Raw genomic sequence first — 54,977 nt, 5'->3', positions numbered from 1 at the left:
ATGTCCGACCTGTTCCTGTTGCTGCTGGCCCCAGCAGGCGGAGACGAATTGCAAGGTGTCAAGCGCGGCATCATGGAAATGGCCGACATGATTCTGATCAACAAGGCTGACGGAGATCTGAAGCCTACTGCCATCCGCACCTGCGCTGACTATGCCGGAGCGCTGCGCCTGTTGCGAAAGCGCCCGCAGGACCCCGAGACCTTTCCCAAGGCTATGACAGTGTCGGCGGTGGAAGAACACGGCTTGGAAGACGCGTGGTCCGAAATGCAATCGCTGACTGATTGGCGGCGTGAAGCTGGCCATTGGGAGGCCAATCGAACCAATCAAGCGCGATATTGGTTCGATCAAGAGGTCCGGCATGCCCTGTTGGCCCGGCTCGAAACACCACAGGCGCGTGCGATGATGGATCGTTTCAGCACTCAGGTAGGTGAAGGTGTCCTTAGCCCATCGATCGCGGCCAAACAAATGCTGACTGAATTGGCGGCAGACTAACCGGCCGGGCAGAGTGGCGCGTTCATCATTTGTCGTGTAAGATCGACGCGAATGCAATTTTGAGTTGTGCGATTGGCTCAGGCGACAGGAACCGTCGAACATGCCCGATATCAACGGGACGAATAACGACGACGACATTGAAGTCACCGACAATACCGGTTCTTTAAACGGGACAACGGTACCCGGACCAATTGACAATATTCGCGCCAGACAGGGCGATGACGACGTAACCGTTACCAACAGTACGATTTCCGGTTCCGTGCGGGGCAATCGCGGAGACGACGATATCGTTATCACCGGCAGTACTGTGGTCGGGCAAGTGAATGCCGGAATTGATGATGATACGGTCAACCTTCAGGGATCTACCGTTGGTGATGTTCGGCTGGGGCAGGGCAACGACACCCTGAACATCAACAGCACAAACGTAACGGGCGACGTTCGCGGTGGCGGCGGAACGGACAGCTTGAACCTGCCCGTCGGTACGGTCGTCACCGATGATACGTTTGGAACTTTCACCGTTGCCGAAGGTGTTTCCTACTCGGTCTCAAGCGGCACTTTTATCCTGCCGTCGAACCTACCGTCTGGGCCGTCCGTCTCTTATCAGGCATTCGAGAACGGAACAGGGGTTCCATGCTTCACACGCGACACTGAGATTTTGACACGATCCGGCCCGGTGCTTATCCAAGATCTCTGCACCGGTGACATGATTGAGACACTGGGTAAGGGGTTGCAACAGATTCGCTGGATCGGGAGGCGACGCTTTGATCTAGACGGATTGAAGGGGAACCCCAAACTTTATCCCATTCGAATTCTGGCAGGGGCGTTGGGCGGCGGTTTTCCAAGTCGGGACTTATTGGTCTCGCGACAGCATCGGATGCTGGTCCAGTCCCCCATTGCCCAACGCATGTTCGACGAACGCGAAGTGCTGATTCCCGCCATCAAGCTAACAGCCTTGCCCGGTATATTCGTGGACAAAGACGTCACATCGGTTGAGTACTACCATCTGCTTTTCGATCAACATCAGGTCATCTTTGCCGAAGGCGCGCCGACAGAAAGCCTGTTTACAGGGCCCGAGGCGCTGAAAACTCTGAGTTCTGAGGCCCGCCGCGAGATTTTTGAGATATTTCCTGAGCTGATCGAAAAGAAACTGACACCGCGACCCGCCCGCTATATTCCGCGCGGACGGCAGCAGTCGCATCTGTTGGAACGCCATCGCAAGAACAAAAAACCGCTTTTGTAGGCGTGTATCCAACCGCCCGGTGATGCCTGAGCAAAGATTTCGCGCGATCTGTCTTGACCCTTCTGGCGATTCCCACTACACGCATCCAACCAGTTTTCGGGCGCGACTTCGGGTTGCGCCCCTTGTGATTTGGCCGCTGGCATCATGCCCGGCCTCCAGAAACAAAGGAAGAAACCATGTCGCGCCGTTGCGAACTGACCGGAAAAGGCCCGATGACTGGCAACAATGTCAGCCACGCCAAAAACAGAACTCGTCGTCGTTTTCTGCCGAACCTGAACGACGTTACCCTGCAGTCCGAGACCCTGGGTCGTGGCGTCAAGCTGCGCATCTCGGCGGCTGCACTGCGCTCGGTCGACCACCGTGGTGGTCTGGATGCGTTCCTGGCCAAAGCCAAAGATGACGAACTGTCGGCAAACGCGCTGAAAGTGAAAAAGGAAATTGCCAAGGCACAAGCCACGGCGTAAACCCTTTTCCCTTCAAAGAATTCAACCCTGTACCGCAAGGTGCAGGGTTTTTTCTTGCGCGGCCTGCTCCTGAACTGGAATTAAATTTTCAGCCACGGTGATATTGTTCACATACCCTGCGCCAGGACTGTTTTATGTTTAGTCATATTCATCTGGCGGAGTTTACCCCCATGTCTTTTAAATTGTCTGATTTCCTCTCCCTGTTGGCTGCCTTTTTTGGCAAGACGTTTGGGACATGCTTTCGGATGCAACGACAGGTGAACAGGTTGCATACGAGCCTGACCAAAGGGTCCGTCAAGCGTCCTGGCGTGGACAGCTGACACGAACCCAGTGGTTGCGGGTTTCAGGCGTATTCGATTGCGCTTGAAGCCCGCTTTGAGTCCGGCCTATATCAGGCGCAGGATGAAACCCGTTCTGAACAGATTTCTGCCTTTGGCGCTTTCGCTGCTTGTCATTCTGACAGGGCAGGGGGTGGCTGCATCGCGCGGAATGGACAGGGCGGTGGGGCAAATGGTGCTTTGCACTGGTACAGGCCCGGTGGTGGTCTATATGGACGCCGAAGGCCAGCCGACTCAGCCCCCTCATTTCTGCCCTGAATACGCGCTGACCCTCTTGGGGGCGGTCGTTGTCCCGGCAGCCGCCATGCCCGTTGCGCCAGAACAGGTTCAGCCCGCGCCTTTGCGCAAGGCGGGTAATCTGGTTGCCCTGCCGGTTCCCTTCAGACCGGCGCGCGCGCCTCCGGTTGTGATCTGAAGACACATTTTCTTTCAGACACTTATACAAGGAGAGGTGCAATGTCCCTCAAATCCAAACTTCTGATCACTCTGGTCGCTGCAACGCTGGCAACATCTGCTTTTGCTCAGGATACGATTGCCGTTGATGACGCCTATGCGCGCTCCGCAGGCAAAGCAGCCAAGGCCGGTGCTGCCTTTATGATGATCAAAAACACGGGCGAGGCTGACGACCGGTTGATTGGCGTGGAATCCGATGCGTCTGCACGTGTTGAGCTGCATACCCACAAGATTGATGACAACGGCGTAGCTAAGATGATGCACGTCGAAGAAGGTTTTGTCATTCCAGCCGGTGAAACCCACATGCTGAAGCGCGGTGGCGATCATGTGATGTTCATGGGGCTGACTGCCCCGTTCGAGCAAGGCGCGACAGTGCCGGTGACACTGATTTTCGAGAAGGCCGGAGAGATCGAGATCGAGGTGCCGGTTGATCTGGAACGTCAGGACGCCGGCGGCCACGGGACACATTCGAACTGAGGCTACGCCTGTCTTCAGGCCGCGCTGCGGCCCTCATCCATGCGTCAGGTCGGGCTTTGCCCGGCCTGTTGCCGTTTCCGGAGGTGGTTAGCGATTGACCACGCGCATGGCGACCCGGTCATGGGCGCGTTTGAACCGGGCGGTCAGCCAGAACATCACCGCCGAGAAGGCCAGGGCCCCGAAGGCAATGGCCCATCCCAGCGCCACCATTCCGCTGCCGGGCCAGAAGATCAGCACCAACCCGATCAGCAGCGCTATGACCCCGGAATTGCGCACTGAGGGCGCATCGGGGTGTTGATCCGACATTTGCCGCCATGCCATCAGCGAGCCAACGCCGATGATCAGGGCCCACGCCCCCAACAAGAAGAAAGTCAGCCGCGCCACGCCTTCGGGCCACAGGAGAAGTACCAGACCGATCAACAGGGCGCCGACCCCTACGCCCCCTATCAATCCACGCCGACCAAAGCCCAGCAAGGTCAGGCCACCATCCACGATCAGAAGCAGACCGACCAGACGCAACAGCAGTGAAATGCTGCTTGTCGGCCAGAACAGCGCAGCGATGCCCAGTGCCCCAGCGAAGATGCCGCGCAACAGGAACGTCCACCACAGTCCCGCGAGTTGATCGCCCAAAGCGTCGCGGCCGTCCAAAGTGCCATCCTCGAGGATTTCCTCGTGCGGGGATTGAGGGTCTGACATGATGCTCTCCCAGCTGGTTAGGCCTTCACTATAAACGGAAAATTCTGCCGGTGTCTGCTGTCATCTCGGGCTGAGCAAGTCATCTACCCAAGATGGGACTGTTTCCGTAGCGGGGCCGAGAATGACCTCATCAAAACTGGAGGCTCCGGTCGAAGGTTCGAGGTTCAGTTCGACCGTGCGGGCGCCGGATTGCAAGGCTTCATGAACGAAGGCGGCGGCAGGATAGACCTGACCCGAGGTGCCGATGGCAGCAAACAGGGTCGCTTCGGCCAGATGGTCGTAGATTGCGTCCATGTGATAGGGCATCTCGCCAAACCAGACCACATCCGGTCGCGCGGTGGCGGCACCGCAGGCAGGGCAGGGTTCGCCCACGGCCATCTCGGGTGGTGATGCCCAGCGGTGGCTGCATGCCGGGCAAAACGCTCCGGCTAACGTGCCATGCATGTGGATCACATGCTCGGCGCCGCCAGATTCGTGCAGGCTGTCGACGTTCTGAGTGACGATCACCACCTCGCCGGGAAAGTCCATTTGCAGCCGTGCCAGCGCGGCATGCGCAGCGTTAGATTTGGCCTTGGCAGCCTGCACGCGCCGGGCGTTGTAGAACCGGTGAACCAGAGCGGGATCGCGGGCGAAACCTTCGGGAGTGGCGACGTCCTCAATCCGGTGTTGTGCCCATAACCAGCCTTCATCGCGGAAGGTGCCCAACCCGCTTTCGGCAGAAATACCGGCCCCTGTCAGTATGACGATCTTTTCCATCATTGCCCTTCGCGTTACACCTTGGCCCATGACCCACCGTATCCTCTTTGTCTGTCTCGGCAATATCTGCCGTTCTCCTGCTGCCGAAGGCGTGTTTCGCGCCCGTGCGCCGCATCACACCACCGATAGCGCCGGAACATCGGGTTGGCATATTGGTAATCCGCCTTATGGGCCGATGCAGGCAGCGGCACAGGCCCGCGAAATTGACCTTAGCGACCTGCGAGCCCGGCTGTTTGTAGCCGATGATTTCGAACGGTTCGATCTGATCATCGGTATGGACGCCGAAAACATTGCCAGTATCGAGGCGTTGCGCCCCGCTGGGAGCACTACCCCTGTACAGTTGCTCACCGATTTCGCACCCGAAACGGGTGCCGATCATGTACCCGATCCGTATTACACTCGTGATTTCGACGGGGCGCTGGACCTAATCGAAGCTGCCGTTGAAGGGCTTCACGCGCATCTGCGGGCCTAGCCCATTACTTTCAGTTTGTCCGTCAGCCATGGCAGTTGCACCAACGCCGGGTCGACGATCTGATTGCGCATAAGGCGACGCATCATGCCCGCGACCTCTTGTGGAACCTGATCGGACCAATCGGTGCGCGTGAACAGGGAAATTGTCCGCGAAAACTCTCCGAATGGAACGGGATGGACCGCCAGCGCGTCGTGGAAACGCGCTGCCCGCATATAGCCCAGCGGCGTTGTGATCGCCCAACCCAACCCGCGTGCGACCATGGCCATTAAAGCAAGATGCGAACCGATCTCGAACCGTTCCTCATATTTCTGTTGCTGCCGCGCCAGATGCGACTCGATCTGGCGGCTGATCAGCTGTTCACGGGCATAGCGCAGAAAGGGCAGGTCCTGCGTGGCATTGTCGACCCCTTTGGGGGTCACCAGAATAAATGGGTCGCGGACCAAGGGATATTCGACCACACCTTCAAGCACTTCGCCGGAATGGGCCGAGACCATCAGGTGCAGGCGTTGCGCTTCCAACTCGGCGAACAGATCCAGGCTGGGCAGGGTAATGAGCTTGAAATTCGACCGTGTCAGGCTGTCGGCCAATAGGGTTGCCAATCGAGGCGTCAGGTCATTGTCAAAGTCGTCGATCAGCCCGATGGACAAAGTGGTGAGGTGCCCCAGGTCCATAACGGTCAACTCACTTTGTGCTATTTGCAGCTCGGCCAGAACTGACTCGGTCCGTGCCAGAAAGCTGTGACCGGCCTGTGTCAGCCGCATCGGGCGTCGCGCGTGATCCACCAATTCGGTGCCAAGAGCGTTTTCCAGATTGCGCAATTGCTGTGACACTGAAGGCTGGCTGAGCCCCGTGATCTCGGCCGCCTGCGCCACCGATCCCGTCCGCGCCAAGGCTTCGAACACTTCGAGCCCACGCAGGGTCAGCCCTTTCATTACCATTAGATACACCTTTCGCTGCGCCTTTTCTGGGGCGCAGGACGGATCAGGTCAAGGATTCAGAATGCCTTAGCTGCAGATCGCCTGTGCCATCTGGCCAAAGTTCTGATACCGATCCCACAGCGCATCATCGCGTGCAGTTTGCGACATCTTCAACTCTTGCGCCTGGTGGGGGTCGGTGAACCACTTCGCGACGGTTTTCTGATCGCTGCGGGTCAATGCCTGATTGGCCACGCGTTGAATGCAGTTGCATCGATCCCGTGTCGCGGCTGTACGATCAGACGCCAGACACGCCCGTTTGATCTGCGCAGCTTCGACCGGTGCTATCGCCGTCAGAGATGTGGCACAAAGTGCGATTAGGAGGAACTTTTTCATGCTCTTGCCTCGTTTTTGCCTGCCCGGAGTGATCTGACGCCCCTCTCGGTCTGCGGCGGAGTATGAATCAATCGGGTTTGCGGATCAATGGACAACAGCGATTGGAGCAAAAATGCGGCCTCACGGCGTTTTAAGGCCAGTCTTGCCGTGTCTGTTGTTTCCATAACACGCCCCGTGAGTTCGGGAAAAAATAGCCTGTCCGGGTTTGGCTGATCCGCCAAACATGCGGCCAGCAGACTTTCGGAGGCTGCGCCGTTCGCCCGGACGACGTTATGCCGTTCCAGTAAAAAGTGATGAAAGCGCGCCGTTCGATCTGTAGTCAGATATGCGATACCGGCATCCACAAGGCTTATGGCGGGGACAAAAACTTCATTCTCTGCGAACAACAACTCGGCCAATGGATGTGAAATCAATATCCTATGTTGCTGGGAGACTTTGAGCGGGGCAAAGTTGGATAGAACGCCAACGGGAATTTTCACTAGTTTGAAGCGGCCTGCAGCAATGACATCCTGGACACCCGTCCATTGCACCGAAACAAACCCATCATCCTGTGTCCAAACCCTGTCACCCGGCTTCAATGCTTCGATTGGCAGGTGACCCTGTTCCGTTTCAATTAAAGTTCCGGCATCATAGCAGATCGGTGTAACATATTCGCTTTCATCAAAGCTCGGGCCTTCCTGCGTGCTGACAACGGTCAAGGGCACGCCAGCGGGGGGAAACTGACCGGGCCCTCCGATAAAGGCAATCCCCTCAACGGTTCCGTATGCCGGAGAAGAGTTGGTTACGTTGAACGCAACCGCCTGCCAAGTGTTCACTCCATCTGTTAAGGTGATGCCGTACTCAGCCTCAACTCGCGTGCCGTTGGTGAATAGCGTGCCGTCTATCGTCTGGTCGCCATCCAAACGCTGATTTCCATCGTTGTCGGCAAAATTGGTGTCGCTTCCCGCGTCGGTGATGAAGACCTCGGTCGCCGCGCGAGAGTCAATCGTGATCGTCTGACCGATCAAATGTATGCCCGTGCCCTGAGTGATGCCGTCCAACCCCTGAGGCACCGTGATCGACAGTTGGCTTTCACCAAGAACGAAAATCGAATAGTCGGCCAACGTTTAAACTGCTTTCTTGTTAGTGTTCGGGCCAATCAACGGCATAATCCTATCCGTTCGCAAATACTGGGTAAATGCATTTAGGTAGAAAGACCCACTGCGCGCCTATGCTGCAACGCTTCACGGCTTGACGAGACCCAAATCTCCGGACATATCCCAACCCATGACAGACCTCGCTCATATCCGCAATTTCTCCATCGTCGCGCATATCGACCATGGCAAATCCACTCTTGCTGACCGGCTCATCCAAGAGACCGGAACGGTCAAGGATCGCGACATGAAGGAACAGCTGCTCGACAGCATGGATATCGAACGCGAGCGTGGCATCACCATCAAGGCCAACACGGTCCGCATCGACTATACCGCCGACAATGGCGAGCAATACGTGCTGAACCTGATCGACACCCCCGGCCACGTGGACTTCGCCTATGAGGTCAGCCGGTCCATGCGCGCGGTCGAGGGCTCGCTACTGGTTGTGGACTCGACCCAAGGAGTTGAGGCGCAGACGCTGGCGAACGTCTATCAGGCCATCGACGCCGATCATGAGATTGTGCCGGTGCTGAACAAGATCGATCTGCCCGCGTCCGATTGTGACCGCGTGGCCGAACAGATCGAAGACGTCATCGGCATCGACGCGACCGACGCCATTCAGGTCAGCGCCAAGACGGGGCAGGGCATCCACGAGACGCTCGAGGCCATCGTGAAACAACTGCCCGCACCGCAGGGTAATCTGGACGCGCCGCTTAAGGCGATGCTGGTGGATTCCTGGTACGACGCCTATCTCGGTGTGATCGTTCTGGTCCGTATCATGGACGGCACGCTGAAAAAGGGCATGCGGGTCAAGTTCATGTCGAACAACACCCTGCACCATGTCGACCGCGTCGGCGTCTTCCGCCCGGAGATGGAGATGGTGGACTCGCTCGGCCCCGGCGAGATCGGCTTTCTCACCGCGTCCATCAAACAGGTCCGCGACACTCGCGTCGGTGACACCATCACCAATGACCGTAACGGCACCGAAGAGGCCCTGACAGGCTTCAAACCTGCGCAGCCGGTGGTGTTCTGCGGCCTCTTCCCCGTCGACAGTTCCGAATTCGAAGACCTGCGCGACGCCATCGACAAGCTGGCGCTGAACGACGCCTCGTTCTCGTTCGAAATGGAAACCTCGGCAGCACTTGGCTTTGGCTTCCGCTGCGGCTTCCTTGGCCTTCTGCACCTTGAGGTCATCCGCGACCGCATCGAACGCGAATATGATATCGAGCTCATCACCACCGCGCCGTCGGTGATCTATCACGTCTACATGAAAGACGGCGAGATGATCGAGCTGCACAACCCCGCCGACATGCCCGACCCGTCGAAGGTCGACCATATCGAGGAACCGCGCATCAAGGCGACCATTCTGGTGCCTGACGAATACCTCGGCGACGTGCTGAAACTGTGCCAGGACCGCCGCGGCATCCAGCTGGACCTGACCTATGCAGGCAGCCGCGCCATGGTCGTCTATGACCTGCCGCTGAACGAGGTCGTCTTTGACTTCTACGACCGCCTGAAGTCGGTGACCAAGGGGTATGCCTCGTTCGACTACCAGATGACCGGCTATACCGAGGATAATCTGGTCAAGATGTCGGTGCTGGTGAATGACGAACCGGTCGACGCGCTGTCGACCATGGTTCACCGCGACCGGGCCGAGATGCGGGGCCGGGCAATGTGCGAAAAGCTCAAGGACCTGATCCCGCGCCACATGTTCAAAATCCCGATCCAGGCCGCCATCGGAGGCAAGGTCATCGCGCGCGAGACCCTCTCGGCGCTGCGTAAGGACGTGACCGCGAAGTGCTACGGAGGCGACGCCACGCGGAAACGCAAACTGCTGGACAAGCAGAAGGCGGGTAAGAAAAAGATGCGCCAGTTCGGGAAGGTGGATATCCCGCAGGAGGCGTTTATTTCAGCGCTTAAGATGGATAGTTAATGCTGTCCTCTTACGAGAGGCGGCGCGCAATTCCGGTGTCCTAATTTGGTTGTTTCATACGTTTAAGGTGTACGGCGTTCTATGAGCACTAATGTAACCCAAAGCACCAATAATTTCCCGGAATTCTTGTATCGATATCGTTCCAATTCAACGCGCTACGCTTGTCAGGACTTGAAGCAAGCGATTGGTTTCAGAAGGGTATATTTTTCATCGTTACTCGGCCAAAATGATCCTTTCGACTGTAATCCAAGCTTTAAGTCTAGTTCCGCACAAGAAATAGTCGATTACTTCAGGAAACATCGGCCTGGAAAACTAATCGTCGAAGAGAAAACAGTTTCTAGGTTCTTTCCAAGAATATCATCCCCCGGGGAACGGAGAAGAATCCGCAGGGCTTACAGGCCAACTTTAGCAAACATTGAACGGGTTATGCAGACTGGTGAAGCGCTTTTGCAGGAGCAACGGCGAAAGGCCTTCATCTGCTGCTTTTCCGAAAGTTGGGATAACCCTCTTATGTGGAGCCACTATTCCAATTCTCATCGAGGTTATTGTATCAAGTATCGAGTTCGTGAGGACCTCATGCAAAAGTTCGATGATAGGTTTCCATTGGATGTCAAATACTCGTCTAAACGCCCGAAACTTACGATGATCGATTTGTTGAAGTTTGCGGACGGGGTCAAAGGCAAAGTAGGTAATTATAGTCAAAACGAAGTACTACTCGCACTCGCCTATCAAAAACCTGATGAATGGAAGTATGAAAAAGAATGGAGAGTGCACTCTCTGTTTGATCCAAGGCCGGGCTATAAGCCGTTATCGGCGTTAGAACCAGTTGAGGTCATTCTGGGTGCAAATTCTGACGATAGAATTCCCGATTTTATTCGACGTCGAGTGGATGAGCGCATCCCGATTTCGAAAGTGAATCTGAGTTCACAAAACTACTCGATTTGTCTGAAGCCCGTTTAATTGACGCTAGATGCCAAACTGAATATTTGCAGTTAAACCGTTTGGTGAAAATTCAAAATTTTAGTGCAGCGCTTTGGCAGCACCGTTGGGCCGCGTCATGCTGAAAGCATGCCTCCGGCATGGCCCGCCCCCGTCAAACCGAAGGTCTGCCTCCGGCAAAACGGGCGGCGCGTTTGCGCCTCCCCTCGGGCCGGCGCTGCCCTCAGCTCTGCTGATTGGCCGTCTACACTACCGGTTGCAATTCCAGACAAAGAGATCGAACGTTTCGCGAGTATGTTCAGGAATAACCCCAAAATCGAATTCGCTCTCGTGTGCCTTTGGGTGGTTGGCGTCGTTGCCTACCGCTGGACACATTATGAACCGTGGTACATCGCCGATACAATTTGTTCTGCCGTAATTGTAGGTGCATCCTACCTGTATCTTTTCAAACGGAAACCGTAGGGCGGGCTTCAGCCCGCCATTCGCCTGGCCGAGCCAACGCGCATTAATCGGATGGAGATGGCGAGCTGAAGCCCGCTCTACGGGTGGATTGGTGGGTTGAAAACCCACCCTACGTAGGATGGGTTTTCAACCCATCACCCACACTGTGACCCACCTCACAGCCCCAACCGCACCCTCCTGCTACACTTGACCCAACGGAACCCTCGGCAGGAGGTGCAGATGTCCACATCCTTGATCCCCATCATCGCCCTCGGGTCGGCGGGCCTCTATTCCGTGGCCATGATCGCGATGAAGTTCTGGTGGAAACTCCCCGGCGTGGGGCTTGGCCTGCTGATCGTTGCAACCCTGCTGGCCGGGGCGACACTGGAGCTTGCCGCGCTGCGCGACGAGCGGCTGGGCATCATCTATACCGGCATTCTGGGGGCCGAGGTCATCCTGATCGCCATCGCCTCTTACTTCCTGTTCGGCGAAAACTTCTCTGGTCGCGAAGTCGCCGGGATTGGCCTAGTCCTGGTCGGCACGGCCTTGGCATGGGCCTGATCGCGCCTCGAACTTCCACTTATTCTGACCCAGATCAAGGACCACCCTCAAGCTTGGTTTTAGTGTGCGCGAAAACAGACTGGAAAAACGAGGCACCCTATGCTGACCCTGATGCTGATCCTTCACATCTTTCTTGGTTCCACCCTTGCCGGGTCCGCTGTAATTGCGGTTTTGGCAATGGGTTACACGTCGGCGACGCATATTCTGGTCGCAGCTGTCGTGGGGTTTGTGGCGGCGTTCCCGGTTTCGTATCTGGTGGCTCGCAAGCTCGAAAGCTGATCCGTGGTGCATAGTTCCCCGCTTTAGACGCACACATCTCAATCTGTTATTGTGTCCGCGGGGGACCGCGTTTGGGCGGCTTTATTCTTCGGGTGCCTGCAACGCATTACCCTCAGAAATGAGAGGTTATTATGCACAAATTCTTAACGACGACCGCAGCCACAGTTCTGACCCTAGGCTTGTCCGCAGGTTTGGCCCAGGCCGAGACCTATGACGGCGAAAGCAAAGGCATGGGGACGAACGCGAACCAAGTCTATGGCATCTCGGACGGGAACGCCGTGGTCAAAACGCAGACCGACTATGACAGTTTCGAAGTTACCGCCGGGCACCCGCTGGAGGGGGCAACGGGTTCGTGCTTCGGTGCGCTGCTGGTAAACGGGGCTGCGGTCTCGGGCACCGGGAATTGTGTGTTCGATACCACCTCGGGCGATAAGGCGGTGATGACCTGGACGGCCACGGGCCTTGGTGCGGATGGGGCTTTGACGGGCGACTGGACCGTCTCGGGCGGTTCGGGCAGTTGGGCCAGCGCCACCGGAAGCGGGAGTTTTTCGTCGCTGACTGATCCTGACACCAAGAAGTTCGTGAATACGATCACAGGTAGCATCACAATCGAATAGATCAATCTTCACAAAGGCTTGCGGCAGGGGCGCGGGGTTTGACGTGCCCCCGTTCGCTGTGGATGTCTAAGAGGTCCATGAACCATTCATGAAGTTTCCCTCAGGTAAGTTGTAACTGGATCGCGCCCTTCCAATCTGTTGAGCAGGCCAGCATCGGCCCGACAGAAGGAGAGAGCCAATGACCAGATACATGACTGCCGGAGCAGCCGCTCTGGCCACGACCCTCACCCTTGGTACGGCCGCGCTGGCTGATACCGCGCCGGATCTGCGCGGTACCTGGTTGGGCTCGTACACAACCGTTTCACCAAGCCATTATCAACGCGGCGATGAGCCCAGGTTTAATCAGGCTGAATGGATGCTGGATGTCCAGATTCAGGAAGACAACGTGTTCTGGGGTCCCAGCAAATGGCGTCGCGAAGGCGACGCCGAGTGGAACGAAAATGAGGCCACTGGCACCATCAGCCTGGACGGTTCGGGAAGTATCGGGATCATCGAAACCTCGCCCATGATCATCGGCGCAAACGCGTTGATCGACGCCCGGTACGAAGATGGAAAGATCTATGCGGATTTCCGTAGCCTGCGTAACGGAACGACTTACAGCACCGTTCTGGAACGTCAGGTGAACTGAAGCGTTTCCGGCCCGATCGGTCTGTAGGGGGTACTGGCTGCGGTTTGTTGCAGCACGTAATAGGTAATCCTGATCGGGTCGGAGCGCTTCTCAAAAAGCGGAACTATGATCCCCTCGGTGAGGGGGCGGGTCGGGCGGTGATGGTGCCACCTGCGACAGGGCTCGGATTGGTCTATGCCCAAAAGCGGCGTTCCTCGGTACAGGCCAGCCGGGTTTCGCGATCCTTCAGCGCGGTATTGCAGAAAGTGGGCAATGGCGCTCGACCCAAAACTCACATTATGTCCGCTGCGAAAAGTGGGATCGATTCTTGGAAACTTGCCTCTGGGGATCGGTGAATCTCACGGTTGTTACTAATTTGACCGATTAATGGCCTTTGCACTCGCAGAAAGACTGCAAAATTGCGTTATTGTCGGATGATTTTATTTTTCCACCGCCAAGCCAGTGGCACTTCGAAGTTTCCAGAGTTATCCACATAAGCTTCCCGGCACATATCAACATCTTATCCCCGTCTAATTTTCATGCTGCAGTGCTATTTTCTTGTTCGAGACAGGTCCGAATGTAACAGTCTGATTACTGCAACGGTTCTTCGGAACCTAAGCGGGGCGCAAAGGCCAGGGGGTCAGAGCGATGAGAGCGGATTTTAGGATTTGTTTTTCGTTGCAATGATTTACCGGTGGGCAAATGGCTGATCTAGGTTTCGACTTTGGATCAGGCGATTACCCTCTCAGAAGGTCGGCGCGTGCTGTGTGATGCCAGCAGGTACGACGCAGCGGCTTTGGCCCTTTAGGGGGCCGGGGCAACTGGCTCGGGACGTTCCTCGGACGTGTCGACCCGGCAAGGCGTCAGGAGTATCCGCAAGGATGCATGCATGGACCGCGTCTGCGCACCTGACGCCTTTTCCTTTTGCCGGACATTGGCTTGAAACAGACTGCCACTCTATCCCCTTTAAAAAAGGGAACGGGGTTCTTGTGTGTACACAAGAACCCCGTCGTGTTGTCAGAAATGCAATACCGCGTCTATGCACCTGTGATCCGCAGTTTACTGCGGATCGTGGCCGGTATCAACTATATGTTGCGGTTCCTGCCTCGAGCCAGCAATAAATGGAGTGGTTTACAGGTTTTCCTGCACGTCCGTGGCCGCGCCTTGAATCGCGTCGCCTGCTTTCTCGATGTCTTTGCCAGCGCCCTTTGCGGTTTCACAAGCGGTGAGGGTGAACAGGGCCAGGCCAATCAGAATTGCACGGGTCATCGGTGTCTCCATTTGTGTCAGTTATGTGTTGCGTAGCAGTTTTTCCCGAACGGAACCAGAGCTTTGGGTCCCGTATTATTCCTTGCGGATCAACGGACCAAACAGCGCGGTTGCAACAAAGATCAAAGCCGCCGCACAAACGATGCTGGGCCCGGCTGGCGTGTCGGCCAGATACGCGCCCCACAGCCCGCCCAATGCGGCCACAGAGCCTATGATCGCGGCGTAGAACGCCATGGCTTCGGGTGTTCTGACCAAAGACCGCGCACCCGCCGCAGGGATTACCAGCAAGGCTGCGATCAAAAGAACGCCAACCACCTTGATTGCAACGGCCACGACCAGAGCCATGGCAACGGTCAACCACATTTCTTCGCGCTTTGGGTCGATATCTGAGGCGTAGGCCAGGTCCGGGTTGAGCGTGGCCACCAACAAGGCCGACCACCTCCAGATCATTAGGGCAAGGATCAATGTGCCGCCAACCCAGATTGTCGTCAAATCGGTTTTGGTAACGGCTAGGATGTCGCCGAACAAAAAGGCGTTCAGATCCAGTCGGACATCCGCCAACAAGGCTACGGTGACCAATCCGGCTGCCAGTGCAGTATGGGCGATGACGCCCAGCAACGTGTCCATGGCAAAACCCTTACCACGCAGCAGCGTCACGGTCAGACCCATGGCCAAAGCGGCAGCGACAATAGCAGGCAGGAAGGGCAGCGAAAACGCAAGCGCCAGCGCAACCCCCAAAACCGAGGCATGCGCGGTCGCCTCGCCCAGATAAGCCATGCGACGCCAAACCACGAAACAACCCAGAGGGGCCGCCGCAATTGCAACGCCAACCCCTGCAAGGGCGGCGCGTACCATAAAATCGTCCAGCATCAGTTGGTATTGTCCTGTGCGTGATGGTGATCGTGATGGTGGGAATGGCTGTGCTTATGTTGATACAAAGCCATGGTTCCCTTGGTGCCGCTGCCGAACAATGCCCGGTATTCAGGTGCGTCAGCGACAGTGTTGGGCGAACCTTCACAGCATATATGTCCGTTCAAACACAGCACTCGGTCCGAGGCCGCCATGACCACATGCAGGTCGTGGCTGACCATCACGACCGCGCAGCCCAAATCGCGGCGAACCTGCTCAATCCGTTGGTAGAACGCAGCCGCACCGGGTTGATCAAGTCCTTGTGTCGCCTCGTCCAATAGCAGCAGTTGCGGATTTTCCAGCAAAGCACGCGCCAGAAGAACGCGTTGAAACTGGCCACCGGACAGTTTCGTCATCTGCCTGCTGCGAAGGTCGGGGACCCCGGCAATGTCTAATGCATTGACGGCGTCGCGGGCCGAGATGCGCTTGGGAAGACCTAGAAACCGCTGGACTGTCATCGGCAGGGCCGCATCAAGCGCCAGTTTCTGGGGTACATAACCGATACGCAGGCCTGGCGCGCGTTGCACGGTGCCTTGGGCAGGAGAGACCGCACCAATCATCGCGCGCAGAAGGGTCGATTTGCCCGATCCGTTTGGTCCGACAATCGTGACAATCTCGCCTTCGGAAACCGAGGCGTTCACATGTTCAAGAATGGTTCGGCCATCCACGCGAATGGACATGTCCTTCAGAGAGATCAGCGTTTTTGTCACGGTTGATCCCCAATGCATTCGGGGCACAGACCTTCGGCTTCGACCACAACCCGCTCGATCCGAAACCCCGAGGTGCTGGCCGCAGCGCCCAAACGGCCCTGCGTCAGCTCGGTTTCAGTTTCGGCTACAGCTTTGCAGGATCGGCAGATCAGGAAGGCCGGAATATGGTCATGGGTCGGGTGGGCGCAGGCGGTATAGGCGTTCAGTTGTTCGATCCGGTGGACAAACCCGTTCTGCACCAGAAAATCCAGTGCGCGATAAGCCACGGGCGGTTGCGAACCCATCCCCTCGGCGGACAGGACGCTGAGGATGTCGTAGGCACCCATTGCCCGATGTTTTTCCAGCAGAATCTCAAGTACGCGGCGCCTGACCGGTGTGAATTGCAGGCGCTGCGCTTTGCACTTTGCGTCGGCCTGAGCCAGAGCTGTATGAACGCAATGCGTGTGGTCGTGTTGTCTGAAGCCAACTGTACTCATGGTGATGCGCTCCGGGTATTTTCTGCTTGATATGTTATAACACCAGGCTTATCAAGCGCCCAAAGAATGTGATAACATATCATCTTGGAGTGCGCATGATCCGTTTTTCCCTTTATGTAATTGGTGCCGGATTGGCAGGTCAAGCTGCAGCCGAAGCCCCAAAGGTCGCCACTGATATTGCTCCGGTTCATTCCTTGGTGGCACGCGTCATGGATGGGGTAGGATCGCCAGATCTGATCATCCCGCCGGGTGCTTCGCCGCACAGTAACGCGATGCGGCCTTCTCAGGCACGTGCATTGCAATCGGCGGATGTGGTGTTCTGGGTCGGCGAAGAGCTGACTCCCTGGATGGCCAAGCCACTGAGTGCATTGTCCGAGGATGCGCAGCTTGTGACTTTGCTGGATACAGATGGAACAGTTCTGTACGATTTTCGCGATGTTACCGAAGAGGGTCATGAAGAGGATCATCATGATGATCACGATGATCACGATGACCACGCCAAGCATGACGACCATTCTGATCATGACGACCACGACGATCATGATGGTCATGACGATCATGCCGAAGACAAACATGAAGGCCACGACGACCACGAAGAAGGGCACGCAGGCCACGACGATCACGGTCATGACCATGACCATGACGGAATTGATCCGCATGCCTGGTTGGACCCTGAAAATGCGCGGGTTTGGATTCAGGTAATCGCGGAATCTCTGGCGACCGCTGATCCGGAAAACGCGCAACAGTATCGAGACAATGCACAGGCCGCCGATGCCGAACTGGCTGGCTTGCAGGATGAAATAGCTGCTGATTTAAGCGGCATGCAGGCACGCAGCTTCATCACATTCCATGATGCCTATCAGTATTTCGAAAAGCGCTTTGGCTTGGAAACCTCTGGATCCGTCAGCTTGGGCGACGCCTCGGCGCCGGGACCCGCGCGTCTGGCCGCCCTGCAGGAAAAAGTTACCGAAGATCAGATCGTCTGCGCCTTTGCGGAACCGCAATACGACACTCGTTTGGTGAAAACTGCGATTGAGGGAACGGGCGCCGCAATCTATCATCTGGATCCGATCGGCGTGGCCCTTAACCCTGGCGCAGATCAATATACGGATTTGCTGCGCGCATTGGTCGACGGTTATCAGGCCTGTGCCAACGGATCGTAAAAAGCTGAAAGTTCAGCCTTTTTCCTCGCCACAGAACATGTCGTAGACAAGTTCCAGCATGCGGCGCGGGCGGTCATCCGCCAGACGATAATAGATCGCCTTGCCCTCGCGGCGGGGCGTCACCAGCCCCTCAAGGCGCAGGCGCGACAATTGCTGGGACACGGCAGCCTGACGCGCCGATAACAATTCTTCCAATTCGGTCACGGATTTTTCGCCAGACACCAGGTGGCACAGGATCATCAGGCGACCCTCATGGCTGATGGCTTTCAGAAAATTCGACGCGCGCGTCGCGTTGTTGACCATCTTGTCGAACGACTCGGGAGGCATATTTTGCGAAAGCTGGGGAAGGGCCATCGTTTGTTTCCTTTTCTACGCGTAAGCGGGGTGGGTGTTGTTTTGAGCGGATCCGATACGCGTTATGTTTGGTTACATATTATGATCATGTATTTCCATATGCACGGATCAAAATGATGTGATGTGACAGCGATGAGATTTGATGGACATCACCGCGATAACTTTGGCGACAGCGGGATTGGGCCTTAAAACACGGCGATAGGGGGTGAAGTATCCGGTCCCCCTTGCAGCCCCCCGATGGCGACACTAAGACTCGGGTAACGTTTCTTCGGGTAATGTCCCGATCCATAGCAAAGCAGGCAGGTTCAGAATGTTCGATCCAGTTGATACCTATATGAATACGCTCGTCCCAATGGTGGTCGAACAGACCAGCCGGGGCGAACGGGCCTACGATATTTTCTCGCGCCTTTTGAAAGAGCGGATCATTTTCATCAACGGCCCGATCCATGACGGGATGAGCCATCTTGTCGTGGCGCAGCTGCTGCATCTTGAGGCGGAAAACCCCAGCAAAGAGATCTCGATCTACATCAACTCGCCAGGTGGAGTGGTGACCTCGGGTTTGTCGATTTACGACACAATGCAGTATATCAAGCCGAAATGTTCGACATTGGTAATCGGTCAGGCGGCCTCGATGGGGTCGGTTTTGCTGGCTGGTGGCGAAAAAGGCATGCGGTTTTCGCTGCCCAACAGCCGCATCATGGTCCACCAGCCCAGCGGCGGGTATCAGGGTCAGGCCAGCGACATCATGATTCACGCAGCCGAGACACAGAAACTGAAGGATCGCCTTTATGACATATACGTGCGTCATACGGGCCAGACCAAAAAGGCAGTTGAAAAAGCACTTGATCGTGACAATTTCATGAGCCCGGAAGAGGCGAAAGATTGGGGTCACATCGACGAAATCGTTGAAAACCGCGCCAAATTGGACGGCGACGAGGCCTGAGTTTAAGCCCCCGGGCCGGTGGTGCGGGGGCGCATTTTGAGATTGTAGCCGTCTCGGTGCTGGCCTAAGCTGCACCAACAGGTGGCAAGCGCGGTTCAGGATGGGCCGCAGGGACGAAGCCCGAAAGGTAGAACATGGCGACGAATTCAGGCGGTGACGGCAAGAACACGCTCTACTGTAGCTTCTGCGGCAAGAGCCAGCATGAGGTGCGCAAGCTGATTGCCGGACCGACCGTGTTTATCTGCGATGAATGCGTCGAACTGTGCATGGACATCATCCGCGAGGAAACCAAGGCCAGCGGTCTGAAGTCCTCGGACGGGGTTCCGACACCGAAAGATATCTGCGAGGTTTTGGACGACTATGTGATCGGTCAGGCGACGGCCAAACGGGTTCTGTCGGTTGCGGTTCACAACCACTACAAGCGTTTGAACCACGCCCAAAAGGCGGGTGGCGATATTGAGTTGGCGAAATCCAACATCCTTCTGATCGGCCCAACCGGTTGCGGTAAAACCTTGCTGGCGCAGACATTGGCTCGAATTCTGGACGTACCGTTCACCATGGCAGATGCCACCACGCTGACCGAAGCCGGTTACGTGGGTGAGGATGTCGAGAATATCATTCTCAAACTGCTGCAAGCCAGCGAATACAATGTCGAACGCGCGCAGCGCGGCATCGTATATATCGATGAAGTCGACAAGATTACACGCAAGTCCGAAAACCCGTCGATCACGCGCGATGTGTCGGGCGAAGGCGTTCAGCAGGCGCTGCTGAAACTGATGGAAGGCACCGTGGCCAGTGTTCCGCCGCAAGGTGGTCGTAAGCATCCGCAGCAGGAATTCCTGCAGGTGGACACGACGAATATCCTGTTCATTTGCGGTGGTGCGTTTGCGGGTCTGGACAAGATCATCGCGCAACGTGGCAAGGGCTCGGCCATGGGCTTTGGTGCTGACGTACGTGACAATGATGAACGCGGTGTGGGCGAAATTTTCAAAGATCTGGAGCCCGAAGATCTGCTGAAATTCGGTCTGATCCCGGAATTTGTCGGTCGTCTGCCGGTTTTGGCAACGCTGGAAGATCTGGATGAGGACGCGCTGGTTACCATTCTGACCAAGCCCAAGAACGCTCTGGTCAAACAATATCAGCGCCTGTTCGAACTGGAAGATGCTGAGTTAGCGTTTACCGACGACGCGCTGAAGGCGATTGCCAAGAAGGCCATCGAACGTAAGACCGGCGCGCGCGGGTTGCGCTCGATCCTCGAAGACATCCTGCTGGATACGATGTTCGAACTGCCCGGCATGAAAAACGTGACCGAGGTTGTGGTCAACGAAGAGGCTGTGTCGTCCGACAAGCAGCCGCTGATTATCTATGCGGACGCGGCGGAATCGGCCTCGGCCGGTTAAGTTCAAAACGAATTAGCAAACACGGCGCGGCATGGACCGCGCCGTTTTCTTTTGGAGGCATCATGACGATCAAACGTATCTCCTCGGGCGGAGAATTCGAAGCCAAAATAGGCTACTGCCGTGCGGTGGTAGCCGGTGGCTGGGTTCATGTGGCTGGGACGGTCGGGCAGGGCGATGATGTGATCCAACAATGTCGTGCAGCACTGGTGACGATCGAAAAAGCTCTGAGCGAGGCTGGGGCCAGCTTTGCTGATGTTGTTCGCGTAACATACATGCTGCCGGACCGTGCCGAATTTGAACCCTGCTGGCCGATTTTGCGAGAGTATTTCGGAGAAAACCCTCCGGCCACATCCATGATCGAATGCGGTTTGATTGATCCGAAATTCCGGATCGAAATTGAAGTAACGGCTTATTTGCCGGAATAGTGAGTGCAGCCTTTGTGACACTGGACCTTGGCGTGCCTTTGGTCCATATCTGCGGGGACAGAAATGCCGGAGGCAGCCGATGGGAATCCTGAACACGCTATTGCGGGCCGTAACCTGGTGGAACGGGGCCACTCTGAACACGCAGATTTATACCGCGCGCAAGGGCGTCAAGGTCGGTGAGGACAACGAAGGCAACGTGTTCTACCAAAACGCCGATGACAGTAAGCGCTGGGTGATTTTCAACGGCGAAGCCGAGGCAAGCCGGATCGATCCGGATTGGCACGGTTGGCTGCACCGTACCTGGGACGAGCCGCCAACCGACAAACCGTTACAGCACAAATCCTGGGAAAAGCCCCATCAAGAAAACCTGACGGGTACCGCACTGGCTTATGCACCCGCGGGATCTCTGCGTCGGCAAGATCCGATCGAGCGCAAAGATTACGAGGCCTGGAGCCCGGAATAAACGAGGCGAGCAATGTCTACTTACAATGTGACCGAAGTTCTTGTCGGCGGGGCCGTTTTGGCCTGTGCCGTTGCCTTTGGCGTCTATGCAAGCCAATCCACCGGTCTGTCGCAAGGCGGTGAAGGGTATCAACTGGGGGCCTCCTTCCGGTCGCTGGAAGGTGTCGGTGTCGGCACGGATGTACGTCTGGCCGGGGTCAAGATTGGCACGGTAACCGGTGTTACCCTAAACGCAGACACCTATCGTGCGGACACGACATTCACGATCCGGGACGGTATTCTGGTGCCTGATGACAGTGCCATCGTGATCTCTTCCGAAGGGCTGCTGGGCGGCAATTTCGTTGAGGTGATGCCCGGTGGTTCGCCTTTCTATTTCGAGCCGGGCGATCAGGTCGAAGATACCCAAGGCGCGGTGAGCCTGATCTCACTACTGGTCAAATTCGTGGCCGGGGATAGCAGCGAATGAGGCGTTTCGCCCTAATCGCTGCGCTGCTGCTCGCCTCTGGCGCATCAGCTCAGGAAAAGGTTCAATCCGCCCCCGGAGCAATCCTGCGGGGCCTGGACAAAGTCAGCGGCCAAACCGTCGATGTCGAAATGCAAAACGGTCAGACCGGAGAGGTATTCGGTCTGGATGTTGCATTGGGGGATTGCCGCTATCCTGTCGATAACCCGACAGGTGATGCGTTTGCCTATTTGACGATCTGGGAAAAAGGTAAGTCGGATCAATTGTTTGACGGCTGGATGATTGCAACGTCTCCAGCCCTGAACGCGCTGGATCATGCACGCTATGACGTCTGGGTGATCCGCTGTATTACACCCTCGGGCGACTGAACCAAAGGCGTGGTAAAATCTGCGTTGGCGTTCAATGCCTCGTCCAATTCCTGACGGTATTGCGAGCGCGGAATTTCGATTGCACCCAAGGACGCCAGATGAGTTGTCAGAAACTGCGTATCAAACAGCCGAAACCCGGTTTGGCGCAGTCGGTCCACCAGATAGGCCAGTGCGATTTTTGACGCATCTGTTCGGCGTGAGAACATGCTTTCCCCAAAGAATGCAGCCCCCAATGTAACGCCGTAAACACCGCCAACCAATTGATCCTTTTCCCAAACTTCCAGAGAATGCGCATAGCCTGACTGATGAACTTGTATGTAAAGCTCGCGAAGTTCGGCATTGATCCAGGTGTCGGCGCGATCTGCGCAGCCGTCGACCACCCCGGTAAATTCCTGATCTATGGTGACAGAGAACCCGCAATTTCGGATGCGGCGTGCCAGACTGCGCGAGACGTGAAATCCATCCAAGGGAAAGACTCCGCGGAACTTGGGATCAACCCAGAACAATTCTGGTGCGTCGCGGTTTTCAGCCATCGGAAAAATTCCGATGGAATAGCCGTGTAGTAAGAGTTCCGGGGAAAGGCTCATGCGGAATGCTCGAAGGGCGAAGGATTGCAGCCCTTCGCCCCCAGTAGGTTAGTCAGGCATATTCTCAGCAAGCCAGCGTTCCAACCAGTGGATGTTGTAGGTGCCGCTGTGAATATCGGGTTCCTGCAGGAGGTCGTGAAATAGCGGCACAGTGGTATCAATGCCGTCCACGATCAGTTCGCCCAATGCGCGTTCCAGACGCGCCAGCGCCTCGGCCCGGTCGCGGCCCTGTACGATCAGTTTGGCAATCAGTGAGTCGTAATAGGGCGGGATTGAGTAACCATCATAAAGCGCTGAATCCATCCGCACGCCCAATCCGCCGGGCGCATGATAGGCCGTGATCTTGCCCGGGCAGGGTGAGAAGTTGGGCAGTTTTTCAGCATTGATCCGAACTTCGATGGCGTGGCCATTGATTTCTAGATCGTCCTGACCGAACGACATGTCTTCACCGGCAGCCACGAGAATCTGTTCCCGCACCAGGTCGACGCCAAAGATCCCTTCGGTTACCGGGTGTTCAACCTGAAGACGGGTGTTCATCTCGATGAAATAGAACTCACCGTTTTCGTACAGGAACTCGATGGTACCCGCGCCGATATAGTTGATTTTGGCCACGGCGTCGGCACAGACCTTGCCGATCTTGGCGCGTTCCTCTGGCGTGATGCAGGGGCCAGGGGCCTCTTCAAACACCTTCTGGTGGCGACGCTGCAGCGAACAGTCGCGTTCGCCCAGATGAACCGCTTTGCCTTTGCCATCGCCAAACACCTGAATTTCGATGTGGCGCGGCGTGGTCAGGTATTTCTCAATATAGACCTCGTCATTGCCAAAGGCGGCTTTGCCCTCGGCACGTGCGGTCATGAATGCGCTTTCCATCTCATCGGCGTTCATCGCGACCTTCATGCCGCGCCCACCGCCACCTGCGGTGGCTTTGATGATAACGGGATAGCCGAAATCTTCGCCGATCTTTTTAGCGGTTGCCAGGTCAGGCACACCACCATCCGAACCGGGAACGCAGGGCACACCCAGTTGTTTCATCGTGTCTTTGGCGGTGATCTTGTCGCCCATGATGCGGATATGTTCCGCGGTGGGGCCAATAAAGGTGATGCCGTGATCTTCGACGATCTGCACGAACTCGGCATTCTCGGACAGGAAGCCGTAACCGGGGTGGATCGCCTGTGCGCCGGTGATTTCACAGGCCGAGATGATCGCGGGCATCGAAAGATAGCTCTGCGGGCTGGGCGGAGGGCCGATACATACCGATTCGTCCGCCATGCGCACATGCATCGCGTCGCTGTCAGCGGTTGAATGCACGGCGACCGTCTTAATCCCCATCTCGCGCGCTGCGCGGATGACGCGCAGGGCGATCTCGCCTCGGTTGGCAATCAGGATTTTATCGAACATGGGCCCGCCTTACTCAACGATGACCAGAGGGGTGCCGAATTCTACAGCGTCACCATCACCAACCAGAATACGCTTGATGGTGCCTGCTTTGGGCGCGTGGATATGGTTCATGGTTTTCATCGCTTCGACGATCAGCAGCGTGTCGCCTTCGGACACCGACGCGCCGACCGAAATGAACGCAGGTGCGCCCGGTTCAGCTTGCATATACACGGTGCCGACCATGGGCGAGGTTACGGCGCCGGGGTGGCTGGCCGGATCTTCCTGTGCGGCGGGGGCTTCGGCTGCTGCAGGCGCGGCGGCAGGGGCAGCAACGGGCGCAGCCGGGGCTGCGGCAGGAACGGCGACCTGAACCGGAGCAGCGGCGACCTGGTTCATGCGGCTGACGCGCACGTTCAGGCTGTCTTCTTCGCCATATTCGCGTTTGACCTGCAATTCGGTCAGATCGTTTTCGCGCAGCAATTCAGCCAGTGCCTTGATGAATGCCACATCCGCTTCGTGTTTGGTGTCTGTCATGAGTGTCCTCGACGGTTCCCCTTTGGCCCGTCTGTTCCTGCGGGCTTTGGTCTAATTACGCAGCGTTATAAGCCAAGCGCCCGGCCATGAAAAGCGCAGTCTCGGCCTGACAGATAAGGGTTTCACCCAAGTTTTCCCGGGGGGAAAGGGGCTACAGTGGCATTCCTGAAAGTTTCGCCACCAATTCGGGTAGTTTGCGTGCCCCAAATTTCTCAAGCAGGCGTGCGCGATAGGCTTCGATCGTCCGATAACTAAGGCCCAATTCAACCCCGATTTCCTTTGCGGACAGGCCACGGCAAGACATGATGGCAACCTCACGCTCGCGAACAGTCAGTTCGACCAGGGGACGTTCTTCCGAGATGTCGGAAAAGCTCCAGATGCCATGTCGGAACGGATCGTCCGGTGTTAACGAGCGCCCGCGGGCACGGCACCAGAACAGATCGCTGTTGCGCCTCCGCATGACCCGCTCATCCGTGTAATACCCGGTGTCGCGCATCACCTGCAGGCTGCGTGCGCCTATGCGCTCCCAATCGGCGACCGAGGGGTACAGATGCAACAGAGGCATGTTCCGATAATCCGCAACCTCGCCGCCAAAGGTGCGGGCGAACTGCAGGTTGCAGCGCCGGATAATCCGGTTTTCCAATTCGACTAACCCGATTGGCGCATATTCAAAGGCGGGATCGCTCATCCAGCTATCGTGCCGGGAATTGGGTGAAATGAGAAGGGGCAGTACGCAGATTCTGATCATAGCTGGTGAACGATGCGGCGTGCAGGTGTGTTAAATTTGTAAAGTGGTTTTGAAAATTTGCGCATAACTAATAGAAAAGAACAACAAGTTTTGAAAACATCCTCAAGAAATGACTTAATAAGTTCGTATAAGATAGGGGTAAGGGTATGCGCGATACGCTGACAGGCAGTCGCATTCGGGAAAGGCGTCAGATCGCCGGGATGCGCCAGGCTGAGCTGGCGCGGCGGGTCGGGATATCGGCATCTTACCTTAATCTTATCGAACACAACCGCCGCCGGATCGGTGGCAAGTTGCTGGTCAATATAGCGACGGTGCTGGCGGTGGAACCTTCGGTGCTGACACAGGGGATCGAAGCCACATTGATTGCCGCGCTACGCGAGGCGGCGGCTGATGCCGTTGGTCAACAGGCTGAACTGGACGGGTTAGAAGAATTCGCGGGCCGGTTCCCTGGATGGGCGGGTGTACTGGCCCAGATGCATCGGCGTGTGGTGTCGTTGGAGCGCACAGTCGAAACCTTATCTGACAGGTTGACTCATGATCCCCATCTGGCGGCGTCCATGCACGAGGTCTTGTCAACCGCTGCTGCGATTCGTTCAACCGCGGCTATTCTGGCAGACACGCAGGAAATCGAACCAGAATGGCGGGACCGGTTTCACAGCAACCTGCATCAGGATGCGGAACGCTTGGCGGATAGCTCGAAATCGCTTGTGGCTTACCTTGATGAAAGCGATTCCGCCGGGGATCATCGGGGCGTTCCGCTGGAGGATGTCGAGGCGTTTTTCGACGCCAACGGGCATCATTTCCCGCAGATCGAACAGGGTGGGCCCGGCGCTGAAATTGATCTGAGCGATCTGGATTCGGCGACAGCCAAATCCCTGACACGAGACTTTCTTGACATCTATGCTGCAGATGCCCGGGCCATGCCGCTAGAGGATGTGCAAGCGGCTTTGGCAGAATCTGCGTTGAACCCGCTGCAATTGGCGTCCCGGTTTTCGGTGGATCTTGCGACGGTGCTGCGTCGGTTGGCGGCCCTGCCGGACGGGTATCTGGGCCGCCCGACGGGTCTGGTGGTGTGTGACGCATCCGGCAGCATTCTGTTCAACAAATCCGTCCCCGGCTTTGCTATGCCGCGTTTTGGCGAAGCCTGCCCCCTGTGGCCGTTGTTTCAGGCCCTGAACAGGCCCTTGGTGCCCATTCGGCAACGCATTGTACAGCTTGGTCGGACGGCCGCTGTCTTCGACTGTTATGCCTATGCCTGGCCGCAATCCGTTTCCGGGTACGACGAGGGGCCAGTTTATCGCTCGGTGATGCTGGTACGCTCGGTCGAAGACGTGGCGCATGACGAACAGGCCGTGGCCCGGGTTGGGCCCAGTTGCAGGGTCTGCCCGCACAGCGACTGCAAGTCGCGGCGCGAACCGTCAATTCTGAGCGAAGGTTTTTGACAGTTTCCTGACACTGCGCGTAAGCTGTCGGAGACGGGTCTGCCAGTTTGTAGCCCGTCACGGGGAGGACAGATAATGAGCCGTAAGGTTCTGTTAATTGAGGATGAGCCCAACATCGCCGAGGCCATTCGGTTTCTACTGACGCGTGAGGGTTGGCAGGTGGAAACCCATGCCGAAGGCACGGACGCGTTGCAGGTCATTCAGGGGGCAAGCCCGGATCTGGTCATTCTGGACGTGATGTTGCCGGGCAAAAGTGGGATGGAGATTCTACGCGACTTGCGTGAGCTTGAAGATATGCAGGGCCTTCCGGTTTTGATGCTGACAGCCCGCGGCCAGTCCCGAGATCGCGAAATGGCTGAAAACGCCGGTGTCAGCCGCTTCATGACCAAGCCGTTTTCCAATACCGAGATGCTGACGGCAGTGCGCGACCTGCATGCGCAGGCGACACAGTCATGAGCACCGGCGAAGACCGGCCGCCCTCGGGGGTTCGGCCTTCGCTTTTTCTTGAGCGACAGAGTTATCGCCGCCGCAGGCTGTCAGACGCCGCGCGCCTGTTGCCATTTTTGGGGGCGGCGCTGCTGGCCATTCCGTTGCTGTGGCCTGATGAGCCGGGTGCGCCGGAAGGGGTGCCCCTGTCCTCAGCGATTTTTTACATCTTTGCCTGCTGGGCGGGCCTGATTGTTGCCAGCCTAGTGTTTGGCTTTGCTGCCCGGCGTATGGCCATTCCGGACGATTCCGAGCCCGAGACGGATTGATGGCCACGCTGAACGTCCTTATTCTGGTCTGCCTTGCCTATGTTGTTCTGCTGTTCGGGGTCGCGTTTGCCGCGGATCGGATGGCGGCGGCCGGGCGGGGGGCTTGGCTGCGTTCTCCACTGATCTACACACTGTCGCTGTCGATCTATTGTACGGCTTGGACGTTTTATGGCGCCGTGGGCAACGCCGCGCGGTCGGGGTTAGAGTTTGTAACCATTTACCTGGGGCCAACGCTGGTGATGGTCGGTTGGTGGTGGGGACTGCGCAAACTGGTGCGGGTCGGGCGCAGTCAGCGAGTGACCTCGATCGCTGACCTGATTTCTTCACGCTATGGCAAATCCAATACGCTGGCGATCTGTGTGACCATTCTGGCTGTGCTAGGCGGAACCCCCTACATCGCGTTGCAACTGCAATCCATTACCCTGTCGTTTTCTATCTTTGCCGAGGCTGACCCCTCGGGCCTATATCGCGAAGGTGCCAGTGTTTTCTGGGTTGCTGCAGGGTTGGCCATCTTTGCGATCCTGTTTGGGACCCGGAACCTGGATGCCAATGAACGGCACCACGGAGTAGTGACGGCCATCGCATTGGAATCCGTGGTCAAGCTGTTCGCGCTTTTGGCGGTTGGTGCCTTTGTGGTCTGGGGCGTTGCGGGGGGCGTGGGGCCGATGATGGACCGGATCGACGCCTCTGAGATCGGTCAGTGGAATGTGGATGCGGGGCGCTGGACAACGTTTATTTTCCTCTCTGCCGCGGCTTTTATCTGCCTGCCGCGTATGTTTCAGGTGATGGTGGTTGAAAACGCGGATGAAGGGCATCTGAGGACCGCTGCCTGGGCCTTTCCGCTGTATCTGCTGTTGATGAGCCTTTTTGTGGTGCCGATCGCGGTCGTTGGTCTGGACCTGATGCCCGAAGGGTCAAATCCCGATCTGTTTGTCCTGACTGTACCCTTGTCTCAGGGCAATGATTGGTTGGCGATGTTGTCCTTTATCGGCGGCTTCTCTTCGGCCACATCGATGGTTATCGTTACCGCAATGGCGTTGTCGACCATGGTGTCAAACCATTTGGTCATGCCAATCTGGCTGAGCACGCAGGAAGGGTCCGGCTCGGTTTCGGGGGACGTTCGGAATGTCGTTCTGATGGCGCGTCGGGTGTCGATCGCTGTCATCATGGCGCTGGGTTTCTTTTACTACCGCCTGTCCGGTGGCGGCGCGGCTTTGGCGTCAATCGGATTGGTGGCCTTTGCCGGGATTTCTCAAATCCTGCCCGCACTAGTCGGCGGTCTGTTCTGGCGCGGTGCTACGCGGACCGGCGCGCTGGTGGGGCTGACGGTAGGTTTCCTGCTTTGGATATACACACTGCTGTTGCCGGGGATGAGTGGGGCGTTGATACCCGAAACGGTCGTTCAAAACGGGCCCTTCGGGTGGGGTTGGCTGCGCCCGCAGGCCCTGTTTGGGATCGAAGGTATGGACCCGATGGTACACACCGTAATGTGGTCACTGTCCCTGAATACGGTGGCGTTCTGCGTTGCATCGTTGCTAAGCGTTCCCAGCCCGTTGGAACGCCTGCAAGGAGCGCAATTCGTTAACGTTTTCGACCATTCGGTCGCGCCGCGCGGCTGGACGGGATCGGTGGCCCAGAGCGAAGATTTGATGATCATGACCCAGCGGATTTTGGGGGCGGGCCCGGCGCAAGACTTCTTTCATGCCGAGGCAGAACAGCAGGGTGGTCGCTCTAGCCTGCCGGAACCCACGCCCGCCTTTCTGGAACGTCTGGAACGGGAACTCAGCGGCTCTGTCGGTGCGGCCACAGCGCATGCGATGATTGGCCAGATCGTCGGGGGATCATCCGTTTCGGTCGAAGACCTGTTGGCGGTGGCCGACGAATCCGCGCAGTTGCTGGAGTATTCCAGCCAACTGGAGGTCAAATCCGCCGAGCTTTCCCGCACCGCGCGGCAATTGCGCGAGGCAAACACCAAGCTCACGCAAATCTCGGAACAGAAGGATAGTTTCCTTAGCCAGGTCAGCCATGAGTTGCGCACACCCATGACCTCGATCCGCGCGTTTTCCGAGATCATGCGTGACACCGACGGGCTGAGCCCCGAAGAACAGACGCGCTATGCCGCGATCATTCATGACGAAGCTTTGCGCCTGACGCGATTGTTGGATGACCTACTTGATCTTAGCGTGCTGGAAAGCGGACAGGTCAGCCTGAACGTGGGCGGGGATACGCTTCGCTCGGTTCTGGATCGGGCGGTGTCCAGTGCATTGGCCGGAACCGGGCAAACACTGACCGTCAAACGCGCGAAAGCGTCCGAGCGTATCCCGCTGTTAACCGATCTGGATCGGCTGGGGCAGGTGTTCATCAATTTGATTTCCAATGCTCAGAAATATTGTGATGCTGACGAGCCCGAACTGACAATCTCGGCGCATGATGTTGGTGGGCAAGTTGTGATTGATTTTGCCGATAACGGCAGTGGCATCCCGCCCGAGGCGCGCTCGATGGTGTTCGAAAAATTCGCCCGTGTTGGCGTCGACAAGGCCGGGGGTGCCGGGTTGGGTTTGGCGATCTGCCGCGAGATTATGCAGCGCCTGGGGGGTGAAATCACCTATCTGCCCGGTCAGGGCGGGGCGGCCTTCCGTGTTCGGTTGCCACTGGCCTATCGGCAGGCCGCGCAGTGATGTGCTTGTAAAGACATTCGTAACCAGCATGGGTTTAGACAGGGTGTCAGACGCGGAAAAACACAGCGGATTCGAGAATGTCGCAAACGGTCAGCGCAGCATTGGCGCGCAAGCTTTCAGCGGGACGGGAAGAGCAGGGCGATAAGCCACGCTCGATCTTGCGGGCGCTGCGGCTGGCTTTTGCCCGCTCGGCCGGGGACAATTTGCAACTCCCGCTTGTTGTCATAGGGGCCAAACAATCCAACCGTACGCCGGACATGCTGGCGGGGCCGGTTGGGGAAGATTGGTTGATGCTGCAGTTTATGAACAGCGAAGGAATCTCTGCCGCTGTCTGCATGGATCTGGGCGCTGTTTCAGCCATCGTTCAAGTGCAAACGATTGGTGAGGTAATGGCGGATGATCCTGCGCCACGTGCCTTCACGCACACGGATGGTGCGATGGTTGCCCCGTTGGTCGAGCAGGTCTTGGCACGGTCTGTGGAACTGGTGGATGCGCCCTTGGATCAATCCAGTTTGTTGGGGTATGAATTTTCCACGCGTTTGGCAGATTTGCGCACATTGTCGCTGGCGATGGTTGAAGATACGTATCGGGTGTTTGACCTTACCGTGGAACTTGGCGGTGGCCTGCGGCAGGGCCAAATTTCTGTCTTTCTGCCCGATTATCCGGCAGAGCAGGAGGGGGAGGTCAGGCAAGAGGACACAGGTCCAAACCTTGAACAGGCTTCGGGTGTTTTGCGGGCAGAGTTAAACGCGGTGATCTGCCGAATGACCTTGCCGCTGGCGTCGCTGTCTGACCTTGCCGTTGGGGATGTGCTGCCGTTGACGGGATCACGGCTGGATCGGGCGCAGGTCTTGACGATCGACCGCGCGCCCGCTGCCGTTGGCCGTTTGGGGCAATGTGGCGGGATGCGCGCCGTGCGCCTGAACGAATGCGCACCGCTTACGGCGTTGACCCAATCTGAAGCGGAGGAGTTTCTGGAGGCCCGGTCGCCTGTGGCATCTCATCAGGAACCGGACATGCCCGCACGACCAGAGATGTCGCAGATGCCTGTGCCGTTCGATTCAATCGCACCGGAGGATTTGGAAACGAACCTGAATTTTGCCGACTCAGATCAAATGGTTGCCGAAATTTCGCAGCTGGCCGGGTTGTCGACGCCCACAACTGATCCCAATAATTCTAGCTAGTTTACTCAGTGTCGCCGCGGATCTGCTCAAGGATCGGGCGCAGGTTGTCCAGCGTGTAACCCGCTTTGGTGGTCGCGTTCAGGATGTCGTCCGCACTCATCCGATCGCACTGCCCCAATGCCCACACTACCGAACACCGCGTGCCCGAGGCGCAATAGGCCAGAACCGGTCCGCCGCAGCTTTCGGCCAACTCGCGTTGCAGGGCCACATTTTCAGGGGTCATGGTCTGGTGGGTCAGTTCCAGAACCTCGTATTCCATACCCGCCGCACGTACCGCGTCGCCGATGGCGTCTGATTGCATGTCCGCAGGAACCTCGACATTGGGCCGGTTGCAAATCACTTTGACAAAACCGGCATCGGCGATGGCTGGGACGTCCTCGACCGAAATTTGCGGCGAGACGGCGTAGCGGGGGGTAATCGGGCGAATCTCCATGGCAATTGCTTAGGCCGCGTTGGCGGCTCTGTCCAGTTGCGCACCAAGGGTAGGGGCCGCAACCATGCCCACAATCATGGCGATCAGGAATACAATTCCGCCAACTCCCCCATAGCCAAGCGAGGCAAGGGCCGGTCCGGGGCACAGCCCAACCAATCCCCAACCCATGCCAAACAGAACAGAGCCAAAGATCAACTGGCGGTCCAATTCGGGTGCGGCTTTTTGCGGAAACCTCCCTCCGGTCAGTGGGCGGCGGTTGGACGTCAACCGCCATGCGACAAGCATGGGAAGGATCGCCCCAGCCATCACAAAGGCGAGCGTTGGATCCCATTGTCCGAACATATCCAACCAGCCCTGCACTTTGGTTGTGTCGGTCATACCAGAGATCAGCAGGCCGATTCCGAACAACGATCCTGCAAGAAATGAAATGACTACGCGCATCAGATCAGCCCCCAGACATGGCGCAGCAGAGCGACCGTTGCGATCCCAGCCATGATGTAGACGATTGTGGCGACAATGCCCCGCAGGGAAAATCGGGATATTCCGCAAACGCCGTGCCCCGATGTACACCCGTTGGCGATGCGTGTGCCCAACCCCACCAATAGACCGGCGATAATCACGAGGGTGATGTTCCCGGTCAGATGAGTTTGGGCCGCGGGCAAGAGCAGGGGCCGCAGCAACAAGGGCACTCCGATCAATCCCGCAAGAAAAGCCAGCCGTTCAAGTGATCGATCACTGCCGTCGACCAGTCCGCCCAGAATGCCACTGGCCCCCATGATGCGCCCATTGCCCAGTAAATAGAGGGCAGCACCCAGCCCAATCAGAAGACCTCCGCCAAGGCCCCATATCCATTCAGGTTGCATTGTTTGTCCTTTGCGTGACAGCCGTCAATGTTTCAGAGTTTGTTCAGTGGCAGTTTTAGGTAAACGTCGCCATCTTCATCGGCTGGCGGCATCTGCCCTGCACGCATATTCACCTGCAGCGACGGCAGAATCAGGCGGGGCATGGGCAGCGTTGCATCACGGGCGTCGCGCATTTCAACGAACTCTTCGACAGAGCGTCCATGACCAATATGGACATTCAGCGCCTTTTGCTCTCCCACGGTTGTTTCCCAAGCATATTCGTCGCGCCCCGGCGCCATGTAATCATGCCCCACAAAGACGCGCGTCTGATCCGGTAGTGCCAGAATTTTTTGGATCGATTCGTATAGCGTTGCGGACGACCCACCTGGAAAATCACAGCGCGCCGTGCCGAAATCGGGCATGAACAGAGTGTCGCCGACAAACGCGGCATCGCCAATCACATAGGTCAGGCAGGCCGGAGTGTGGCCGGGCGTATGCAGAACATCGCCGCGCATCTGACCAACGTGAAAGCTGTCGCCTTCGCGGAACAGGGCGTCGAACTGACTGCCGTCCCGCTGAAACTCGGTCCCTTCGTTAAAGATTTTACCGAAGGTTTCCTGAATGGTAACGATCTGATCCCCGATCCCGATCTTGCCGCCCAGCTTTTCCTGCAGATAGGGGGCAGCGGATAAGTGGTCGGCGTGCACATGGCTTTCCAGAATCCATTCAACCCGCAGGTTGTTCGCCCGCACGTACTCGATGATCTTATCGGCTGTGTGCGTACCCGTCCGGCCAGAGGCGTGGTCAAAATCCAGAACGCTGTCGATAATCGCGCATGCAAGCCCTTCGGGCTCTTGCGCCAAGTAGGAAACCGTAAAGGTCTCGGGGTCGAAAAACGCTTTTACTTTTGGTGTCATGTGGTCCTCCGCCTATGTCGGTATTTCATATATTAATTACGGAATATATTGCAATCAACACTGCGTGATTTGATGCGGGTCAAAGCAGGGTAGCCTCGTTTCGAGTAAAAATTAATCAAATCGCCCCCGGTCGCAAAAATAGCTCGACGAACAGGCGGTTTTCCGCGCGATTGTGTGGCAATCTATACGGGTCTTAAAACGGTCACATATATCAGACTAAATGAAGACATTTGGGAGGATAGAAATGTCGTCAGTCAATTTATACTCAGAAGCCGAACAACTTGAAGAAAAGCTCAGCGGAGCGTGCCTTGATACACGTCTGGCATTGCAACCGAGTGTGGCCAAGGTGATTCAACGGATGCGCCAGCAGGGAATGCATGTCCCGTCGCGCCTACGTCGTTTGGATGCAGCCCTGTGCGAAGATGCGATGGAAGCGCGCTTTGATAATCTGCCCGTTTGAATATAACAGTCAGCCAAAAGAAATCCCGACGATCACCACCATCAGGCCAAGAACCGACAAAAACAGTGATGCCAGGTTCCACGGCAATACACCTTGAACAACAGCGCGCAGTTCCTCGTCCGACAGGCCGGACTTGCGCGCCTTCATCACACGCAGGATACACCAAACTAGGCCGCAGAGCCCGGCAAGCGACAGGGCGGCACCGCCCCAGGTGATGAATTCGAACATGGTTCCCCACATTTGCTTGTCAATTCCACCAGCGCTTAGCGGATCGCCACTGCTCACACAAGCCCGGCAGGATTGGGTGCTTGCGGCCCGTGCGGCAGCAATGTATCCGGCGTAGAGCCCGCTGTCACAGCATCAGATATCCACCTCTGGGAGAGACATTTATGGATGACATGACCGAAGATCAGGCCACTGCGAATTATCGTGTTACCGCGGGTGAGCTGCGCCAGTTCATCGAACGCTTTGAACGCCTGGACGCAGAAAAGAAAGACCTTGCGGAACAGCAAAAAGAGGTGATGGCGGAGGCCAAAGCCCGTGGATACGACACCAAGGTCATGCGCAAGGTAATCGCGCTGCGCAAGCGCGACAAGGACGATATTGCCGAAGAAGAGGCGGTGCTTGAGATGTACAAGGAAGCTCTTGGCATGAGCTGAAACAGGGCTGGGTCCGTCTGACGATTCTTGTCATGCGGGTCCCCCACATTCACGATCAGGGTTTTAGAACACGCACGCCCGGTACAGCACCAAGCCGTTCAAGATCCTGTTCGTACAATTCTGAAAACGCGTCCACGATCTCGGTGGACCAGCCGGGCAAGTCCAACTCTTCCTCGATTTTCTCAGGCAGCGCGTGCTCTTCAAAGATCTGCGCCAACTGTTCATGCAGGGCTGACCTGTCTTGCGGCTCAATTTGGTTGCTCAGGGCCAGCACTTTGGTTTGTCCGGCTTCATCCAGCAAAGTCGCCAACAGGTCATATTCATCCACCAGCGTCGTGCTGTCGTCCAAGCCAGTCAAAGACCGCATAATGTCCCCCCAGATAAACGGGGTGTCCTCATTGCTCCACAATGTGATTTGAACGCTGGGGGCGAGGTCCTGAATGTCTTCGATCATGCCGATCCAGCTAAGGCAGCTCAGGTCAGTGTTTCGAACAATTTCGGCACGCTCACCTTCGGGCAGCGACATCAGGAATTTGGGGATAAAGCTGCCCGGATTTCTGAGCCCTATGAACAATTCAAGTTGGTGTTCATCAAAGGCTTGCTCCAACAGCGCCATTCTGCGACCGGCTAAAGGATACAACTGCCCTTCCTGCAAGGCATCAGCCGGTTCACCCGCAAATCTTCCACTGGAAAAGATCGCGCGCTGGGTATGTGAATCGTTTGGCAGAATGCTATTGAGGTTTTGGGATAAGTCGACGGCCTTAGTTCCCAACTTTTCAAAAATGGGATTGAAGGTCCAGTTGTATCGTCGCGCGCCAAAAATCTTGACCCCGTTATTTTTCAGGATGCCTGAGTTTTTCTTCAACGAGTTCAGCACGCGGCCTTCATCTGTAAAAGCCGCGCCCGCGTGGATAGCAACCTTCATTTTCGGTTCTTGTCCTTGCTTTCAACTCTTCTAGTCGGGTTACAGCCTGCGGTCGGAACAGTCAAATCCACACCATTCTGCCCGGTTGTTTCTTCGCGTTGCCAAGAAATCCGACATTCACTAAGTTAAGATAAAAATATTGGCTTGCAGTCTCCAACAAGAGAAAGTAATCGACACTCAGTGCCCCTATAGCTCAGCTGGTAGAGCAACTGATTTGTAATCAGTAGGTCCGCGGTTCGAGTCCGTGTGGGGGCACCACAAATCATTTAAAAACAATGACTTGCGAAATGCCAATGTACGTAAGATGTACGTAAGATGACGTATGGCTCGAAGCCGTATCTCGGATTCGAGCCGGTGCTCCATCGACTTTGACTTCCGGCCAAAACTAGTGATCAAGCCCGGTAAGGAATGTGCGATCTGTTTTTCGAGACGATAGGCAGTGTCGATTCTACGGGTGTTGCGCTATCACCAGTAGCAACGGCCACGAAGCCGCCATTCGCTGATGCCGCATCGTCATACGTCCACAATGGCAGCAATGCGCAGGAAGCGGACTATGCAAAGTTGAGTGGTCCACTCTCAACCGAACTATCAGACCCGTCGGCTGCAAGCTCGTTGTCATCCAAAACCGGTGAATTCTGGGCGGCAGTAGCTTTCGAGACCAACGACGGGGTAAATGCTCCAATAGCCCAAATGAACCGATCAGATTGAAATCGGATTTGCAAACGAGGTGGCTATTGAAACCTACTTAGAAGACTACGCTACCAAAACGCGCCAGTGTCGGTCGAGAATACCTTCCCAACCGTCAGAGTTCTTTAACCCGTTGGTTGTTTCACCCATCAGCGTCATTACCATCATACGACCGCGAATTTCAGCGTCTTGAGGCCCGAAACCGGCCTGTTCGAACAACCAGGCTGAAAACTCAAACCGCCGGTCCATAGCACGCTTATAGCTTAATGCAGCGTCCGCATCAGACTTCGCCCAGACCGCAATGGCCCCGTCTGGTCTGGAAGCGTCTTCGCGAATGACCTGTTGCATCAAGAGCCTGATCCGCTCTTTCGCGGGACCTTCAAACTTTATTGCATCCTCAATGATGTGCCCGGTCAAAGCTTCTTCCCAATAGGTTAAAACGGCGTCGAGTAAATCTTTTAAATTCTTGAAGTGCCAATAGAAACTTCCGCTCGTCAACCCCAACCTACGCGCAATAGCGACGACCTTTACGCCTTCTATTCCGCGCTCTCTTAAAACGTCCAGCGTCGCAAGCAACCAATCCTCGCGCGACGCTTTTTCCTTTTTTTCGATTACTGCCATTCCGCTTTCCATAGAGGCCTCTATTGACATAGAGAAGTCTATGGTACTACCGTAGAGATGTCTATGGTTGACTTGAGAATCACGCTTTTGTGAAATGCTTAGCCACGTCTAAAGGGAGGGGGAACTATGAATAGATTACTCATTTCCACGACAAGTGCAGTTTTAGCGCTTGGGCTTGCGGTCAGTGGATCTGCTTTGGCGCAGAATATGCTTCCAAAAGGTCGAACGGCTGCTGCAATCGAAGACGGAACCTATCCGGCGTCCTATTTCCCAAACACTGAAATTCTCGGTGAAAGCGAGATGCGGATCACCGCATTGGGCACGGGAATGCCAAACCAAACAAAAGCGGCCGTTTCCATTTCGTTCCTAGTCGAGTTGGGCAATGGGGATACCTTTCTTTTCGACGTTGGCACCGGATCTACTGGCAACCTTTTTTCATTGCGACCAGATTTCTCAAAGATCGATAAAGTCTTTTTCAGCCATCTGCATGTAGACCATGTCGGTGACTTCATGGGTCTTCACGTTGGAGGCTGGCTCTCTGGCCGCTACACCCCGCTTCGTATTTTCGGTCCGTCCGGATCCGAGGAAGAACTGGGCACCAAGGCATATGTAGACGGTATGTCGAAGGCTTATGCTTGGGACCTTGCGACCAGAACCGGTGCTTTGCCGGATGAGGGTGCGAAACTTGATGTCACCGAATTCGATTACATGCAGGAGAACGAGATCGTTTACCAAGAAAACGATGTCATCATTCGTTCCTGGCCGGCGATCCACAGCCTCGATGGCTCGGTCAGTTATTCCCTTGAATGGAACGGGCTAAAGTACGTCTTTGGCGGAGATACCTACCCGAATAAATGGTATGTCGAGTATGCCAAAGACGCAGACTTAGCATCTCACGAAGCGTTTTTGCCGCCAGATGCGTTGGCACCCTACTTTGGCTGGGACATGAAGCAGGCAACTTATGTCGCCACCCGCGTCCACACCGAACCCGCGGCTTTTGGCAAGGTCATGTCAGCGGTCAAGCCTCGCATGGCACTGGGATACCATTCTGTTCTTTCACCAGAAAACTACCAGGCGATTTTGGAAGGCGTTCGTTCGACGTATGACGGGCCGCTGACGCTAGCGCGCGATCTTCAGGTAATCAATGTCACCAAGGATCAGATTGTCGTCCGGGAGGCCAGCGTGGATGACTATGCCCTGCCACCGGCAGTCAGCGACGAATATATCAAGGCGCCTCGCTCGAAGGAAAAAGAGCCATCTGACAAGGTGACTGCTGGCAAGTGGGAAGGATACACCCCGCCGCCGATGCCGGATCAATAACAACAACTTCGCTGTATCCGCGCGGCCAGATCACAGGTCGCGCGGGACAAAACGGCAAATGTCTTCCCATGAGAATGACGGCTGCGTCACAGACGCGTGTCGAGAACTGGGGAACTCATTACCCAGGCAAGTGATGGAACGAAAGCATTGCCAATGAACTTGTCACGGAACACAGTAAGCAAACCACCGGGCCGTGTCAGATACATGCTGGCACTTGTGACGGCAATGGTTTTGCCGATTGGGGCGCAAGGAGATGTGACGCCTTACAGCGGGGCGGAAGTCGCTGACAACATAGCCGTCTTACGAATTGAAGACGAAGGTATTCACCTGGATCTGGAAATATATCCTCGGGACTTAACGGCCTTCGCCGCGACACTGTCATCTGGAGAATGGTCGGAACCACGGCCGGAATTGGTCACATATGACGTTGCATCCGACAAAGGCCTTGAAGATTTCTTGATAGTTCGGGGCGACGGAACTCCGTTGCCATTGCAATTCCTAACTGCGGAGCGACGCAAAAGGATCGACCGCGCATCTCCTCTTGCCGGAATGACCGATCCTATCACCGGCAGCAAAATTCCGGCACCTCCTGATGATCCTGAAGTAATCTACGTTAGAGCATTCTATGACTTTGAAGGCCTCAAACCCGAGAAATTGATCATCCGCCCTCCGCTGGCCAAAGACGAAGACACTGCGGTATCGATTGGCTTCATGGTCTTTGATCGCGCCGTTCCGGTCACCCGATTCAGTTTTCTCAGCAAAGAATCGCGATTTACGATCAACTGGTCGGACCCCTGGTTTACTGCATTTGCCAACGCTAACCTCAACCGCTCAGCCCAAAGCGGGACGACATCCTATCTGTATGTCGCTCCACGCGAACTCCGCCACGAGGTCCTGATCCGGTCTCGTGATCTTGCACCCTGGATCGATCAAACCCTGGGTACCGGATCAAATCTGGATCCTGCGTTACAGTCACAGATTCTTGCGGATGCACTGAACGAATTCGCAACCAAGAACCCAGTCGCCATCGAGGGCGAGCAGGTAATGCCTTCGAACGTGCGCGGTTCGTTCCTGACGCTCGGGGAACGCGGGTTTCAGGTTGTTGATGGCCCCTCAACGCTTAATGCTGATACGACGTTCATCGGCGTGATATCGTCTTATCCTATTCCAACTTTGCCAAAGGAGGCGTCTGTCACCTGGGACATGTTCGGCGATACGATCCACGAAGTTCCTGTGACGCTGACGGATGTTGCTGGTCCGTTCCTGGATTGGGCGACGCCTGAGAATGCCAAGATCACGTGGGAAAATCATCTGAAACGATATGCCGAGCCTGAGGTTTCTCGGGTGAAGGCTCAAGGTGTTGTGTTTGTGCCTCTGTGGACACTGTTTACCGTTGGCCTTTCAGCTCTGGTCGGCCTGATCGCCATACTAACTTCCCAGAAGCACCTGCGGATTGGATTATCCGTGCTTACAATCGGCTGTTTTCTTATCGGGTCGGTATTCTGGAATTCACGATCCGTCTCATTGATAAGCCCGACTTCTGATCAAGCCGCAGACCATGTCGCTGCGGATGCTTTTTCCCAGCTCATAGCCAACGTCTATGTTGCAGCCCTCGAAGTGTCGCCAGAAAAACGCAGCGAGGCGCTAGCCCCAATCGTTCTGAATGTTGACCTTGTTGAGGTGTCTGCAGAACTGGAAGCAAGCTTGGGGATCCGGGTACCCGGTGGTGGCCTCGCGCAGATCGCTGAGGTCACGGATGTCGTCATAGTAGACGGTGGATTGAATAGATACGGAGCGTTTGAAGGCGTTGCGCAATGGCGGGTCGACGCGCGCGCGGGCCATTGGGGTCATGATCACCGTCGAAGGGTGGAATACCGCGCAAGGGTCGAGTTCCGACCTGAGCGAGGTAGCTGGAAAGTTAGAGCAATCACTGTGTTGGAGGCGCGTGCACCGGATGTCTAAGCGGATAAGCAGAGCTTTGTTGGTTTTTGTCACAACCTGCCTGATAGTGTTCGCGGTTACGAGCCACGCGCATTTTCTACTGAACCTGAACGTTCGGGTATTCCACGTTGAACACACCAGCGACGGGTTGCGTATCCATCTTCGACTGCCCATGCCTTACCTTGTCGCGGACAAAACGGGAGCAATTGGGGCAGATGGCCTTCCGTCAACTGCTCCGTTTACGACAAATGCCCTTGAGGACGGCAATGTCGTGCATTTTGCCGACACCGCTCAACTGGATGCTGACCCGCTCGGGCTCGGTCGAATCGCTGAGGCCGGAACAATTGTCGAAGTGCAAGGTCAGCGCGTAGCAGGAAACGTGGTGTCTGTGGCAATCCATCGGGTGGGCGAAGAACCGGGATTTGCTACTCTGAACGAGGCCCAAAAAGCGGTGTTTGAGGGATCAACTCTGTCGCTCGATCTGCCTGTATATGTTGGCGATGTCATCGTCGATGTCACCGTACGGTATGACCTGAAAACCACCCCGTCTACCTATGCGCTGTCAAACGCTCTGAACCCCGGATTGCCAGACCAGGAAATGACCGCGAACCTCATCCTCGACTACGGCTCCAGCGACCCACTTGTCTTTCGAACGCGGGGTCTGATGGAAGATCCGGTTGAGATTTCAAGGTCGAGTTTCGCAGGAATCGTGACTTTCATTTGGGAGGGTGTGCGCCACATTCTCGAAGGCATCGATCATGTATTGTTTGTTGTTTGCCTTGTCATCGGCGCGCCTGAACTGCGGGCGCTACTCTGGCGTGTCACCGGGTTTACAGTTGGCCACAGCGTAACACTTTCGCTTGGCTTCTTTGGCTATGTTCCATCCGGTGCATGGTTTGTTCCTTTGGTAGAAACAGGGATTGCGCTCTCAATCATCTACGCAGCTGTTCTGGCCATAAAGCGAGAAGATTCGGGGCCAAACGCCAACAGAAAAGTTTTCGTAGTGACCGTCCTGATGGGATTGCTTCACGGCCTGGGCTTTAGTTTCGTGCTGCATGAAATCCTGCAAGTGACTTCGCCCAATATTTGGCAGAGCCTATTGGCATTCAACATCGGCGTGGAGGTTGGTCAAGTCGCAATCGTTCTGGTGACGTGGCCGCTCCTAAATTCGATTTCAAAATTTGGCCCAACTCCTGAGTTTACGCTCAGAGTTTCGATAGCTATCGGCTGCGGAACTGTCGCGAGTTGGTGGACATTCGAGCGTGGGAAAAACTTTCTGGACTTACTTTCAATTTAGCCGGTTACGAACGATAGCTTTGGGCTGCGACCTGCCGACTGCGACTGCAGGAGACAGATAGCCTCGGGATGGCCGGTTTGGGCTCAATTTGACACTTCGCCTTTGCTTTACTTGTGTGCTGGGTGATTGGTCAGCGTATTCGAGTATTGAAAGGTGTCTTTCGTCGTGAAGTGTTCTCCAAATGAGCGTGACATGCACCAGATATAGGCTTGCGGAAAGACCAGTGTTTCTGCTGAAGTCCGGACTAGATGTGATGTATTGAAAGGAGAGTGTTTTCTAAAATTGCTTGATGCTTTTTTGGGGAAATAGAGCGTTACGTCAACTAATAGGGAGACCATCACCTTTCAGGTGAAAAGACGTAAGATGTACGTAACGCGCATAAAATTTTCCTGTAAGTTGTTGATTTTATTGGCGTCAGAATCCGTGTGGGGGGCACCACGAAACTCATGAAAGTACTTAAATATCAGAGCGTTAAAGCGCAGTCGCTAGATTCGAAGGTGACACAAGAGGTGACGTTATGCCTCTAGTCATCGCTGAACTTGGAGCGATCATGATCTTAGCAAAGCACGTAACGCAGAAGAAAGAGGGTGGTGTTAACCAAGTCCTAAGCGGTCACGGTCGTGAGAACGAGGTGAACCTCTTTTTGGATGTCTGCGTGCAACAGCTGCCATCGACATATTTAATCCGAAATGATCGACCATCGTCGTCCAAGCCAATTTCCAGCAGCTTCTGGCACTGGCCGCCAAGATATTCAGAATAGTTTCTTTTTTGTTGCATCCAGTGACGTTTCGATAGGGGCAGGCGCTATGGGCTGTTCAGCTCAACTCGATGGTATTGCCGAAAAAATAAATGCTGGAAGGTTTCGTTATACTTTGTATGAACTCCACCCATTCTTCTCCGTAAACCTGCTCGAAAGATTCCGGGTAGGCCCAGACTGCATTGTGGTAGGTAAATGTGGTCAGCAAAACACCTAGCGTGCAGGCGCTGGCAAATTCCTTTTGCTTACCTTTGAAAAGCATCGAAACAAACAGACCAGCCATGCTTGCAAGACCAATTCCGACAATGTCTTGCGCGCCGGGTTGCCCACTTCCGGGCACGTTAACCAACTGAGACTGAAAATAGCGTGTCAGAAAAACTGCAATGGCACCTAGGAAAAAGGCTCCGATGAAAGAACCGGGGTATGCCAATCGTACCCAGATGCTGTCTGTTCTGCCAGGAGTAGCTTTGCTGGCGGCCACTTCGGCGCGATGATTGATGCTTGTGACGCGGTCCTGAAAGGACTTTTGTTCTTTCTGCATAATAATACTCAGGGACCTTGATGAATCATCTCAATCAAACACCCCTCGGAGTAGCGAAGCTGTAATGAGCGTGCAACCCTGGCGCGTGTGATCCTGTTCTGAGTAGAGCTTGCGCATCATTTTGGGAAATCACATGAAGTTGCGTAGCAAGCGTGTGGGTCGCCAACAAGCTGCGTGCTTTTTGGCCTACGCAAGCATTTGCAGCCGGGATGTTTGCCGGTTCTCTTGGCGGCAAGCAACTTGCGGCTTTTCAATCACTTTGGTTGGCAGTATGAGTTTCGGAAGTCACCCGCTTTACAGCTTTGGTGGCGCGCGGATGTGGCGAAACTGGTAAACGCAAGGGACTTAAAATCCCTCGCCCTAGGGCTTGCGGGTTCGATCCCCGCCATCCGCACCAATTTTTACTGAAATGAGATAGTGCCAGATTGCCTTTGCCCGAGATTACAGCCGGCTTGGCAGGCAATGCGGCGACTGTTCAGCAAGATGGATGGCAGCTGAAGAGGGCATTTAAGTACGGTTCTAATGATGTATGATCAGACCGGGAAACCAAGTTGGTTGATCAGGCGCCAGATATCACGGTTTGCCGTCGACAATTGCGCTACGATGCTTTCGATTTCCTGAATGGCCTTTTCATCAACCGTGTCTTCACGCCCCAGCTTAATATCGGTCTTTCGGTCCGCAATGCGCATCAGGATGGTCTTGGGGTTCCCGCTGTCGGCATCAAAGGAATAGATGCAATGGTTATACCTGTTCCGAATGGACGACAGTTTGGCCAGCCGTTGCGTGTGGGCCAGGATCGGATCGCGAATTTCGGCAGGGCGGCCTTCCATCTTGGCAAGACGTTCAACCAGATCGATCCGGGCGCGCGTCGTGTTGAGCGTCAAGAAGATGATAACGGCGACGTCCTTGTTGGTGCCGCTCAGCCCGGCAATCAGATGGATCAACAGGCTTTCTGTGTTGGTCCACATGTAGTTCAGTTTGCCGACCAGCAAGATTAAGCGGTCAAAGCGGGTTTCCAGCGTCTCAGTCAATGGTTTGTCCGTGCGCTTCATCGGACGCCACTTCGAAATAGAACTGTGCTGCCGCGGTCCGGTTGCTTACACCGATCTTACCGGCAACATTGTGCATGTGCAGCTTTACCGTGTGCTCAGTGATGCCGAGGTTCGACGCGATGATCTTGTTGCTTTGCCCTTTCGAGACAAGGTGCAGAACCTGTTTTTCCCGCCGCGTCAGCCGGGAATAGATCGGATTAGGTTTCTTTGGATTTTGCTCTGGCTTTGCGGGTGTTTCACGCAGCAAGCGGGGTTTATTTTGATTTTGCAGATTTGACACGCAATCAGCCATAAAGCACGGCAGATACAATTCCTCATGCATCAGCAGGCGCAGAATGGACCGCCACACATCCGGTGCAACATTCATGGGAAGATAGCCGACATCCCCGAACTGCCCCCGATCCCAGTTTTCGAACAGAAAACGGGCCGAGTCCTCTTTGCGGTACGCAAAGGCCAAACAACCTGATCCGGTTGCTTCGGTATAGACCTGCGGGCGGGCCAGCAAATCGTCTAACATAATCTGGTCGACAACAACTACTTTGCCAGCCGCGGCAACTGGGGCGCCGGAAGTTTTCAAGTCGGCGATGTCGTCATACCGATGAGCGGCCACACCGAATTCGGATTGAACGCTTCGCAGTGTCTGGTTGGAAAAGAAGAGTTCCTTGCCGATGAAATTGATCGAGAAATCTTCGGTACTAACATCAAGTTGGGCAATATTATCCTGCAACGGATTGCTCATTATTTCCCCCTATAAACCCACGCCACAAAATCGGTGACGAAATCGTAAACAACAATCGGAACACAAATTAACGGCAAATTAGCCGACAGTCCTGACCGACTATACCTGAAAGTCTAATTTTCTTCAATAATTCGTATCGCCCTGCCAATTGGGACTAGAACTATTGATTAGGTTCGCCATGGCCGTTCTCGTAAAAGTAGAGAAAAATTATGGATTTAACCGAGTGGTCGAATTTCCGCCGCATTTTCGTGTATTTGCGCGTTAATTTTGGGTTAATTTTTAAAATTTTAAATTAAATCAGCATCTTACCATATCTAATACTTTAGGGCAGCTATTCAGACAGCCTTCACGCTGCAACCATGTCCCTGCTTCAATTTGAGAAGCTTGGTTCCTGACGTGTCCGCGATTCGTGAATTTGCACGAATCCTAATTATCGCGGACAGCGCATCGGCTTAGCCGGGAAAGGAAGGTGGTGAACGAATCAACCAAATGAAACCGCTTCATGCGCGTATTGCGCCTGAATGCTTAAAAATTGTTTCAACTGCGCCAGTAGCCGTTTTGTAGATGAATGACGGTCGGGCGCTTAAAAAGTGGAATTTTGAAATGAAAAAGCGCAACCATGAACAACCTGTCAATGATGTTACTGCCATCGGCGAAGTGAACGTCGATGATGCATATGTTTATGTCGATGCAGACGTGGACGTTGAAGAAGCAGAAATTGACGCGAACCATAATGAGCAAGGTCAGGAACAGGGTCAGGAACAGACTGCTGAAGCAGACCAGGAACAGGGTCAAGACCAAGGTCAGGAACAGGGTCAGGAACAGTCTGCAGACGCGGACGCGGATCAGGATCAGAAACAGAAGCAAGATCAGGATCAGGACCAGCATCAGTACAATGGTGACAACACCAACGACAACTCCAACTCTGTAAGCATCGACTTTGGTGAGGAAGGTCTCCGCCCCAATGACGATGATCTGGTTGATGTCGATGTGTATGAAGGTGGCTCGGTCGAGGACATCATCACGGTCGGAAACGACTTTAACTATGATCCGGGCGACGACATGAACCTGGATATCTCGTTGGACGGTCAAGGCAACGACATGCTGGCCATCAACAACCAAGTGGCCCACCTGAATGACGATGACCATCTGGGCGCGGCACGTGTGTCGAACGACGGTGGTACCTTCGAACAGCACGGTGATGCCCATGGTGGCGAAGCCAACGCTGCTGAAGGTATTGCATCGCACGCAGACGGCGGTGACTCCGGTGACGGTGGATCAACCGACGGCGGCAACGCAATGTCATACACCAAGGGCGCATCTGCCTATGCCGGTGGTGGCGAAGCAGGTGATGCTGACGCCGACGCAGATGCCGGAAACGGTGGCGACTCGGGTGATGCAACGACCTTGGGTCTGAACGTTGGTAAAGGCTACGCAAGCTCTGACGGCTCCGGAGACGGTGGCGATAGCGGCAATGCGAATGCCGATTCGAAGGCTGACAATGACGGTGACTCGGACGCGTCGGATGCTGACAGTGACGGTGGTGACGGCGGAAATGCCGGATCAATCGGTCTGGGTCTGGGTGTTGGTCTTTCAGGCGCTGGCAATGACGGCGACTCGACTGGCGGCAACAACGACAGCGACGCCCACGCGCTGGGTGCTGGTCTTGGTGCTAACGACTCGTCGGCGAACGGTTCAGACGGTGGCAACAGTGGCGCCGGCAACTTGGGCCTGGGCCTTGCAGGCAGCCTTGCTGGCAGCGTGGCTGGTAACGACGCAAGCGGCGACGGCGGCAAAGGCGACGGTGGCAATGCCAACGGCGGCGACGGTAGCAACAACGACGCAACTGGCGGTGCGGGCACCGGTGGTGCCGGTGGTGCTGGCAGCCCTGCTGACTTTGAAGAAGCAGCAGGCGGCGGCGGTGCCGGCGGTGCTGGAACCGGCGGCAACGGAAGCAATGAGAACATCACCGGTGGCGGAACTGGCGGTACGGGTACCGGCGGTTCGGGTGACGGTGGTGACCCGGATGCTGACGCTGATGCGACATCGGATGCTCAAGGCGTCGGTAACCAGAATGCGGACTCTGCTGGTGGAGCTGGCGGAACCAACACCTCCGACGGCAGTGCTGACGGTACCGGAACCGGTACTGCGACAGCGGACGGCGTCGGTGGCGGCGGCGGCGCAATCGATCTGGATGCGACCTCTGATGGTAGCGGCACCGGATCGGTAGACGCCGACAATGACGCCGGTAATGGCGCAGCTTCCAGCCTTTGGGCGGTTGCGGACACTGACGGATCCGCTGACGCGATGGCTGACGCAATCTCTGGCTATGGCGGCGCAGGCAGCTCCGACAACGATGCAACGGCTACCGGATACGGTACATCGGACGGTACGTCCACGTCGGGCATCGGTGGCGGCGGCGGTGCTGCACAAGCCATGGGTGGCCAAGGCGGTAATTCGCACGGCTTCGTCGATATTGGTGACACCAAAGGTGGCATGCAGCAAGGCGGCGACGCATCGGGTGCGAACTCGGGCGCAGGTGGTGCCGGTGGCAACGCTGGTGACTGGGGTTCGGGCAACGGTGGCGATGGCATCGTCAACGGTGAGTCGCACGCATCGGCCGCAGCGGTCGTCGATACTTCGGCGTTCAACCAGTCGATCGTCATGGGTGCCAACGTTCTTGGTAACTCGGTCGATACGACCATGGTTGGCGGCAACATGTCGTCCAGCTACTCCAGCGACGACACCGACGTTTAATCGGAAGCAGAGCTCGCTTTGGCGGGCTCTGACCTCTTAAAAACTGCCGGGGGCGCATTATGCGGCCTCGGCCCAACTTAACCTAAACCGGAAATTTCAGGCCGGGGCAGGGAAAGGAAACTAAAATGGCACTCGACAGTATTACGGAACAAATTGCACATTTTGTTGGCACTTTTGAACTTACGACCGAACAGGCCCGTTGGCGTGATTTTTATGAAGAATTTACTGCTCTGCGTAAGAAAGCAGAACTTGAGGGTCTCGAAGATCCGGCCCGCATCAATGTCAAAGCCAATCTGAAAATGGATCCGGGCGATTACGGTCCGGTGCCTTACAAGTTTGGACCCGCACAAGATGATGTCCCCCCACCAACGGAAAATTCTGGTCTGATTGATGGTGCTGATGGGTCACCCGGCCCTGCGGTCGGCCCGGATGCGATCTTGCCCGAAGATGCGCCGGGATTCAGCTCGTTTGTGCAGATGAACATCATTCTGGAGCCCGAATACATCACCGAGCTGATTGGATCAGCGGTCACCTACACGGTGCAGAAAATCCATCTGATCGACAACGATGTCGTGGGCGAAGGTGACTTCCGTGATGTCGAGGCCCTGATGGCGCAAGCCGACGCGCTGCAAAGCGCGGCACTGTCCTTGCATGCCATATCGACCCCATCGATCCACATCCAGGACTATCAGTCCGGTGAGGCTGTCGAACAACTTATCGAACAAATGCAATCGCCCATTAATCTTGAGATTGAAGGCGTAACGGTACATCAGTTTCACGGCGAGGATGCCTCGGGCATTATCGTGAATGGCGAGTATGTCGATGAAATTCCGGACTTTTTGGAGCTGCTGCCGGAACATCACAAGGATGATTTGGAGGACGAAGACGCCGAGGACGAGTTGGCCGAGGCATTGCCTGCCGAATGGGATCAATCCGAAGACCCCGAATTTGAAGACGGTCATTCGGTGGTCGCGGGTGGCAACTATGCCGTCAACGAAGTCGCGGTATCGGTTGGCTGGGTCGATGCGCCCAACATCGTGGTCGGTGGGCAGGCGATCAACCTGACCGCTGTCAGCCAGGTCGCCGTCGTCTCTGATGTCGACCAAGGTGCGCCGGGTGCGCAAAGCGACACGCATGTTGTCCAGTCTTCAAACATCGCGACCGAAGCCAACGAGGCATCATGGGTGGAACACAATGTCTCGGATAATCCCGATCAGGACCCGATTGTCATGATCGACTGGATTTCCGGTGATCTGCTGGTGACCAATTTCATTGAGCAGCTTATCGACGCCACGGATATTGACCACATCAATACGGAAATCTCAGCTTCGTCCACAGCCTATACGCTGGGCGATAATGATATGGCCAATGTGACCAACATCATTCAGCTGGGCAGCTATTATGATGTGATCATTATTGGCGGCGATATGGTCTCGATCGACGTTGTGAACCAGACCATCGTTTTGTTGGACAATGATGTGATTCACGGCGCAAGCCCGACGGATGCCGAAGACAATCTTGTAATGAACCAGGTATCGTTGACGACCGAAGGGGAAGACACCCACGAAGAGTTAAGCGACAATCTGGCCAGCACGGTATCTTTGCAAGAGGTGGATACCGATGCACTGGAAGACGCGTTGTTGAACGATCCGATGTTTGCCGGAACAGAAGTGGTGCGGGTTCTCAAGATCGAAGGTGACCTGCTGCAGATCAACGTCATTGACCAGGTAACCATGTTGCAGGATGACGACGATGTTTACGTCGAAAACTCAAGCGGAGAAGGGGTTTCCGCGCTAGGTGCGGGCAACGCGTTATTGAATTCGGCCAACGTGACCAAAATGGGAATCGACTCTGTCGTGATGGCGCAAGAGGGCGAATACTCGGATGTGATGTTGCATCAGGCCAGCCTTATCGACAGCCCAGAAGAGGAAAATGCCGAGCTTGTCAACGAAGCGATCGCGATGTTGTTGGAGGATGTAGATGGGCCGGGCAATTCGGAAAACGCCCCAGGCCAGAGCAATCTGACGTCCTCAGAAGCGGCTGCCATCGACGACGGCCTGCAATCTATGCTAGCGTAGTAACCCTGTTTGTTACGAGTGTTTTGAAAGTTTTAACATGTCGATTGTTTTTCCGTCGCGCCCGAGACGATACGCCAGTCCGTTGGATCGTAACGCTGGTGCCGTTTCCAAGCCGCCAAGTGCGAGCAAATCAGATTTGAAACGGAAAAAAGTTCTCGGATTGCGCTTGAGCGAAGATTTACGCGTTAGTAATCCGCCAGACGGTGAACGGGAGGCAGTCGCCAAAAGCGATGCGAGCGCCGGCAAAACCGTGAAAGCTGATCCTGAACATCACGAAGTGAAAGAGGAACCGCACCTGCGCGCCGGACCTTCCTCCCGGCGCAAGCAGCCGCAGCCTGCCGAAGACAATGACCAACAGGGCAGCGGTGATGGGGTGGCCGATGTCGAGGGCCCCGATCCTGAACCCGTCAATAAAACGAGCGACCGTACACCCCCCGCGTCGCGCTCGAGTGGCGGTGATCGCATGGGCACCACTATCGAGGCCAAAGCGAACGAGCCAATGCTGCGCAGTAATTCTGGCGGCGGCGATGGCAAGGGGCCACCCCAAACATTTCACAAGCGAACGCCGCCTGAAGATTTTCAGGCGACGTTGCGCACTTCGTTACGCGCGATCTATCGCAATCTGGCTTTTGTGCTGGTTCTGACCTGTGCAACGAATGTTCTGATATTGGCGATCCCGATCTATCTGTTCCAGATCAGTGACCGCGTCCTGACTAGCCGGTCGTTGGACACGCTGATCATGTTGACCGCCATTGTCGCCGGGGCAGTGATTTTCCAATCCGCCTTCGACGCGGTGCGGCGGTTCATGCTGATGCGCACCGCGGTTGAGGTGGCAGCCCGTCTGGGTGCCCCGGTTCTCAGCGCTGCGGCGCATGCGTCGCTGCATGGCTCTGGGCGGGAATACCAAACACTCGGTGATTTGCAGCAAGTGCGCAGCTTTTTGGTCTCGGGGACACTGATTTCCTTCCTGGACGTGCCCTTCGCACCATTGTTCATCCTGATGATCTTTTTGGTTCACCCGCAGCTTGGGATGATCGTTATCGTTACGGCGGTTTTGCTGATGACAATTGCATTCATCAACCAGCGTATGACGGCCAAACCCTTTGCCGAAGCCAACAAGGCGCAGTCCATGGCTAACATGCATCTGGATTCGATGTCGCGAAATAGTCAGATCATCAACGCACTGGCAATGATCCCCGAGGCCGTGCGCATCTGGGGACGCGACACCGCACAATCCCTGACATGGCAGGTCCGCGCGCAGGACCGGAATGTGATTTTCGCGGCCATTTCGCGGGCGGTGCGTTTGCTGACGCAGATCGGCATTCTGGGTTGGGGCGCGTTTCTGGCTTTGCAGGGTGAGATCACCGGCGGCATGGTCATTGCGGCCTCAATTATCGCGGGCCGCGCTTTCGCGCCGATCGAGGGTTCGATCGAAGGCTGGAACGGCTTCCTGCTGACACGCGGAGCCTATGGCCGGATCAATCAATTGCTATCCAACTCGGCCCTGCAATTCGAAAAGCTGCGCTTGCCGCGCCCCGAAGGTCGGCTGGACGTGGAACGCCTTCTCTATGTGCCTGGCGGCACCAAGCGTGTTGTGCTGAACGGGATCAGTTTCTCGCTGAACCCGGGTGAAACTCTGGCCATCATCGGCAACTCGGGTGCGGGCAAGACCACGCTGGGCAAAACGCTGGTTGGGTCAATCCTGCCCACATCCGGCAGCGTCCGGCTGGACCTGATGGATATCCGCAACTGGGATCCGCGTCAGTTTGGCGAAAGCATCGGCTATCTTCCGCAGGACGTGCAATTGTTCCCTGGTACGATCAAAGACAATATCGGCCGGATGCGGGACGATGCGACCGACGAACAAATCCACGACGCCGCCGTTCTGGCCGATGTACACAACATGATTGCCACGTTGCCGCAAGGCTATGAAACCGTGGTGGCTGCGGATGGGTCACCCTTGTCGGGTGGTCAGAAACAGCGCATCGCACTGGCGCGGGCCTTCTTTGGCAATCCGCGCATGGTGGTTCTGGACGAGCCGAACTCGAACCTGGACGTTGCTGGTGACAGGGCCCTTGCCCGGGCCATCGAACAGGCACGGGAAAGCAAGATTACCGTCGTGGTGATCACGCAGAAACCAACGCTGCTGAACGTGGTCGACAAGATCATGCTGCTGACGGATGGCCGTGTGGCGCTGTTTGGTCATCGCGAACAGGTTCTGCAACAACTGAACGGGCCGCGTAATAATCAGCCCGGCATTCAAAACAAATAAGGGGGGTGCGACATGAATGAACTGGTACCCGTGAACAACGATCCCAATGATCCGACCGTCTGGTATGCCGAAGTTCCACGCTCGATCAATCGTCTGGTTGTAATTGGGCTTACCATGCTTGTCGTTTGCTTTGGCGGTTTTGGCGTCTGGTCGTTCAGTGCACCGCTGGCCGCTGCTGTGATTGCACAAGGTAGTTTTGTCGCGACAGGTCGCAACAAGATCGTGCAGCACCTGGAAGGCGGTATCATCGAGGAAATCCAGGTTGTTGAAGGTCAGGCTATCAAAGCCGGGCAAGTGATGATGACGCTGGATCAGACCTCGGCCGAAGCCAATGAGCGTGAATTGTTCATCCGTAAAATCCGCCTGCAGGCCATGTCAGATCGTCTGAATGCCGAGTACAATGAACTGCAGCGGCTGGAGTTCTCGCCTGACCTTATTGCCAATTCAGAAGATACAGAAGTTCTGTCCATTCTCGATGGGCAAAAGATCACTTTTGATCTGTCCCGCAAGACGCTGTTGAACGACATCGCTCTGCTCGAACGCAACATGGAAGCTCTGAGAATTCGCTCCAGCGGGTTCAATGCACAGTTGGACAGCATGGTGCGGCGCTCGGAAATTCTGCAGGAAGAACTCGAAACCAAGCAGGCGCTGTTCGAAAAAGGCCTGGTGCGCAAAGGTGAGCTGAACACGATCCGTCGGGTTCAGGCCGAAGCGGAAGGGCAACAAGCACGGCTGCAGGCCGAAGCGGCTGAGATCAGCCAGATGCTGTTGAAATACGAAGAACAGATTACTCGCACCCGTGCTGCCTATCGTGAGGCCGCGCTGGATGAGTTGGGCGTGATCGAAGCCGATCTGGAAAGTGTCCGTGAAAAAGCTCGCCAGGCCCGCAGCGTTCTGGACCGCGCCGTTGTGCGGGCTCCGGTATCCGGCACAGTGGTGCGACTGCACTATCATACGCCGGGTGGTGTGATCGAAACCGGTGAACCCATTGCCGAGATTCTACCCGCAGACGCTCCGCTGATCATCGAAGCACAGATTCCGCGCACCGAGATCGACAGTGTCGTGACAGGGCAGGACGCCACCGTGCGTCTGGTCGCCCTGAACCAGAGGACAACACCGGTGCTGCAAGGGCAGGTGTTCTATCTGTCTGCAGACTCGGTGATCGAGGATTCAACTGGAGCCCCGCAAGAGGTCTATCTGGCCCGCATTTCACTGGAACCAGAAGAGATTGAACGCGTGCGCGGCTTTATCCCAACACCGGGTATGCCCGCCGAGATCATGATCCAGACCGAAGAGCGGACCTTTGCGGCCTATATCGCGAAACCTGTGACGGACAGCATGTCGCGCGCATTCCGCGAACAATAGCAGGGGCGGTCTACACCTTCCATTTTTCGCATGTTAGCCTTCGGTGATATTCACCGGAGGACTGCTGATGCCATTGACCGTAAAAGCCATGATGGAGGCCGCAAATGCGGTCGTCGAACGTGTAGACACCGATTTTGCCCAACAGGTCATGGAACAGGGCGGGTTGCTTCTGGATGTGCGCGATGCTGTTGAATTGCAGCAGACGGGCCGGGCCAATGGTGCCCACCACATCCCGCGCAGCATGCTGGAATTTCGCGCCGATAATAGCTTGCAATCTCACGACCCCGAGCTTCGGAAAAATCGCCCCATCGTTCTTTATTGCGCCGCTGGTGGCCGCGCCGCTTTGGCCGGTAAGCTGCTGAAAGACATGGGATATGAGCAGGTCTACAATCTTGGCGGATTGCCCGATTGGATTAATGGTGGGGGTGAGGTGTCGTCCTAAAGGATCAGGCGTTCAGAAACGCCCTTACGGCGGCTTCGAATTCGCGCGGTTTTTCGGCGTGCAGCCAGTGGCCTGCACCGGGGATTTTGGCAAACCTGGCGGCCGGGAACAGCGTGCGGATCAGGTCACGGTGTTCAGGCAGGACATAGTCAGAATCGCCGCCCGAAAGAAACAGGGTCGGACCATCCCAGGTTGCGTCCAGCTGCGGAAAACCCATGATTTTGGGCATCTCGGCGGCCAGAACATCCAGGTTCAGTAGCCAGCGTTGCCCCTGAACATCCAGCGACTGCGTGAAAAAGCTTTGAAGCGCTTTTTCTACACCCAGTTCGGCCAATTGCTGTGACGCATCCGAACGTCGCTCGACTTTTGACAGGTCGACGGCGCGCATCGCCTCGATGAACTGGATCTGGCTATGAGAGTAGGTGACTGGCGCAATGTCGGCGACCACCAGTTTGCGTAGCAGTTCGCCGTGTTGCAGCGCCAGCGTCATCGCCGCCTTGCCGCCCATCGAATGGCCCAACACGTCGGCTTCGCCACCATAGTGCGCAATCACTTCGGCCAGATCATTGGCAAGGTCGCCATAGCTGTGCTGCTCGGTCCACATGCTGTACGCGTGGTTGCGCATATCGACGGCCACAACCTGCCGCTCATCAGCCAGCCGTCTGGCAATTACGCCCCAGTTCCGGGCCGAGCCGTACAGCCCATGCGCAATCAGCAAAGGGGGGGTCGCGGTCGGTTCACCATGTATGATCGTGTTCAGCATGAAGTTGTGATACCCGCCGTGAATAGAAACGACCAGCCCCATTGTCGCCTTCGCAAGAGGCGGCTAGATTGGCGGGCTTGGAGGCCTCGTCATGTCGGAAAAAACAGATATCCAAACCCAGATCGCGCAGACGGTTCAGTTGCTGCGCAAAAAGTTGGGTGTGCGGGATAAGACGCTGACGGCCTCGATCCGCAAGGCCAAGCGGCAACTGCCCCGGCGGATTTACAAACAGGCCTTGCTGTTGGCCAGTGCCGAGCCAATGGCCGCCCATCCGAAGCTGCGGCTGATTCTGGACACCCCGAAACTTGCGCTTGCGTCAGAAGAGGTTCAGGCGCATCTCAGCGGTATCAATCGCGCCGACCGGCGGCTGGGCTGGTTCCTGGGGATGCTGGGGGGACTGGCGTTCAACCTGATCGCTTTAACGATTCTGTTGCTTGTCTTCTTGTGGTGGCAGGGTTTTATCTGATCCGTATGAAAAACGGCGCCTCAAAGGCGCCGTTCAAGTCTTTGATTTTCGACCTGATTACAGGTTCGGATAGAGAGGGAACTTGGCGCAGAGGTCCGCGACCTCGGCTTTGACCTTGGCTTCGACGGCGCTGTTGCCGTCTTCGCCATTGGCGGCCAGCCCGTCGACCACTTCGATGATCCAGTCGG

At 56.0% G+C, this 54,977-nt stretch carries 60 protein-coding genes and 2 tRNA genes (1 of these 62 running past the window's edge); 37 read left to right on the top strand and 25 right to left on the bottom strand.

All coding sequences use genetic code 11. From position 1 onward, the window contains the following. From meaB to ACR0AL_RS19485, 5 genes are all read left to right on the top strand, one after another. A protein-coding gene (gene meaB, locus ACR0AL_RS19505; RefSeq protein ID WP_480664387.1) for a methylmalonyl Co-A mutase-associated GTPase MeaB crosses the window boundary here: on the top strand, window positions 1-492 show its 3' portion. The gene continues 486 nt to the left of window position 1, outside the view; only the last 492 of its 978 coding nucleotides appear in the window; the start codon falls outside the window, past its left edge; its stop codon occupies window positions 490-492. Window positions 493-592: 100 nt separating this feature from the next. Then, window positions 593-1,732 carry a Hint domain-containing protein gene (locus ACR0AL_RS19500; protein ID WP_480664340.1) on the top strand — a complete coding sequence of 380 codons (1,140 nt, stop codon included), beginning with the start codon at window positions 593-595 and terminating at the stop codon, window positions 1,730-1,732. A 176-nt stretch (window positions 1,733-1,908) separates the two neighbouring features. Beyond that, complete coding sequence (gene rpmB / locus ACR0AL_RS19495) at window positions 1,909-2,196, top strand: 50S ribosomal protein L28 (RefSeq protein ID WP_170362546.1); 288 nt, start codon at window positions 1,909-1,911, stop codon at window positions 2,194-2,196. Window positions 2,197-2,598: 402 nt separating this feature from the next. Then, window positions 2,599-2,949: a hypothetical protein gene (locus ACR0AL_RS19490; protein ID WP_170362547.1), complete on the top strand. Its 351-nt coding sequence runs from the start codon at window positions 2,599-2,601 to the stop codon at window positions 2,947-2,949. Window positions 2,950-2,990: 41 nt separating this feature from the next. Then, window positions 2,991-3,464 (top strand): copper chaperone PCu(A)C, encoded by a 474-nt coding sequence (locus ACR0AL_RS19485; RefSeq protein WP_170362548.1) that lies wholly within the window; start codon window positions 2,991-2,993, stop codon window positions 3,462-3,464. 87 nt (window positions 3,465-3,551) lie between these two features. Here the strand turns inward: ACR0AL_RS19485 and ACR0AL_RS19480 are convergent, their stop codons facing one another. After that, complete coding sequence (locus tag ACR0AL_RS19480) at window positions 3,552-4,160, bottom strand: HdeD family acid-resistance protein (RefSeq protein ID WP_480664338.1); 609 nt, start codon at window positions 4,158-4,160, stop codon at window positions 3,552-3,554. A gap of 60 nt (window positions 4,161-4,220) precedes the next feature. Continuing rightward, complete coding sequence (locus tag ACR0AL_RS19475; RefSeq protein ID WP_480664336.1) at window positions 4,221-4,916, bottom strand: NAD-dependent deacylase; 696 nt, start codon at window positions 4,914-4,916, stop codon at window positions 4,221-4,223. Between the two features lie 28 nt (window positions 4,917-4,944). Between ACR0AL_RS19475 and ACR0AL_RS19470 the strand changes: the two genes are divergently transcribed. Beyond that, the gene (locus ACR0AL_RS19470) at window positions 4,945-5,388 is read left to right on the top strand and encodes a low molecular weight protein-tyrosine-phosphatase (RefSeq protein ID WP_480664385.1); all 444 of its coding nucleotides are present in this window, start codon (window positions 4,945-4,947) and stop codon (window positions 5,386-5,388) included. On the opposite strand, the gene ACR0AL_RS19465 is transcribed toward ACR0AL_RS19470, so the two are convergent. The 3 genes from ACR0AL_RS19465 to ACR0AL_RS19455 form a co-directional block, all read right to left on the bottom strand. After that, entirely contained in the window at window positions 5,385-6,326 is a 942-nt protein-coding gene (locus ACR0AL_RS19465; RefSeq protein ID WP_170398843.1) for a LysR family transcriptional regulator, read from the bottom strand. The two genes, ACR0AL_RS19470 and ACR0AL_RS19465, sit on opposite strands and share 4 nt — an antisense overlap. 66 nt (window positions 6,327-6,392) lie before the next feature. After that, a complete protein-coding gene (locus ACR0AL_RS19460) occupies window positions 6,393-6,698 on the bottom strand; it encodes a hypothetical protein (protein ID WP_170351356.1) in 306 nt (101 codons plus the stop codon). Continuing rightward, the gene (locus ACR0AL_RS19455) at window positions 6,695-7,738 is read right to left on the bottom strand and encodes a Hint domain-containing protein (protein WP_480664334.1); all 1,044 of its coding nucleotides are present in this window, start codon (window positions 7,736-7,738) and stop codon (window positions 6,695-6,697) included. Before ACR0AL_RS19455 ends, ACR0AL_RS19460 begins: the two co-directional genes overlap by 4 nt. A 226-nt stretch (window positions 7,739-7,964) precedes the next feature. Between ACR0AL_RS19455 and lepA the strand changes: the two genes are divergently transcribed. The 6 genes from lepA (at window position 7,965) to ACR0AL_RS19425 (ending at window position 13,229) form a co-directional block, all read left to right on the top strand. Continuing rightward, window positions 7,965-9,764, top strand: a complete 1,800-nt coding sequence (gene lepA / locus ACR0AL_RS19450) for a translation elongation factor 4 (protein WP_170553913.1) — start codon at window positions 7,965-7,967, stop codon at window positions 9,762-9,764. Window positions 9,765-9,845: 81 nt separating this feature from the next. Further along, the gene (locus ACR0AL_RS19445; RefSeq protein ID WP_480664332.1) at window positions 9,846-10,724 is read left to right on the top strand and encodes a DUF2971 domain-containing protein; all 879 of its coding nucleotides are present in this window, start codon (window positions 9,846-9,848) and stop codon (window positions 10,722-10,724) included. A gap of 660 nt (window positions 10,725-11,384) precedes the next feature. Then, the gene (locus ACR0AL_RS19440; protein WP_480664330.1) at window positions 11,385-11,705 is read left to right on the top strand and encodes a hypothetical protein; all 321 of its coding nucleotides are present in this window, start codon (window positions 11,385-11,387) and stop codon (window positions 11,703-11,705) included. Window positions 11,706-11,804: 99 nt separating this feature from the next. After that, window positions 11,805-11,984, top strand: a complete 180-nt coding sequence (locus ACR0AL_RS19435; protein WP_170362555.1) for a CTP synthetase — start codon at window positions 11,805-11,807, stop codon at window positions 11,982-11,984. Between the two features lie 131 nt (window positions 11,985-12,115). Beyond that, complete coding sequence (locus ACR0AL_RS19430; RefSeq protein WP_170379175.1) at window positions 12,116-12,601, top strand: hypothetical protein; 486 nt, start codon at window positions 12,116-12,118, stop codon at window positions 12,599-12,601. 178 nt (window positions 12,602-12,779) lie between these two features. Next, window positions 12,780-13,229 carry a hypothetical protein gene (locus ACR0AL_RS19425; protein ID WP_170351349.1) on the top strand — a complete coding sequence of 150 codons (450 nt, stop codon included), beginning with the start codon at window positions 12,780-12,782 and terminating at the stop codon, window positions 13,227-13,229. 1,110 nt (window positions 13,230-14,339) lie between these two features. On the opposite strand, the gene ACR0AL_RS19420 is transcribed toward ACR0AL_RS19425, so the two are convergent. From ACR0AL_RS19420 to ACR0AL_RS19405, 4 genes are all read right to left on the bottom strand, one after another. Further along, window positions 14,340-14,477, bottom strand: coding sequence for an entericidin A/B family lipoprotein (locus ACR0AL_RS19420; protein ID WP_082643663.1), 138 nt, complete (start codon window positions 14,475-14,477; stop codon window positions 14,340-14,342). 75 nt (window positions 14,478-14,552) lie between these two features. Then, window positions 14,553-15,347, bottom strand: coding sequence for a metal ABC transporter permease (locus ACR0AL_RS19415; protein ID WP_170398827.1), 795 nt, complete (start codon window positions 15,345-15,347; stop codon window positions 14,553-14,555). Further along, a complete protein-coding gene (locus ACR0AL_RS19410; RefSeq protein WP_254438811.1) occupies window positions 15,347-16,066 on the bottom strand; it encodes an ATP-binding cassette domain-containing protein in 720 nt (239 codons plus the stop codon). The genes ACR0AL_RS19415 and ACR0AL_RS19410 overlap by 1 nt, the downstream gene beginning before the upstream one ends. A 26-nt stretch (window positions 16,067-16,092) precedes the next feature. Continuing rightward, entirely contained in the window at window positions 16,093-16,572 is a 480-nt protein-coding gene (locus ACR0AL_RS19405; RefSeq protein ID WP_170362560.1) for a Fur family transcriptional regulator, read from the bottom strand. Window positions 16,573-16,667: 95 nt separating this feature from the next. On the opposite strand from ACR0AL_RS19405, the gene ACR0AL_RS19400 reads away from it, so the two are divergent. After that, window positions 16,668-17,735, top strand: coding sequence for a zinc ABC transporter substrate-binding protein (locus tag ACR0AL_RS19400; RefSeq protein WP_480649095.1), 1,068 nt, complete (start codon window positions 16,668-16,670; stop codon window positions 17,733-17,735). Between the two features lie 12 nt (window positions 17,736-17,747). Here ACR0AL_RS19400 and ACR0AL_RS19395 read toward each other — a convergent pair whose 3' ends face one another. Further along, complete coding sequence (locus ACR0AL_RS19395; RefSeq protein ID WP_170351344.1) at window positions 17,748-18,089, bottom strand: ArsR/SmtB family transcription factor; 342 nt, start codon at window positions 18,087-18,089, stop codon at window positions 17,748-17,750. A 310-nt stretch (window positions 18,090-18,399) separates the two neighbouring features. On the opposite strand from ACR0AL_RS19395, the gene ACR0AL_RS19390 reads away from it, so the two are divergent. The 6 genes from ACR0AL_RS19390 to ACR0AL_RS19365 all read left to right on the top strand — a co-directional run bounded on the left by ACR0AL_RS19390 (window position 18,400) and on the right by ACR0AL_RS19365 (window position 22,150). Continuing rightward, a complete protein-coding gene (locus ACR0AL_RS19390; protein ID WP_170326811.1) occupies window positions 18,400-19,032 on the top strand; it encodes an ATP-dependent Clp protease proteolytic subunit in 633 nt (210 codons plus the stop codon). Between the two features lie 134 nt (window positions 19,033-19,166). Further along, complete coding sequence (clpX, locus tag ACR0AL_RS19385) at window positions 19,167-20,432, top strand: ATP-dependent Clp protease ATP-binding subunit ClpX (protein ID WP_170351343.1); 1,266 nt, start codon at window positions 19,167-19,169, stop codon at window positions 20,430-20,432. Window positions 20,433-20,494: 62 nt separating this feature from the next. Further along, window positions 20,495-20,857 carry a RidA family protein gene (locus ACR0AL_RS19380; RefSeq protein ID WP_170379183.1) on the top strand — a complete coding sequence of 121 codons (363 nt, stop codon included), beginning with the start codon at window positions 20,495-20,497 and terminating at the stop codon, window positions 20,855-20,857. Window positions 20,858-20,936: 79 nt separating this feature from the next. After that, window positions 20,937-21,320: an NADH:ubiquinone oxidoreductase subunit NDUFA12 gene (locus ACR0AL_RS19375; protein ID WP_170362565.1), complete on the top strand. Its 384-nt coding sequence runs from the start codon at window positions 20,937-20,939 to the stop codon at window positions 21,318-21,320. A 12-nt stretch (window positions 21,321-21,332) separates the two neighbouring features. Then, window positions 21,333-21,785 (top strand): outer membrane lipid asymmetry maintenance protein MlaD, encoded by a 453-nt coding sequence (gene mlaD, locus ACR0AL_RS19370; RefSeq protein WP_170379185.1) that lies wholly within the window; start codon window positions 21,333-21,335, stop codon window positions 21,783-21,785. Continuing rightward, the gene (locus ACR0AL_RS19365) at window positions 21,782-22,150 is read left to right on the top strand and encodes a DUF2155 domain-containing protein (protein ID WP_170379187.1); all 369 of its coding nucleotides are present in this window, start codon (window positions 21,782-21,784) and stop codon (window positions 22,148-22,150) included. The genes mlaD and ACR0AL_RS19365 overlap by 4 nt, the downstream gene beginning before the upstream one ends. On the opposite strand, the gene aat is transcribed toward ACR0AL_RS19365, so the two are convergent. The 4 genes from aat to ACR0AL_RS19345 form a co-directional block, all read right to left on the bottom strand. Beyond that, window positions 22,105-22,737 carry a leucyl/phenylalanyl-tRNA--protein transferase gene (gene aat, locus ACR0AL_RS19360; RefSeq protein WP_170379189.1) on the bottom strand — a complete coding sequence of 211 codons (633 nt, stop codon included), beginning with the start codon at window positions 22,735-22,737 and terminating at the stop codon, window positions 22,105-22,107. The two genes, ACR0AL_RS19365 and aat, sit on opposite strands and share 46 nt — an antisense overlap. Before the next feature lie 48 nt (window positions 22,738-22,785). Then, window positions 22,786-24,135 carry an acetyl-CoA carboxylase biotin carboxylase subunit gene (gene accC, locus ACR0AL_RS19355; RefSeq protein ID WP_170351337.1) on the bottom strand — a complete coding sequence of 450 codons (1,350 nt, stop codon included), beginning with the start codon at window positions 24,133-24,135 and terminating at the stop codon, window positions 22,786-22,788. Window positions 24,136-24,144: 9 nt separating this feature from the next. Beyond that, on the bottom strand, window positions 24,145-24,648 hold the full coding sequence (accB, locus tag ACR0AL_RS19350; RefSeq protein WP_170351336.1) for an acetyl-CoA carboxylase biotin carboxyl carrier protein: 504 nt from the start codon (window positions 24,646-24,648) through the stop codon (window positions 24,145-24,147). A 151-nt stretch (window positions 24,649-24,799) separates the two neighbouring features. After that, on the bottom strand, window positions 24,800-25,336 hold the full coding sequence (locus ACR0AL_RS19345; protein ID WP_170351335.1) for a LuxR C-terminal-related transcriptional regulator: 537 nt from the start codon (window positions 25,334-25,336) through the stop codon (window positions 24,800-24,802). A gap of 206 nt (window positions 25,337-25,542) precedes the next feature. Here ACR0AL_RS19345 and ACR0AL_RS19340 point away from each other — a divergent pair, with 206 nt between their 5' ends. The 5 genes from ACR0AL_RS19340 to ACR0AL_RS19320 all read left to right on the top strand — a co-directional run bounded on the left by ACR0AL_RS19340 (window position 25,543) and on the right by ACR0AL_RS19320 (window position 31,455). Further along, window positions 25,543-26,838: a helix-turn-helix transcriptional regulator gene (locus ACR0AL_RS19340; protein WP_170379193.1), complete on the top strand. Its 1,296-nt coding sequence runs from the start codon at window positions 25,543-25,545 to the stop codon at window positions 26,836-26,838. 75 nt (window positions 26,839-26,913) lie between these two features. Next, complete coding sequence (locus ACR0AL_RS19335; RefSeq protein ID WP_480664327.1) at window positions 26,914-27,294, top strand: response regulator transcription factor; 381 nt, start codon at window positions 26,914-26,916, stop codon at window positions 27,292-27,294. Beyond that, window positions 27,291-27,593: a hypothetical protein gene (locus tag ACR0AL_RS19330; protein WP_170351332.1), complete on the top strand. Its 303-nt coding sequence runs from the start codon at window positions 27,291-27,293 to the stop codon at window positions 27,591-27,593. The genes ACR0AL_RS19335 and ACR0AL_RS19330 overlap by 4 nt, the downstream gene beginning before the upstream one ends. Next, window positions 27,593-30,271 carry a sensor histidine kinase gene (locus ACR0AL_RS19325; RefSeq protein ID WP_170553944.1) on the top strand — a complete coding sequence of 893 codons (2,679 nt, stop codon included), beginning with the start codon at window positions 27,593-27,595 and terminating at the stop codon, window positions 30,269-30,271. The genes ACR0AL_RS19330 and ACR0AL_RS19325 overlap by 1 nt, the downstream gene beginning before the upstream one ends. A 77-nt stretch (window positions 30,272-30,348) precedes the next feature. Further along, window positions 30,349-31,455 (top strand): FliM/FliN family flagellar motor C-terminal domain-containing protein, encoded by a 1,107-nt coding sequence (locus tag ACR0AL_RS19320; RefSeq protein ID WP_480664325.1) that lies wholly within the window; start codon window positions 30,349-30,351, stop codon window positions 31,453-31,455. Between the two features lies 1 nt (window position 31,456). Here the strand turns inward: ACR0AL_RS19320 and ACR0AL_RS19315 are convergent, their stop codons facing one another. From ACR0AL_RS19315 to ACR0AL_RS19300, 4 genes are read right to left on the bottom strand one after another with little or no spacing between them, the layout of a single operon-like run. Further along, complete coding sequence (locus tag ACR0AL_RS19315) at window positions 31,457-31,888, bottom strand: protein tyrosine phosphatase family protein (RefSeq protein ID WP_170362573.1); 432 nt, start codon at window positions 31,886-31,888, stop codon at window positions 31,457-31,459. A gap of 9 nt (window positions 31,889-31,897) precedes the next feature. Further along, window positions 31,898-32,329 carry a DUF6691 family protein gene (locus ACR0AL_RS19310; protein WP_170398798.1) on the bottom strand — a complete coding sequence of 144 codons (432 nt, stop codon included), beginning with the start codon at window positions 32,327-32,329 and terminating at the stop codon, window positions 31,898-31,900. Further along, entirely contained in the window at window positions 32,329-32,751 is a 423-nt protein-coding gene (locus ACR0AL_RS19305; RefSeq protein ID WP_170362575.1) for a YeeE/YedE family protein, read from the bottom strand. The genes ACR0AL_RS19310 and ACR0AL_RS19305 overlap by 1 nt, the downstream gene beginning before the upstream one ends. Window positions 32,752-32,783: 32 nt before the next feature. After that, entirely contained in the window at window positions 32,784-33,647 is an 864-nt protein-coding gene (locus tag ACR0AL_RS19300) for an MBL fold metallo-hydrolase (protein WP_170379203.1), read from the bottom strand. Window positions 33,648-33,891: 244 nt separating this feature from the next. Between ACR0AL_RS19300 and ACR0AL_RS19295 the strand changes: the two genes are divergently transcribed. Next, a complete protein-coding gene (locus tag ACR0AL_RS19295; protein ID WP_170351325.1) occupies window positions 33,892-34,107 on the top strand; it encodes a hypothetical protein in 216 nt (71 codons plus the stop codon). Window positions 34,108-34,116: 9 nt separating this feature from the next. Here the strand turns inward: ACR0AL_RS19295 and ACR0AL_RS19290 are convergent, their stop codons facing one another. Next, window positions 34,117-34,335 (bottom strand): hypothetical protein, encoded by a 219-nt coding sequence (locus ACR0AL_RS19290; protein ID WP_170351324.1) that lies wholly within the window; start codon window positions 34,333-34,335, stop codon window positions 34,117-34,119. A gap of 161 nt (window positions 34,336-34,496) precedes the next feature. Here ACR0AL_RS19290 and ACR0AL_RS19285 point away from each other — a divergent pair, with 161 nt between their 5' ends. Further along, on the top strand, window positions 34,497-34,766 hold the full coding sequence (locus ACR0AL_RS19285) for a DUF2312 domain-containing protein (RefSeq protein ID WP_058282431.1): 270 nt from the start codon (window positions 34,497-34,499) through the stop codon (window positions 34,764-34,766). Window positions 34,767-34,821: 55 nt separating this feature from the next. On the opposite strand, the gene ACR0AL_RS19280 is transcribed toward ACR0AL_RS19285, so the two are convergent. Further along, entirely contained in the window at window positions 34,822-35,691 is an 870-nt protein-coding gene (locus ACR0AL_RS19280) for a hypothetical protein (RefSeq protein WP_170351323.1), read from the bottom strand. Window positions 35,692-35,873: 182 nt separating this feature from the next. Here ACR0AL_RS19280 and ACR0AL_RS19275 point away from each other — a divergent pair. Then, window positions 35,874-35,949, top strand: a tRNA-Thr gene (locus tag ACR0AL_RS19275). Window positions 35,950-36,444: 495 nt separating this feature from the next. Here the strand turns inward: ACR0AL_RS19275 and ACR0AL_RS19270 are convergent. Beyond that, window positions 36,445-36,999: a TetR/AcrR family transcriptional regulator gene (locus ACR0AL_RS19270; RefSeq protein WP_170351294.1), complete on the bottom strand. Its 555-nt coding sequence runs from the start codon at window positions 36,997-36,999 to the stop codon at window positions 36,445-36,447. A 126-nt stretch (window positions 37,000-37,125) separates the two neighbouring features. Here ACR0AL_RS19270 and gntH point away from each other — a divergent pair, with 126 nt between their 5' ends. From gntH to ACR0AL_RS19255, 3 genes are all read left to right on the top strand, one after another. Next, a complete protein-coding gene (gene gntH, locus ACR0AL_RS19265) occupies window positions 37,126-38,319 on the top strand; it encodes a guanitoxin biosynthesis MBL fold metallo-hydrolase GntH (protein WP_170351293.1) in 1,194 nt (397 codons plus the stop codon). A 204-nt stretch (window positions 38,320-38,523) separates the two neighbouring features. Beyond that, a complete protein-coding gene (locus ACR0AL_RS19260; protein WP_480664323.1) occupies window positions 38,524-40,281 on the top strand; it encodes a hypothetical protein in 1,758 nt (585 codons plus the stop codon). A 19-nt stretch (window positions 40,282-40,300) separates the two neighbouring features. Then, window positions 40,301-41,557, top strand: a complete 1,257-nt coding sequence (locus tag ACR0AL_RS19255; protein ID WP_480664321.1) for a HupE/UreJ family protein — start codon at window positions 40,301-40,303, stop codon at window positions 41,555-41,557. 815 nt (window positions 41,558-42,372) lie between these two features. On the opposite strand, the gene ACR0AL_RS19250 is transcribed toward ACR0AL_RS19255, so the two are convergent. Further along, window positions 42,373-42,855 carry a hypothetical protein gene (locus tag ACR0AL_RS19250; RefSeq protein ID WP_170351290.1) on the bottom strand — a complete coding sequence of 161 codons (483 nt, stop codon included), beginning with the start codon at window positions 42,853-42,855 and terminating at the stop codon, window positions 42,373-42,375. Window positions 42,856-43,167: 312 nt separating this feature from the next. Here ACR0AL_RS19250 and ACR0AL_RS19245 point away from each other — a divergent pair. Beyond that, window positions 43,168-43,252: transfer RNA gene (locus ACR0AL_RS19245), tRNA-Leu, on the top strand. A 136-nt stretch (window positions 43,253-43,388) separates the two neighbouring features. Here ACR0AL_RS19245 and ACR0AL_RS19240 read toward each other — a convergent pair. Together ACR0AL_RS19240 and ACR0AL_RS19235 are read right to left on the bottom strand one after the other, a co-directional pair. After that, on the bottom strand, window positions 43,389-43,886 hold the full coding sequence (locus ACR0AL_RS19240) for a hypothetical protein (protein WP_254437464.1): 498 nt from the start codon (window positions 43,884-43,886) through the stop codon (window positions 43,389-43,391). Next, entirely contained in the window at window positions 43,879-44,646 is a 768-nt protein-coding gene (locus ACR0AL_RS19235) for a helix-turn-helix domain-containing protein (RefSeq protein WP_170351288.1), read from the bottom strand. Before ACR0AL_RS19235 ends, ACR0AL_RS19240 begins: the two co-directional genes overlap by 8 nt. Before the next feature lie 603 nt (window positions 44,647-45,249). On the opposite strand from ACR0AL_RS19235, the gene ACR0AL_RS19230 reads away from it, so the two are divergent. The 5 genes from ACR0AL_RS19230 to ACR0AL_RS19210 all read left to right on the top strand — a co-directional run bounded on the left by ACR0AL_RS19230 (window position 45,250) and on the right by ACR0AL_RS19210 (window position 53,560). Continuing rightward, entirely contained in the window at window positions 45,250-47,403 is a 2,154-nt protein-coding gene (locus tag ACR0AL_RS19230; RefSeq protein ID WP_170351287.1) for a hypothetical protein, read from the top strand. Window positions 47,404-47,528: 125 nt separating this feature from the next. Further along, on the top strand, window positions 47,529-49,481 hold the full coding sequence (locus ACR0AL_RS19225) for a type I secretion protein (RefSeq protein WP_170351286.1): 1,953 nt from the start codon (window positions 47,529-47,531) through the stop codon (window positions 49,479-49,481). A 166-nt stretch (window positions 49,482-49,647) separates the two neighbouring features. Then, window positions 49,648-51,753: a type I secretion system permease/ATPase gene (locus ACR0AL_RS19220; RefSeq protein ID WP_437440781.1), complete on the top strand. Its 2,106-nt coding sequence runs from the start codon at window positions 49,648-49,650 to the stop codon at window positions 51,751-51,753. A gap of 12 nt (window positions 51,754-51,765) precedes the next feature. Further along, window positions 51,766-53,118 carry an HlyD family type I secretion periplasmic adaptor subunit gene (locus ACR0AL_RS19215; RefSeq protein WP_170351284.1) on the top strand — a complete coding sequence of 451 codons (1,353 nt, stop codon included), beginning with the start codon at window positions 51,766-51,768 and terminating at the stop codon, window positions 53,116-53,118. A 67-nt stretch (window positions 53,119-53,185) separates the two neighbouring features. After that, window positions 53,186-53,560, top strand: a complete 375-nt coding sequence (locus tag ACR0AL_RS19210) for a rhodanese-like domain-containing protein (protein WP_170414438.1) — start codon at window positions 53,186-53,188, stop codon at window positions 53,558-53,560. A gap of 4 nt (window positions 53,561-53,564) precedes the next feature. Here the strand turns inward: ACR0AL_RS19210 and ACR0AL_RS19205 are convergent, their stop codons facing one another. Beyond that, the gene (locus ACR0AL_RS19205) at window positions 53,565-54,365 is read right to left on the bottom strand and encodes an alpha/beta fold hydrolase (RefSeq protein WP_480664319.1); all 801 of its coding nucleotides are present in this window, start codon (window positions 54,363-54,365) and stop codon (window positions 53,565-53,567) included. 49 nt (window positions 54,366-54,414) lie between these two features. Here ACR0AL_RS19205 and ACR0AL_RS19200 point away from each other — a divergent pair, with 49 nt between their 5' ends. After that, on the top strand, window positions 54,415-54,789 hold the full coding sequence (locus ACR0AL_RS19200; RefSeq protein ID WP_480664317.1) for a hypothetical protein: 375 nt from the start codon (window positions 54,415-54,417) through the stop codon (window positions 54,787-54,789). Window positions 54,790-54,977: the final 188 nt, after the last annotated feature.

The organism is Ruegeria sp. BB1 (genome assembly GCF_056539465.1).
The sequence above is the reverse complement of the archived record's forward strand: the minus strand, read 5'-3'. Positions and strand labels throughout refer to the sequence as shown.

Coding starts and splice junctions, on each gene's coding strand:
- ACR0AL_RS19405 (WP_170362560.1), bottom strand. CDS start 16,572: ATGAGTACAGTTGGCTTCAGACAACACGACCACACGCATTGCGTTCAT.
- ACR0AL_RS19485 (WP_170362548.1), top strand. CDS start 2,991: ATGTCCCTCAAATCCAAACTTCTGATCACTCTGGTCGCTGCAACGCTG.
- ACR0AL_RS19480 (WP_480664338.1), bottom strand. CDS start 4,160: ATGTCAGACCCTCAATCCCCGCACGAGGAAATCCTCGAGGATGGCACT.
- ACR0AL_RS19460 (WP_170351356.1), bottom strand. CDS start 6,698: ATGAAAAAGTTCCTCCTAATCGCACTTTGTGCCACATCTCTGACGGCG.
- ACR0AL_RS19445 (WP_480664332.1), top strand. CDS start 9,846: ATGAGCACTAATGTAACCCAAAGCACCAATAATTTCCCGGAATTCTTG.
- ACR0AL_RS19435 (WP_170362555.1), top strand. CDS start 11,805: ATGCTGACCCTGATGCTGATCCTTCACATCTTTCTTGGTTCCACCCTT.
- ACR0AL_RS19200 (WP_480664317.1), top strand. CDS start 54,415: ATGTCGGAAAAAACAGATATCCAAACCCAGATCGCGCAGACGGTTCAG.
- aat (WP_170379189.1), bottom strand. CDS start 22,737: ATGAGCCTTTCCCCGGAACTCTTACTACACGGCTATTCCATCGGAATT.
- ACR0AL_RS19325 (WP_170553944.1), top strand. CDS start 27,593: ATGGCCACGCTGAACGTCCTTATTCTGGTCTGCCTTGCCTATGTTGTT.
- accB (WP_170351336.1), bottom strand. CDS start 24,648: ATGACAGACACCAAACACGAAGCGGATGTGGCATTCATCAAGGCACTG.
- ACR0AL_RS19320 (WP_480664325.1), top strand. CDS start 30,349: ATGTCGCAAACGGTCAGCGCAGCATTGGCGCGCAAGCTTTCAGCGGGA.
- ACR0AL_RS19310 (WP_170398798.1), bottom strand. CDS start 32,329: ATGCGCGTAGTCATTTCATTTCTTGCAGGATCGTTGTTCGGAATCGGC.
- ACR0AL_RS19205 (WP_480664319.1), bottom strand. CDS start 54,365: ATGGGGCTGGTCGTTTCTATTCACGGCGGGTATCACAACTTCATGCTG.
- ACR0AL_RS19415 (WP_170398827.1), bottom strand. CDS start 15,347: ATGCTGGACGATTTTATGGTACGCGCCGCCCTTGCAGGGGTTGGCGTT.
- clpX (WP_170351343.1), top strand. CDS start 19,167: ATGGCGACGAATTCAGGCGGTGACGGCAAGAACACGCTCTACTGTAGC.
- ACR0AL_RS19395 (WP_170351344.1), bottom strand. CDS start 18,089: ATGGCCCTTCCCCAGCTTTCGCAAAATATGCCTCCCGAGTCGTTCGAC.
- ACR0AL_RS19260 (WP_480664323.1), top strand. CDS start 38,524: ATGCTGGCACTTGTGACGGCAATGGTTTTGCCGATTGGGGCGCAAGGA.
- ACR0AL_RS19340 (WP_170379193.1), top strand. CDS start 25,543: ATGCGCGATACGCTGACAGGCAGTCGCATTCGGGAAAGGCGTCAGATC.
- ACR0AL_RS19270 (WP_170351294.1), bottom strand. CDS start 36,999: ATGGCAGTAATCGAAAAAAAGGAAAAAGCGTCGCGCGAGGATTGGTTG.
- ACR0AL_RS19430 (WP_170379175.1), top strand. CDS start 12,116: ATGCACAAATTCTTAACGACGACCGCAGCCACAGTTCTGACCCTAGGC.
- ACR0AL_RS19365 (WP_170379187.1), top strand. CDS start 21,782: ATGAGGCGTTTCGCCCTAATCGCTGCGCTGCTGCTCGCCTCTGGCGCA.
- ACR0AL_RS19465 (WP_170398843.1), bottom strand. CDS start 6,326: ATGGTAATGAAAGGGCTGACCCTGCGTGGGCTCGAAGTGTTCGAAGCC.
- ACR0AL_RS19345 (WP_170351335.1), bottom strand. CDS start 25,336: ATGAGCGATCCCGCCTTTGAATATGCGCCAATCGGGTTAGTCGAATTG.
- ACR0AL_RS19280 (WP_170351323.1), bottom strand. CDS start 35,691: ATGAAGGTTGCTATCCACGCGGGCGCGGCTTTTACAGATGAAGGCCGC.
- ACR0AL_RS19375 (WP_170362565.1), top strand. CDS start 20,937: ATGGGAATCCTGAACACGCTATTGCGGGCCGTAACCTGGTGGAACGGG.
- lepA (WP_170553913.1), top strand. CDS start 7,965: ATGACAGACCTCGCTCATATCCGCAATTTCTCCATCGTCGCGCATATC.
- ACR0AL_RS19285 (WP_058282431.1), top strand. CDS start 34,497: ATGGATGACATGACCGAAGATCAGGCCACTGCGAATTATCGTGTTACC.
- ACR0AL_RS19215 (WP_170351284.1), top strand. CDS start 51,766: ATGAATGAACTGGTACCCGTGAACAACGATCCCAATGATCCGACCGTC.
- ACR0AL_RS19305 (WP_170362575.1), bottom strand. CDS start 32,751: ATGCAACCTGAATGGATATGGGGCCTTGGCGGAGGTCTTCTGATTGGG.
- ACR0AL_RS19400 (WP_480649095.1), top strand. CDS start 16,668: ATGATCCGTTTTTCCCTTTATGTAATTGGTGCCGGATTGGCAGGTCAA.
- ACR0AL_RS19295 (WP_170351325.1), top strand. CDS start 33,892: ATGTCGTCAGTCAATTTATACTCAGAAGCCGAACAACTTGAAGAAAAG.
- ACR0AL_RS19210 (WP_170414438.1), top strand. CDS start 53,186: ATGCCATTGACCGTAAAAGCCATGATGGAGGCCGCAAATGCGGTCGTC.
- ACR0AL_RS19420 (WP_082643663.1), bottom strand. CDS start 14,477: ATGACCCGTGCAATTCTGATTGGCCTGGCCCTGTTCACCCTCACCGCT.
- ACR0AL_RS19500 (WP_480664340.1), top strand. CDS start 593: ATGCCCGATATCAACGGGACGAATAACGACGACGACATTGAAGTCACC.
- ACR0AL_RS19440 (WP_480664330.1), top strand. CDS start 11,385: ATGTCCACATCCTTGATCCCCATCATCGCCCTCGGGTCGGCGGGCCTC.
- ACR0AL_RS19490 (WP_170362547.1), top strand. CDS start 2,599: ATGAAACCCGTTCTGAACAGATTTCTGCCTTTGGCGCTTTCGCTGCTT.
- ACR0AL_RS19225 (WP_170351286.1), top strand. CDS start 47,529: ATGGCACTCGACAGTATTACGGAACAAATTGCACATTTTGTTGGCACT.
- gntH (WP_170351293.1), top strand. CDS start 37,126: ATGAATAGATTACTCATTTCCACGACAAGTGCAGTTTTAGCGCTTGGG.
- ACR0AL_RS19300 (WP_170379203.1), bottom strand. CDS start 33,647: ATGACACCAAAAGTAAAAGCGTTTTTCGACCCCGAGACCTTTACGGTT.
- ACR0AL_RS19230 (WP_170351287.1), top strand. CDS start 45,250: ATGAAAAAGCGCAACCATGAACAACCTGTCAATGATGTTACTGCCATC.
- ACR0AL_RS19290 (WP_170351324.1), bottom strand. CDS start 34,335: ATGTTCGAATTCATCACCTGGGGCGGTGCCGCCCTGTCGCTTGCCGGG.
- ACR0AL_RS19390 (WP_170326811.1), top strand. CDS start 18,400: ATGTTCGATCCAGTTGATACCTATATGAATACGCTCGTCCCAATGGTG.
- mlaD (WP_170379185.1), top strand. CDS start 21,333: ATGTCTACTTACAATGTGACCGAAGTTCTTGTCGGCGGGGCCGTTTTG.
- ACR0AL_RS19425 (WP_170351349.1), top strand. CDS start 12,780: ATGACCAGATACATGACTGCCGGAGCAGCCGCTCTGGCCACGACCCTC.
- ACR0AL_RS19410 (WP_254438811.1), bottom strand. CDS start 16,066: ATGTCCATTCGCGTGGATGGCCGAACCATTCTTGAACATGTGAACGCC.
- ACR0AL_RS19315 (WP_170362573.1), bottom strand. CDS start 31,888: ATGGAGATTCGCCCGATTACCCCCCGCTACGCCGTCTCGCCGCAAATT.
- ACR0AL_RS19330 (WP_170351332.1), top strand. CDS start 27,291: ATGAGCACCGGCGAAGACCGGCCGCCCTCGGGGGTTCGGCCTTCGCTT.
- accC (WP_170351337.1), bottom strand. CDS start 24,135: ATGTTCGATAAAATCCTGATTGCCAACCGAGGCGAGATCGCCCTGCGC.
- ACR0AL_RS19470 (WP_480664385.1), top strand. CDS start 4,945: ATGACCCACCGTATCCTCTTTGTCTGTCTCGGCAATATCTGCCGTTCT.
- rpmB (WP_170362546.1), top strand. CDS start 1,909: ATGTCGCGCCGTTGCGAACTGACCGGAAAAGGCCCGATGACTGGCAAC.
- ACR0AL_RS19475 (WP_480664336.1), bottom strand. CDS start 4,916: ATGGAAAAGATCGTCATACTGACAGGGGCCGGTATTTCTGCCGAAAGC.
- ACR0AL_RS19380 (WP_170379183.1), top strand. CDS start 20,495: ATGACGATCAAACGTATCTCCTCGGGCGGAGAATTCGAAGCCAAAATA.
- ACR0AL_RS19235 (WP_170351288.1), bottom strand. CDS start 44,646: ATGAGCAATCCGTTGCAGGATAATATTGCCCAACTTGATGTTAGTACC.
- ACR0AL_RS19335 (WP_480664327.1), top strand. CDS start 26,914: ATGAGCCGTAAGGTTCTGTTAATTGAGGATGAGCCCAACATCGCCGAG.
- ACR0AL_RS19250 (WP_170351290.1), bottom strand. CDS start 42,855: ATGCAGAAAGAACAAAAGTCCTTTCAGGACCGCGTCACAAGCATCAAT.